58 protein-coding genes and 2 pseudogenes (1 of these 60 running past the window's edge) are annotated in these 54,239 nt (G+C 69.3%); 32 read left to right on the forward strand and 28 right to left on the reverse strand.

The genetic code is table 11. The features are described from left to right. The 5 genes from PBN85_RS18390 to PBN85_RS18410 form a co-directional block, all read right to left on the reverse strand. Positions 1 to 234, reverse strand: a 234-nt coding sequence (locus PBN85_RS18390; protein WP_271301088.1) for a hypothetical protein, incomplete at its 3' end; no start/stop codon positions are given. Next, entirely contained in the window at positions 234 to 2,378 is a 2,145-nt protein-coding gene (locus PBN85_RS18395; protein WP_037533997.1) for a GumC family protein, read from the reverse strand. The genes PBN85_RS18395 and PBN85_RS18390, both read right to left, overlap by 1 nt. Positions 2,379 to 2,411: 33 nt before the next feature. Further along, positions 2,412 to 3,710, reverse strand: a complete 1,299-nt coding sequence (locus PBN85_RS18400; protein ID WP_271301089.1) for an outer membrane beta-barrel protein — start codon at positions 3,708 to 3,710, stop codon at positions 2,412 to 2,414. Between the two features lie 24 nt (positions 3,711 to 3,734). Beyond that, positions 3,735 to 4,169, reverse strand: a complete 435-nt coding sequence (locus tag PBN85_RS18405) for a hypothetical protein (RefSeq protein ID WP_152542243.1) — start codon at positions 4,167 to 4,169, stop codon at positions 3,735 to 3,737. Between the two features lie 620 nt (positions 4,170 to 4,789). Next, the gene (locus tag PBN85_RS18410; protein WP_443026793.1) at positions 4,790 to 5,428 is read right to left on the reverse strand and encodes a polysaccharide biosynthesis/export family protein; all 639 of its coding nucleotides are present in this window, start codon (positions 5,426 to 5,428) and stop codon (positions 4,790 to 4,792) included. A 164-nt stretch (positions 5,429 to 5,592) separates the two neighbouring features. Here PBN85_RS18410 and PBN85_RS18415 point away from each other — a divergent pair, with 164 nt between their 5' ends. The 4 genes from PBN85_RS18415 (at position 5,593) to PBN85_RS18430 (ending at position 7,884) form a co-directional block, all read left to right on the forward strand. Then, positions 5,593 to 6,177, forward strand: a complete 585-nt coding sequence (locus PBN85_RS18415) for a transglutaminase-like cysteine peptidase (RefSeq protein WP_271301091.1) — start codon at positions 5,593 to 5,595, stop codon at positions 6,175 to 6,177. 77 nt (positions 6,178 to 6,254) lie between these two features. Beyond that, positions 6,255 to 6,524 (forward strand): hypothetical protein, encoded by a 270-nt coding sequence (locus PBN85_RS18420; protein WP_037533991.1) that lies wholly within the window; start codon positions 6,255 to 6,257, stop codon positions 6,522 to 6,524. A 164-nt stretch (positions 6,525 to 6,688) separates the two neighbouring features. Continuing rightward, complete coding sequence (locus tag PBN85_RS18425; RefSeq protein WP_271301092.1) at positions 6,689 to 7,021, forward strand: hypothetical protein; 333 nt, start codon at positions 6,689 to 6,691, stop codon at positions 7,019 to 7,021. Positions 7,022 to 7,122: 101 nt separating this feature from the next. Further along, on the forward strand, positions 7,123 to 7,884 hold the full coding sequence (locus PBN85_RS18430) for a trypsin-like serine peptidase (RefSeq protein ID WP_271301093.1): 762 nt from the start codon (positions 7,123 to 7,125) through the stop codon (positions 7,882 to 7,884). A gap of 38 nt (positions 7,885 to 7,922) precedes the next feature. Here PBN85_RS18430 and PBN85_RS18435 read toward each other — a convergent pair whose 3' ends face one another. Next, a complete protein-coding gene (locus PBN85_RS18435; protein ID WP_271301094.1) occupies positions 7,923 to 8,177 on the reverse strand; it encodes a hypothetical protein in 255 nt (84 codons plus the stop codon). Between the two features lie 195 nt (positions 8,178 to 8,372). Here PBN85_RS18435 and PBN85_RS18440 point away from each other — a divergent pair, with 195 nt between their 5' ends. Then, positions 8,373 to 8,573, forward strand: coding sequence for a ParD-like family protein (locus tag PBN85_RS18440; RefSeq protein WP_271301095.1), 201 nt, complete (start codon positions 8,373 to 8,375; stop codon positions 8,571 to 8,573). Position 8,574: 1 nt separating this feature from the next. Continuing rightward, positions 8,575 to 9,348, forward strand: coding sequence for a type I methionyl aminopeptidase (gene map, locus PBN85_RS18445; protein WP_271301096.1), 774 nt, complete (start codon positions 8,575 to 8,577; stop codon positions 9,346 to 9,348). 168 nt (positions 9,349 to 9,516) lie between these two features. On the opposite strand, the gene PBN85_RS18450 is transcribed toward map, so the two are convergent. Next, positions 9,517 to 10,287 (reverse strand): metallophosphoesterase family protein, encoded by a 771-nt coding sequence (locus PBN85_RS18450; protein WP_271301097.1) that lies wholly within the window; start codon positions 10,285 to 10,287, stop codon positions 9,517 to 9,519. Positions 10,288 to 10,494: 207 nt separating this feature from the next. Between PBN85_RS18450 and PBN85_RS18455 the strand changes: the two genes are divergently transcribed. Then, a complete protein-coding gene (locus tag PBN85_RS18455; protein ID WP_271301098.1) occupies positions 10,495 to 12,399 on the forward strand; it encodes a hypothetical protein in 1,905 nt (634 codons plus the stop codon). A gap of 134 nt (positions 12,400 to 12,533) precedes the next feature. Here PBN85_RS18455 and PBN85_RS18460 read toward each other — a convergent pair whose 3' ends face one another. The 3 genes from PBN85_RS18460 to PBN85_RS18470 all read right to left on the reverse strand — a co-directional run bounded on the left by PBN85_RS18460 (position 12,534) and on the right by PBN85_RS18470 (position 14,940). Then, positions 12,534 to 13,298, reverse strand: coding sequence for a hypothetical protein (locus tag PBN85_RS18460; protein WP_271301099.1), 765 nt, complete (start codon positions 13,296 to 13,298; stop codon positions 12,534 to 12,536). A 645-nt stretch (positions 13,299 to 13,943) separates the two neighbouring features. Next, entirely contained in the window at positions 13,944 to 14,309 is a 366-nt protein-coding gene (locus PBN85_RS18465; RefSeq protein WP_271301100.1) for a response regulator, read from the reverse strand. A 130-nt stretch (positions 14,310 to 14,439) separates the two neighbouring features. After that, entirely contained in the window at positions 14,440 to 14,940 is a 501-nt protein-coding gene (locus PBN85_RS18470; RefSeq protein ID WP_271301101.1) for a MucR family transcriptional regulator, read from the reverse strand. 45 nt (positions 14,941 to 14,985) lie between these two features. Here PBN85_RS18470 and PBN85_RS18475 point away from each other — a divergent pair, with 45 nt between their 5' ends. Then, the gene (locus tag PBN85_RS18475) at positions 14,986 to 15,144 is read left to right on the forward strand and encodes a hypothetical protein (RefSeq protein WP_271301102.1); all 159 of its coding nucleotides are present in this window, start codon (positions 14,986 to 14,988) and stop codon (positions 15,142 to 15,144) included. 40 nt (positions 15,145 to 15,184) lie between these two features. On the opposite strand, the gene PBN85_RS18480 is transcribed toward PBN85_RS18475, so the two are convergent. Next, positions 15,185 to 16,051: a GGDEF domain-containing protein gene (locus PBN85_RS18480; RefSeq protein WP_271301103.1), complete on the reverse strand. Its 867-nt coding sequence runs from the start codon at positions 16,049 to 16,051 to the stop codon at positions 15,185 to 15,187. A gap of 831 nt (positions 16,052 to 16,882) precedes the next feature. Between PBN85_RS18480 and PBN85_RS18485 the strand changes: the two genes are divergently transcribed. The 8 genes from PBN85_RS18485 (at position 16,883) to PBN85_RS18520 (ending at position 24,641) form a co-directional block, all read left to right on the forward strand. After that, positions 16,883 to 17,194 carry a hypothetical protein gene (locus PBN85_RS18485; protein ID WP_051583402.1) on the forward strand — a complete coding sequence of 104 codons (312 nt, stop codon included), beginning with the start codon at positions 16,883 to 16,885 and terminating at the stop codon, positions 17,192 to 17,194. Between the two features lie 10 nt (positions 17,195 to 17,204). Next, complete coding sequence (locus PBN85_RS18490) at positions 17,205 to 17,966, forward strand: hypothetical protein (RefSeq protein WP_271301104.1); 762 nt, start codon at positions 17,205 to 17,207, stop codon at positions 17,964 to 17,966. Positions 17,967 to 17,976: 10 nt separating this feature from the next. Further along, positions 17,977 to 18,336 carry a Rap1a/Tai family immunity protein gene (locus tag PBN85_RS18495; protein WP_271301105.1) on the forward strand — a complete coding sequence of 120 codons (360 nt, stop codon included), beginning with the start codon at positions 17,977 to 17,979 and terminating at the stop codon, positions 18,334 to 18,336. Between the two features lie 160 nt (positions 18,337 to 18,496). Continuing rightward, a complete protein-coding gene (locus PBN85_RS18500) occupies positions 18,497 to 18,943 on the forward strand; it encodes a DMT family transporter (RefSeq protein ID WP_271301106.1) in 447 nt (148 codons plus the stop codon). A 719-nt stretch (positions 18,944 to 19,662) separates the two neighbouring features. Continuing rightward, the gene (locus PBN85_RS18505; protein ID WP_443026794.1) at positions 19,663 to 21,825 is read left to right on the forward strand and encodes a TonB-dependent receptor; all 2,163 of its coding nucleotides are present in this window, start codon (positions 19,663 to 19,665) and stop codon (positions 21,823 to 21,825) included. A 310-nt stretch (positions 21,826 to 22,135) separates the two neighbouring features. Continuing rightward, a complete protein-coding gene (locus tag PBN85_RS18510; RefSeq protein WP_271301107.1) occupies positions 22,136 to 23,899 on the forward strand; it encodes an aspartyl protease family protein in 1,764 nt (587 codons plus the stop codon). Positions 23,900 to 24,151: 252 nt separating this feature from the next. After that, the gene (locus tag PBN85_RS18515; RefSeq protein ID WP_037533963.1) at positions 24,152 to 24,427 is read left to right on the forward strand and encodes a BrnT family toxin; all 276 of its coding nucleotides are present in this window, start codon (positions 24,152 to 24,154) and stop codon (positions 24,425 to 24,427) included. After that, a complete protein-coding gene (locus PBN85_RS18520) occupies positions 24,414 to 24,641 on the forward strand; it encodes a BrnA antitoxin family protein (RefSeq protein ID WP_271301108.1) in 228 nt (75 codons plus the stop codon). The genes PBN85_RS18515 and PBN85_RS18520 overlap by 14 nt, the downstream gene beginning before the upstream one ends. Before the next feature lie 38 nt (positions 24,642 to 24,679). Here the strand turns inward: PBN85_RS18520 and PBN85_RS18525 are convergent, their stop codons facing one another. From PBN85_RS18525 to PBN85_RS18535, 3 genes are all read right to left on the reverse strand, one after another. Then, positions 24,680 to 27,757: a TonB-dependent receptor domain-containing protein gene (locus PBN85_RS18525; protein WP_271301109.1), complete on the reverse strand. Its 3,078-nt coding sequence runs from the start codon at positions 27,755 to 27,757 to the stop codon at positions 24,680 to 24,682. Between the two features lie 921 nt (positions 27,758 to 28,678). Then, complete coding sequence (locus tag PBN85_RS18530) at positions 28,679 to 29,320, reverse strand: helix-turn-helix domain-containing protein (RefSeq protein ID WP_271301110.1); 642 nt, start codon at positions 29,318 to 29,320, stop codon at positions 28,679 to 28,681. Positions 29,321 to 29,380: 60 nt separating this feature from the next. Next, positions 29,381 to 30,010, reverse strand: coding sequence for a hypothetical protein (locus tag PBN85_RS18535; RefSeq protein ID WP_271301111.1), 630 nt, complete (start codon positions 30,008 to 30,010; stop codon positions 29,381 to 29,383). On the opposite strand from PBN85_RS18535, the gene PBN85_RS18540 reads away from it, so the two are divergent. The 3 genes from PBN85_RS18540 to PBN85_RS18550 all read left to right on the forward strand — a co-directional run bounded on the left by PBN85_RS18540 (position 30,009) and on the right by PBN85_RS18550 (position 32,567). Next, positions 30,009 to 30,281, forward strand: a complete 273-nt coding sequence (locus PBN85_RS18540; protein ID WP_271301112.1) for a hypothetical protein — start codon at positions 30,009 to 30,011, stop codon at positions 30,279 to 30,281. The genes PBN85_RS18535 and PBN85_RS18540 overlap by 2 nt on opposite strands. A 548-nt stretch (positions 30,282 to 30,829) precedes the next feature. Continuing rightward, a complete protein-coding gene (locus PBN85_RS18545; protein ID WP_132910655.1) occupies positions 30,830 to 31,054 on the forward strand; it encodes a hypothetical protein in 225 nt (74 codons plus the stop codon). Positions 31,055 to 31,259: 205 nt separating this feature from the next. Then, the gene (locus PBN85_RS18550) at positions 31,260 to 32,567 is read left to right on the forward strand and encodes a chloride channel protein (RefSeq protein ID WP_271301113.1); all 1,308 of its coding nucleotides are present in this window, start codon (positions 31,260 to 31,262) and stop codon (positions 32,565 to 32,567) included. Between the two features lie 341 nt (positions 32,568 to 32,908). Here the strand turns inward: PBN85_RS18550 and PBN85_RS18555 are convergent, their stop codons facing one another. From PBN85_RS18555 to PBN85_RS18570, 4 genes are all read right to left on the reverse strand, one after another. Continuing rightward, entirely contained in the window at positions 32,909 to 33,922 is a 1,014-nt protein-coding gene (locus tag PBN85_RS18555; RefSeq protein ID WP_271301114.1) for an alpha/beta fold hydrolase, read from the reverse strand. Between the two features lie 57 nt (positions 33,923 to 33,979). After that, positions 33,980 to 34,132, reverse strand: coding sequence for a hypothetical protein (locus tag PBN85_RS18560; protein WP_153810796.1), 153 nt, complete (start codon positions 34,130 to 34,132; stop codon positions 33,980 to 33,982). 212 nt (positions 34,133 to 34,344) lie between these two features. Then, on the reverse strand, positions 34,345 to 35,160 hold the full coding sequence (locus PBN85_RS18565) for a hypothetical protein (RefSeq protein ID WP_271301115.1): 816 nt from the start codon (positions 35,158 to 35,160) through the stop codon (positions 34,345 to 34,347). Further along, positions 35,120 to 36,115, reverse strand: coding sequence for a GGDEF domain-containing protein (locus PBN85_RS18570; protein ID WP_271301116.1), 996 nt, complete (start codon positions 36,113 to 36,115; stop codon positions 35,120 to 35,122). The genes PBN85_RS18565 and PBN85_RS18570 overlap by 41 nt, the downstream gene beginning before the upstream one ends. 131 nt (positions 36,116 to 36,246) lie before the next feature. Between PBN85_RS18570 and PBN85_RS18575 the strand changes: the two genes are divergently transcribed. The 3 genes and pseudogenes from PBN85_RS18575 (at position 36,247) to PBN85_RS18585 (ending at position 39,297) form a co-directional block, all read left to right on the forward strand. Further along, positions 36,247 to 36,576 carry a hypothetical protein gene (locus PBN85_RS18575; protein WP_271301117.1) on the forward strand — a complete coding sequence of 110 codons (330 nt, stop codon included), beginning with the start codon at positions 36,247 to 36,249 and terminating at the stop codon, positions 36,574 to 36,576. A 196-nt stretch (positions 36,577 to 36,772) separates the two neighbouring features. After that, on the forward strand, positions 36,773 to 37,834 hold the full coding sequence (locus tag PBN85_RS18580) for a glycosyltransferase family 4 protein (protein ID WP_271301118.1): 1,062 nt from the start codon (positions 36,773 to 36,775) through the stop codon (positions 37,832 to 37,834). A 367-nt stretch (positions 37,835 to 38,201) separates the two neighbouring features. Further along, positions 38,202 to 39,297 (forward strand): annotated as a pseudogene (locus tag PBN85_RS18585) (PQQ-dependent sugar dehydrogenase). A gap of 21 nt (positions 39,298 to 39,318) precedes the next feature. Here the strand turns inward: PBN85_RS18585 and PBN85_RS18590 are convergent. Beyond that, positions 39,319 to 39,720, reverse strand: a complete 402-nt coding sequence (locus PBN85_RS18590; protein ID WP_271301119.1) for a hypothetical protein — start codon at positions 39,718 to 39,720, stop codon at positions 39,319 to 39,321. A gap of 156 nt (positions 39,721 to 39,876) precedes the next feature. Here PBN85_RS18590 and PBN85_RS18595 point away from each other — a divergent pair, with 156 nt between their 5' ends. From PBN85_RS18595 to PBN85_RS19035, 4 genes and pseudogenes are all read left to right on the forward strand, one after another. Next, complete coding sequence (locus tag PBN85_RS18595) at positions 39,877 to 40,554, forward strand: hypothetical protein (RefSeq protein WP_271301120.1); 678 nt, start codon at positions 39,877 to 39,879, stop codon at positions 40,552 to 40,554. After that, positions 40,508 to 40,768, forward strand: a complete 261-nt coding sequence (locus PBN85_RS18985; protein WP_333781848.1) for a DUF6662 family protein — start codon at positions 40,508 to 40,510, stop codon at positions 40,766 to 40,768. Before PBN85_RS18595 ends, PBN85_RS18985 begins: the two co-directional genes overlap by 47 nt. Next, the gene (locus tag PBN85_RS18605) at positions 40,768 to 41,301 is read left to right on the forward strand and encodes an FMN-binding protein (RefSeq protein ID WP_271301122.1); all 534 of its coding nucleotides are present in this window, start codon (positions 40,768 to 40,770) and stop codon (positions 41,299 to 41,301) included. The genes PBN85_RS18985 and PBN85_RS18605 overlap by 1 nt, the downstream gene beginning before the upstream one ends. Before the next feature lie 56 nt (positions 41,302 to 41,357). After that, positions 41,358 to 41,810, forward strand: a pseudogene (locus PBN85_RS19035) (FAD:protein FMN transferase); the annotation flags it as partial. Here the strand turns inward: PBN85_RS19035 and PBN85_RS18610 are convergent. After that, positions 41,789 to 41,989, reverse strand: coding sequence for a hypothetical protein (locus PBN85_RS18610; protein WP_271301123.1), 201 nt, complete (start codon positions 41,987 to 41,989; stop codon positions 41,789 to 41,791). The pseudogene PBN85_RS19035 and the gene PBN85_RS18610 overlap by 22 nt on opposite strands. A gap of 80 nt (positions 41,990 to 42,069) precedes the next feature. Here PBN85_RS18610 and PBN85_RS18615 point away from each other — a divergent pair, with 80 nt between their 5' ends. Both PBN85_RS18615 and PBN85_RS18620 read left to right on the forward strand, forming a co-directional pair. Further along, positions 42,070 to 42,513, forward strand: coding sequence for a hypothetical protein (locus PBN85_RS18615; RefSeq protein WP_271301124.1), 444 nt, complete (start codon positions 42,070 to 42,072; stop codon positions 42,511 to 42,513). Between the two features lie 175 nt (positions 42,514 to 42,688). Beyond that, positions 42,689 to 42,922: a hypothetical protein gene (locus tag PBN85_RS18620; RefSeq protein WP_271301125.1), complete on the forward strand. Its 234-nt coding sequence runs from the start codon at positions 42,689 to 42,691 to the stop codon at positions 42,920 to 42,922. 13 nt (positions 42,923 to 42,935) lie between these two features. On the opposite strand, the gene PBN85_RS18625 is transcribed toward PBN85_RS18620, so the two are convergent. Next, complete coding sequence (locus tag PBN85_RS18625; protein WP_271301126.1) at positions 42,936 to 43,361, reverse strand: hypothetical protein; 426 nt, start codon at positions 43,359 to 43,361, stop codon at positions 42,936 to 42,938. A 94-nt stretch (positions 43,362 to 43,455) separates the two neighbouring features. Between PBN85_RS18625 and PBN85_RS18630 the strand changes: the two genes are divergently transcribed. The 3 genes from PBN85_RS18630 (at position 43,456) to PBN85_RS18640 (ending at position 45,128) form a co-directional block, all read left to right on the forward strand. Beyond that, on the forward strand, positions 43,456 to 43,806 hold the full coding sequence (locus PBN85_RS18630; protein ID WP_037533948.1) for a hypothetical protein: 351 nt from the start codon (positions 43,456 to 43,458) through the stop codon (positions 43,804 to 43,806). Positions 43,807 to 43,832: 26 nt separating this feature from the next. Continuing rightward, complete coding sequence (locus PBN85_RS18635) at positions 43,833 to 44,339, forward strand: RES family NAD+ phosphorylase (RefSeq protein ID WP_271301127.1); 507 nt, start codon at positions 43,833 to 43,835, stop codon at positions 44,337 to 44,339. A 63-nt stretch (positions 44,340 to 44,402) separates the two neighbouring features. Next, a complete protein-coding gene (locus tag PBN85_RS18640; RefSeq protein WP_271301128.1) occupies positions 44,403 to 45,128 on the forward strand; it encodes a Crp/Fnr family transcriptional regulator in 726 nt (241 codons plus the stop codon). Positions 45,129 to 45,212: 84 nt separating this feature from the next. Here PBN85_RS18640 and PBN85_RS18645 read toward each other — a convergent pair whose 3' ends face one another. The 6 genes from PBN85_RS18645 to PBN85_RS18670 all read right to left on the reverse strand — a co-directional run bounded on the left by PBN85_RS18645 (position 45,213) and on the right by PBN85_RS18670 (position 52,403). Further along, positions 45,213 to 46,106 carry a glycosyltransferase family 2 protein gene (locus PBN85_RS18645; RefSeq protein WP_271301129.1) on the reverse strand — a complete coding sequence of 298 codons (894 nt, stop codon included), beginning with the start codon at positions 46,104 to 46,106 and terminating at the stop codon, positions 45,213 to 45,215. Beyond that, a complete protein-coding gene (locus PBN85_RS18650; RefSeq protein ID WP_271301130.1) occupies positions 46,103 to 47,014 on the reverse strand; it encodes a polysaccharide pyruvyl transferase family protein in 912 nt (303 codons plus the stop codon). The genes PBN85_RS18645 and PBN85_RS18650 overlap by 4 nt, the downstream gene beginning before the upstream one ends. Then, the gene (locus PBN85_RS18655) at positions 47,011 to 48,084 is read right to left on the reverse strand and encodes a glycosyltransferase (protein ID WP_271301131.1); all 1,074 of its coding nucleotides are present in this window, start codon (positions 48,082 to 48,084) and stop codon (positions 47,011 to 47,013) included. The genes PBN85_RS18650 and PBN85_RS18655 overlap by 4 nt, the downstream gene beginning before the upstream one ends. After that, a complete protein-coding gene (locus PBN85_RS18660; protein ID WP_271301132.1) occupies positions 48,081 to 49,010 on the reverse strand; it encodes a glycosyltransferase family 2 protein in 930 nt (309 codons plus the stop codon). Before PBN85_RS18660 ends, PBN85_RS18655 begins: the two co-directional genes overlap by 4 nt. A 256-nt stretch (positions 49,011 to 49,266) precedes the next feature. Then, the gene (locus PBN85_RS18665; protein ID WP_271301133.1) at positions 49,267 to 50,385 is read right to left on the reverse strand and encodes a hypothetical protein; all 1,119 of its coding nucleotides are present in this window, start codon (positions 50,383 to 50,385) and stop codon (positions 49,267 to 49,269) included. After that, entirely contained in the window at positions 50,382 to 52,403 is a 2,022-nt protein-coding gene (locus PBN85_RS18670) for an HAD family hydrolase (protein ID WP_271301134.1), read from the reverse strand. Before PBN85_RS18670 ends, PBN85_RS18665 begins: the two co-directional genes overlap by 4 nt. Before the next feature lie 203 nt (positions 52,404 to 52,606). On the opposite strand from PBN85_RS18670, the gene PBN85_RS18675 reads away from it, so the two are divergent. Beyond that, positions 52,607 to 53,083, forward strand: coding sequence for a hypothetical protein (locus PBN85_RS18675; RefSeq protein ID WP_051583396.1), 477 nt, complete (start codon positions 52,607 to 52,609; stop codon positions 53,081 to 53,083). 298 nt (positions 53,084 to 53,381) lie between these two features. Here PBN85_RS18675 and PBN85_RS18680 read toward each other — a convergent pair whose 3' ends face one another. Continuing rightward, positions 53,382 to 54,239, reverse strand: the 3' portion of a protein-coding gene (locus PBN85_RS18680) for a site-specific integrase (protein ID WP_271301135.1). It continues 159 nt past the right edge of the window; only the last 858 of its 1,017 coding nucleotides appear in the window; its start codon lies off the right edge, out of view — the gene reads right to left on this strand; the stop codon is at positions 53,382 to 53,384.

Below are 54,239 nucleotides of genomic sequence, written 5' to 3' on the forward strand. Positions count from 1 at the left end.
GGTCGCCGCCTGGCGCAGCCACAAGCCGGCAAGGCCGGCGGCGGCGCGCGGCGGGACGTCGGCGGGGCGCCAGTCCGCCGCCTCGGCGAGCAGCGCGGCGCGGGTCGCGGCATCATCGTCGCGCGCCGCGGCGACGCGGGCGATGCGCCGTTCAGGACCGATGGCGAGGCCGGCGAGCAGCAGCGTCGCCCCCGCCACCGCGAGCCACGCCAGCCGCTCCGGCGCGCGCGCCACTATTCGTTGTAATAGGAGGAGTAGCGCGCCGAATAATAGAGGCCGCCCATCGCCTCCGACCGGTGATCGACCATCGTCAGCACCGCGCCGAGCACCTCGCCATGGCTATGTTCGAGCCCGGCGAGCGCCGCGTCGACCGCGGCGATCGGCGTCGCATTCCACTTGATCACCAGCATCACCGCGTCCGCAAGGCCGACCAGCGTCCGTGCATCGGCGATGCCGAGCAGCGGCGGCGTGTCGAGGATGATGAAGTCGTAGCGGCTGCGCGCCGCCTCGAGCATCGCTTCCATCCGGCCACCGCCGAACAGGTCGATCGGGGTGAACAGCGAGCCCTGGACGAGCAGCAGGTCGAGCCCGTCGACCTCGTCGGGGATCACCGCCTGCGCCATCGTGCTGCGGCCTTCGAGCACGTCGGCCAAGCCGGTGTCGACCGAGCGGTTGAGCGCGCGCAGCACGCCGGCGCGGCGCACGTCGCAGTCGATCAGCAGCACGCGGTCGCCGCTCATCGCCATTACCCGCGCGAGCGACAAGGCGCTGGTCGTCTTGCCCTCGCCGGGCAGCGTCGAGGCGAGCGCGATCACCTTGGTCGGCTGCGTCTGGTTGCGCGTCACGACGAAGGCACGGATCGCGCGATAGGCCTCGGCATAGACGGTCATCGGCTTGGCGACGAGCGTGGTGGCCGGGTTGGTGACGCGATGCGCACGCAGCTTCCACGGCGTCGGCAGGCGCGGCACCGAGGCGACGAACGACAGGCCGAGCAGCGTCTCGATATCCTCGGGCTTGCGGATCGTCGAGCTCAGCCCCTCGAACAGCAGCACGCCGGCGAGACCGAAGACGAGGCCGATCAGCAGCCCCGCCGCGGCGAAGGCCTTGACCTGCGGGAAGGTCGGCTTGGTCGGGATCGTCGCATTCTCGATGATGTTCGCCTGCGGCGTCGAGACGCGCTGCGCCTGGCTCGACTGCTGCGCCGCCTGGGCGAGGCGGGTGTAGGCGGTGCGCTTGGCCTCGGCATCGCGCTCGAGGCTGCCGGCCATCACCGACGCCTGGTCGTCGCGGGCGACGCCGCGCTGCAGCGTGTTGAGCCGGCCGCGCAGGCTGGCGGCGCGTGCCTCGGCGGACAGCGCCTGGCTGCGCAGACCGCCGACGACGCGCTGCGCCTCCTGGCGGATCTGCTGGTCGAGCGATTCGATCTGCTCGGCGACCTGGATCGACAGCGGATAGCGCGGGCCGTAGCGCGAGCTCAGCTCGGCACGGCGCTTCTCCGCCTCGGTACGCTGGCGGCGCAGGTCGGCGATGACCCCCGACGACAGCACCGCGGAGATGGCGTCGGTGCCGCCGGTGGCATTCTGCCGTTCGGCGACCGACAATGCCGAGCGCGCCGCGGCGGCCTCGGATTCGGCGGTGGCGAGCTGCATCGACAGCGGCGCGATCTGCTGGTCGGTGATCGTGCCGCCCTCGCCGCTCTGGCTGATGCCGCTCTGCGCGCGATAGGAGGCGAGCCGCGCGTCGGCGGCCTGCACCTCGGCGCCAAGCTCGCGCAGCCGGTCCTGGATCGACTGCGACTGTTTCGCCGCGGTGCCCATCAGATTGTCGGCGGTGCCGGCGACATAGGTCGCGGCATAGGTATTGGCGATGCGCGCCGCCTTGGCGCCGTCGACCGAGCGGATGCCGATCATGACAAGATAGCTCTTGTCGTCGCGGTTGATCTTGAGATGGTCGAGCACGCCGCTGGTCGCGCGTTCGATCGCGGTATTGGCGGGGCCCTTGCCGGCGAATTCGGGATCGCGGTCGAGCCCCAATTGCGTCACCACCTTGCGCGCGGTGCCGCGCGAGCCGATCACCTGCACCTCGGTATTGACCGCGGTCTGGTCCGCGGGCTGTTCGTTGGTGTTGCCGAAGTCGAGCGGCGAGGCGGCATTGGGGGTGATGCGCACCTTGGCGAAGGCATCGTATTTGGGCGTCAGCATCAGCGCCGCGCCGAGCGCGGCGGCGAACACCAGCACGGCGGTGGCGACGACGACGATCCAGCGCCGGCGGATCGCATCGCCGACCGACCGCAGCGTCACTGCACGGCGGCCGACATGACGCGACTGGTCGAAGCGGCTTGCTTCCTCGGTTTCGGCCAACGCGGACATCTTATTCATACGGTCGCTATTTTCCCTTTGGGGACAACAGCGTTACCGCTGCACAACGATTGATAACAGTGCACGCGTCTCGTCGAAAGCCCGTAATCCGACGTTGCCGCGCGCGGTACGATTGTCGCGCCCGACGACGAGGCCGAAGCCGAAGTTGCGATTGAGCAGATAGCGCGCACCGGCGCTGTAGCGCAGGATCTTCGATTTGGCGTCCTGATTGGCGAAATCGTCCTGCTCATAGCCGAGCTGCGCGTTGAGCAACAGGTTGCGCAGCAGCTCGTGATCGACGCGCACCGCCGCGGCGGTGGCGAAATAGCCGCTGCTCGTGCCGAAATAGCTGTCCTGGATGGTGCGGCGGACGTTGAGGCCGACCGTGGTCAGCTGGGTGGGGAAATATTCGACCCGCGCTTCCGCCGACAGGCCGGAGATGTCGGAATAGATCGGGGAATCGTAGCGGCGGCTGACATAGCCCAGACCGATGCCGCCGCGAATCAGCGCCGACAGGTCGAAGCTCGCCCCCCCGATCACGTTGACCTCCTTGGAATCGCGATTGGGAATGCCAATGGTCAGCGGATATTTATAGCTGGTGTCGGTATAGCCGCCTTGCAGGAACAGCGAGGTGTCGGGTGACATCGCATATTCGCCGCGCGCGGTGGTGCGCAGCAGCACCTGGTCACGATTCTGCTGGCTGATGATCGTGTTCGAGAAGGAGCGCACGTCGGAGAAATTGAACTGGTCGACGCTGACCGCGACCTGTCCGCGGATGCGCGCGCCGGCGAAGGCGCTGCCAACGCTGGCGGTGGTCTGCTGGAACTGGATCGCCTCGGCAGCATCCTGCGGCGAGGCGGCGGACGAGCGCGGCTCGGTCGAGCGCGCGGTGCGCAGCAGCGTGTTAAAGCTCAGCGAGCGGGTCGCGTCGAGCCGGCCGCTCGCATCAAGATTGTAATTGGTCTCGTTGCGCGGCGTCTCGCTCGAGAAGCGGCGCAGCCGCGCGCCCGCGTTGAAGTTGAGCTCGTTGGTCGACCAGTTGCTGTTCGCGGCGATCGACGGCGCGATCAGCGCGTAGACGTCGCTCTGCTTATTGCTGTCGACCTGATAGGCGTTGTCGGTAAAGCCGGCGCCGAGTTCGAGCTTGGGATAGAGCAGGAACGAACCGGCGCGCACGCCCTGCGCCTGATATTCGGGGCGCTCACGCTGGAGCACACTGGTGTTCTTGCCGCGATCGAAATCGAGCGGCAGGTTGGGCAGCACCAGATTGGCGTCGGTCGACTGCGCCTCCGCGGCGCTCGCCGCGAACGGCAGGGTCAGCATGCCCGCCAGGGCAACAAGGGGCAGCCGCATCGAAATACCTGTCAAAATCATGGATCAGAAATTGGCGTAATTGGAGCCGCCGCCCCCGCCGATGCCGACCACCGGGCCGAGCGCCAGCGTCGCGCCAGGACCGCCGACCGCGGCGGTGCCGTAGCGGTCGCAGCGCGAGGCGCTGGTCAGCACGTCGCGCAGCGCCTGCACGGTCGGCTTGGGCTGGGCGGTGTCGAGCGTCTCGTGCAGCGCGGCGACGACCACCGGGCAGTTCGCCTGGCTCTGGTCGATCGTATAGGCGATCTGCGCCTCGAGCGCCTCGCGCGAGGCGGGCGCGGGCACGCCGGCGATGGTGCGCAGGATGTCGGTATAGAGCGCGATGACATTGGGATCGTCGCGCGACACGACCGGCGACAGGGGCGTCACCGGGATCTGCGCGTCCCCGCCGGCGGCCACCAGCGTCGCTGCCGCCGCCATGCCCAGAATAAGCATCCGCATCCGTGGAACCCCTGTTTTTTCAATCCTGTGTCACATAACGCCGCAAACCACAATCACGCCGCATGGTCCGTTGTGGTTGTGTCCGTTTCCGGGACAGTAACCAACGCCGCTGGTACCGCATCGGACGCAGGCACGGCCCTTCCCTCGCACCGGCCGCGGGGGAAGGTCATGACCATCCCGGAGCGCCTCCTCCGCGCCTCCGCGCCTCCGCGTGATCCTGTTGTTTCGCGCAGAGGCGCAGAGAGCGCAGAGGCGCGCGCGCATACCGCTGCCCGGTCGGATGATACGGCGGGGAACTAGGGATTCACGCGAAGACGCGAAGATGTTCCGACCGCCGCAGGCGCGGCCCATGCCATTCACCGCTGGAAGGAGAGGGCCACACCAGCCCGAGCCGCCGCCTCTTCGCGTCTTCGCGTGAAATTATCCAGCCCTCGCGCCATCGGCAGAGGGTGGATCGGGTTCACGCGGAGGCGCAGAGGCGCGGAGAGGGTGCGCCGGCCGCAACGGCAGCCCATGCCATCGGCCGGCAGGAGAGGGAGGGCCGCGCCAGCCTGAAGCGTGCCCCCTCTGCGTCCTCCGCGCCTCCGCGCGAACCCGCTCAGGCGCTCAGCGCGGCGTCGTCAGAACAGGCGTTCCTTGATGCGGATCGTATCGCCGGGGCGGACGCGCAGGTCGGGGGAGAGCGGCACGGTCTCTTCGTCCGCCTCGCCGGCGTGCTTGACCACCACCGACTTCTTGCTGGCGCGATAGGTGAAGCCTTCCGCGGTCGCCACCGCGTTGAGCACCGTCAGACCCGACGAATAGGGATATTCGCCCGGCTTGTTGACCTCGCCGAGGATGTAGAAGGGGCGGAAGGTGAGCACGTCGATGCTGACCCGCGGCTCGCGCAGATAGCCGTCGGCGAGCTTGCGCTGGATCGTCGCGGCGAGCGCGGTGGTGGTGACACCCGCCGCCTCGACGTCGCCGATCAGCGGCAGCGACAATTTGCCGTTGGCGTTGACCAGGAACTCGCCCGACAGCGACGGTTCGTCGAAGATCAGGATGCGCACCTTGTCGGCGACGCCGAGCCGGTAATCGTCGGTCGCGGCCGACACGCCCGCCGGGCCGGCCTGCGCCGAGGCGGTGACGCCGGCGCGTGCGGCCGCGCCCGTCGCGGCAGACGTGGCGGCGGGCGTGCTGCCGACCGGGGAGGTCTGGCCGGCGAGCGCCGGGCCGCAGCCGGCGAGTGCGATCGCCGCGATCAGCGTCAGGATTTTCATTCGCCGCATATCCCCAGTAACCATTCGATGCATCCGGCCTTCTCCCGGCGCGGACACAATCGGCTAAAGCTAGCGTACGTCATGTTTCTTGTCACCTGCTGGGGTTTAGGACAAAGGCCCGCTACGGGACGGCTTGTTAACCTTTGCTGGCTAGCCTTGCCGCCATGACCGTCCTTGCCCTGCTTCGCCGGCTGCTGCTCGCGCTCGCTCTGGTCTCGCCCGCGCTCGCCGCGGCGCATCCGGTGCTGTCGTTCATCACGCTCGACCAGCCGATCACCGCGCCGCGCGGCTTCACCGCGATGTGCGCGACGCGGCCCGAGCTGTGCAGCTCCGCGCCGATGACCGGGTCGGCGACGCTGACCGACGACCTGCGCCTGATCGATACGGTCAACCGCACCGTCAACCGGCGCGTCCGCCAGCAGACCGACGTGCGCACCTATGGCCGCGGCGAATTGTGGACGCCGGCCGGGCGCGGTCGCGACGCGCGCGGCGATTGCGAGGATATCGCGCTCGAGAAGCGGATCGAGCTGATCCAGGCGGGCGTCCCGCCCGAGACCCTGTTCCTCGCGGTCGGCTATGCGCGGCGGATCGGCCTGCACGTCGTGCTGGTCGCGCGCACCGGCTCGGGCGACCTCGTCCTCGACAGCCGCACCGAGGGGCTGCGGCCGTGGCGCGACGTGCCCTATCAGTGGATCGGCGCGCAATCGGGGCAGGACCCGTCGCGCTGGTTCGGCATCGCGCGCAGCTGAGCGGCGCGGAACCAACGCGGCGATCGACCATTACCATCGGTTCGACCTTACGGGTCCGTAACAAAAGGGGGTTAGTGATGAAGAAGACGGTAATGGTGGCTCTGGCAGCCGGTCTGGTCAGCCTGTCGGCCTGCAATTCGAGCCCGCGCGAGCAGGCCGCCGACAATATCGAGTCGAACACCGAAGCGGTCGCCGACAATCTCGAAGATGCCGCCGACGCGACCGGCAATGCCGCTGCCGCGGACCGGCTCGAGAACACGGCGGACGCGGTGCGCGCGACCGGCCAGAACCAGGCCGAAGACATGCGCACCAACGACCCCGACACCAATCTGTCGAACGGCATGTGATCGAGACCGATCGGAGCGGCTGTCGCCCTCCGATCGTCCGACCGGACGGGAACCCTCGCCGCGGCACGGCGTTTGCCGCACGGTAGCGGCATGACCGTTATGACCGTGTCGCCGGCGGGGAGATGGTAATGCTGACCAAAGCATTGAGCGTCGTAGCGTTGGGCATGATGTTGGTAGCGGCCAAGGACGATCCGCTCGCCGGTCGCGTCGCCGGCCCGGCAAGCCAATGCCTGTCGGGCTTCGATACCAATGCCCGCGCCGAGATCGTCGACGCGCGCACGATCGTCTATTCACGCACCGACCGACGCAATTGGGTGGTCCATCCGCAGGGCGTCTGCCAAGGCCTACGGCCTGGCCGCACCCTGGTCGTGGAGCAGCGCGGCGCGCAGCTGTGCAAGGGTGATCGCTTCCGCACCGTCCAGTCGACTTCGTCGGTGCCGTCGGCCTATTGCACCTTCGACAGCTTCGTCCCCTACGACCGGAGCACCGCGCGCTGATCCGCTGCGGCTCGTCCGTCGGGCGGCCGGTTCTAATCGCGATCGCAGCGGCAGCCGGGCTGTCCGCCGCGGCCGGCGCCAATATATTCGATGCGGACGGCGTGGACCCGCGCGCGTACGTCGCGGCCGGTGCGGCAGAGGCACGACGGCTGGCGCCGATCGGCGCGATCGAATCCGATTTCGTGCTGCGCGCCAAGCGCGGCTTCGGCGTGCCACCGGGGGCGGGTACCGCCTTCCTGGTTTCGCCATGCTATGCGGTGACCAATTACCACGTCGTGTTCGGCAACCATCCGCTCAATCTCGACCCGATGGCGGATTACGACGTCAGCGTCCGCTTCGCGCTCGCCGCGGCCGACGCACCGCTGCGCGTGGCGGGCCGGGTGCGTCACGCCGGCGGCCTCGGCGGCGCTCTGCCCGATCTCGCCCTGGTCCGGCTCGACGATTGCCCGGGGCGGCGGCTCGGCTGGTACGAACTTGCCGCGCCACGCGCCGATCCGCGCGGTCCGGTCGATCTGGCGGGTTATGCACGCGACCGCGGCATGCGCCAGCTCAGCCGCCAGCGCGCGTGCCGGATCGTTGCGGCAGCGGGGACAGCGACAGTGGGGGCGGGCTGGCTGTTGCACGATTGCGCCAGCCGCGAGGGCGCCTCAGGCGCGCCGCTGCTCGATCCGGCTGCACCCGGCGCGCCGCTGGTCGTCGCGATCAACGCCGGCGAACTCGCGCCGGTCCGTGACATCCTGCCCGGCTTTACCGCGGCACACGCCAATATCGCGATCCCCTCCGCCGCGCTCAGCGCGCTCCCCGCGATGCTGGCGGCGATCCGCCGCGACCGCGCCGGCCAGACGAACCCACTGGCACGGTGATGCCCGCCCGGCGTCGAACGATGCCGGGCGGGTGAGGATCAGTTGCTGTCCGAATCCTCATGGTCGCTGATCAGTACCGCGGCGCCGATCGCGATGCCGGCGACGATGATCGCGGCCGAGATCGGGCCGATGCCGGCGCCGGCGAGCTTGTTCGACTTGCCGGCCGGCGCGGCGGCGCGATGCGCCGACGACAGCGACAGCGTGCTCGCGGGATTGGCGGTGGCGGCGCTCGCCGCGACGGGGCTGGCCGCGAGGGCGAGCGTCGATGCGCCGAGCAGGACGGATTTCAGCATATGGAGTCTCCCAGTGTCGGCGAACGGTCGCCACCGGTTCGAACGCATCACGACGCGCTATGCTACCGTCGGTTCGCCGCGTCGCAGCACGATTGCGCCGCGCGCACGGGCATAACGCCGCCCTTCGGTCCTCTCCGATTGACCCCGAGCATATGATCCATATACGGTTCGTATAGGCTAACGGAGGAAAGTCCCATGGGGATCGTCAAGATCGACGACGGGCTGCACGAGGAGGCACGCAAGGCGAGCATGGTCATGTGCCGGTCGATCAACGCCCAGGCCGAATTCTGGATGAAGATCGGCATGCTCGCCGAGGCGCATCCGACGCTGTCGTTCAACGAGATCGTCGCGGCGCAGCGGGCCGCCTGCCACGCCCCCGTCGCCGCGATCGCCTGACATGGTCAAGACGCCGGACGAACTGGCGCTGATGCGCGTCTCGGGCCGGCTGCTCGCCTCGGTGTTCGAGATGCTCGACCGCCAGACGCTCGCCGGGATGTCGACGCTCGCGATCAACGATCTGGTCGAGCGGTTCATCACCGACGACCTCGCCGCGCGGCCGGCGAGCAAGGGCCAATATGGCTTCCGCTTCGTGCTCAACTGTTCGATCAATCACGTCGTCTGCCACGGCGTGCCGAGCGCCGGCGAGATCGTCCGCGACGGCGACATCATCAACCTCGACATCACGCTGGAGAAGAACGGCTTCATCGCGGATTCGAGCAAGACCTATCTGGTCGGCGAGCCGAGCCCGGCCGCGCGGCGACTGGTGCGGGTCGCGCGCGAGGCGATGTGGAAGGGCATCGGCCAGGTGCGGCCGGGCGCGCATCTCGGCGACATCGGCGCCGCGATCGAGCGCCACGCCAGGACGCACGGCTATTCGGTGGTGCGCGACTTCTGCGGCCACGGCATCGGCCGCGACATGCACGAAGCGCCGCAGGTCCTCCACTTCGGCCGGCCGAACACGGGCATGCGGCTGCGCGAGGGCATGGTGTTCACGATCGAACCGATGATCAACCAGGGCCGCCGCACGGTCGCGACCAAGGACGACGGCTGGACGGTGGTGACCAGCGACGGCAAGCTCTCGGCGCAGTTCGAACATACCGTCGCGGTGACCCACGACGGCGTCGAGGTGCTGACGCTGCGCGACGACGAACGGCGGGCAGGCGCGGCGTAGCGGGGGCTCGCTTGCGCCGATGCCGATGCCGATGCGGGTGCGCGCGGAGGCGCGGAGGGGGTGCCGTTCGGGCTGGCGTGATGCTCTCATGACCGATCGGGCGGGGAGGGCCGCTGCCGCGGCGGGCTGGACATCCTCCGCGCCTCCGCATGAACCCCTTACCGCCGCCTAGCCGAACGGTTCGCTGGTCGTGCGCGGGCGGTCGTCATAGGCCTGGATCAGCCATTGCGCCTCGCCCTCGAGGCCGAGCGCAGTGAGGCAGCCGGTTTCGTGCGCGCCGGTGTCGATGCCGATGCGGTTGCCGCCGAGCTCCGGCCGGCCCGGCGTGAAGGTATGGCCGTGGACGATCACCTTCTCGTGGCGGCGGCGGCTCGACAGGAAGGGTTCGCGGATCCACAACAGATCGTCCGGGTCCTGCCGCGCCAGCCGTACGCGCGGGCGGATGCCGGCGTGGACGAACAGATAGTCGCCGCACGTCCAGGCATGCGGCAGCCGGTCGAGCCAATCGACCACCCCGACGTCGAGCGCGGCGCGCAGCGCGTGCAGCAGGTGCGCGGTGTCGACCGGCTCGGCAATCATCACACCCAGTCCCTCCAGCGTCTGCCGCCCGCCGAAGCGCAGCCAGAAGGCGAGCGCCTCCTCGTCGCCGCGATAGACGTCGACCAGCGCCGCCTCGTGATTGCCCTTGAGCACCTTGACGTCGTCGTCGCCGGCGAGCGGCAGCGCGCGCAGTAGGGTCGCCGCGTCGCGGCCGCGATCGATGAAGTCGCCAAGGAACACCAAGGTCACCGCCGCAGGCCCGCGCGCGCTCGAATCGTGGCGGATCGCGTTGAGCAGGCTGATCAGCAGGTCCGCTTCGCCATGGATGTCGCCAATCGCATAGACGCGCCGCCCGGGCGGCAGGCAGGGCGCGGCGACGGGGCGGCGGTGAAAGACCATCGGGCTCCATGGCGCGCACCCAGCGCGGAAGGGAGGGATCAGGAGCGTCAAACGCCGTGGCGGCACACCGCGCGCGAGACGACGCGCGAAGCCCGCGGCCTCCAACCATCATCCGTCCCGGCCTTCAACCGATATTTAACTGTAACGGCCTAAAACGCTTAAGAATTATTCTTGGGCTGAACAGTCATGCGTAGCTTTGGACTTTTAATGGCGGCCTCGAGCCTGCTAATGCTCGGCGGCTGCGGCGGCGGTGGCGGCAGCAGCAGCACCGCCACCAGCACCAGCGAGACCGCGGCGGGATCGTCGGGCGTCATCGTCGTCCCAGCGCCGACGCCTGCCGCGACGCCAACGCCGACGCCTGCCGCGACGCCGACGCCGACCCCCGCACCAACCCCCGCTCCGACACCGACGCCGGCCCCCACGCCAACGCCGACCCCGACGGCATCCAATCCCAATACGCTAGTGCTCGGCACGGCGACCGCCTTCGGCCAGCAGACCTGGGATTTCTCAATCCTGCAGACCGCCAAGACGCTCGGCGTGGCGCAGGTCCGCGATGGCGTCGCCTGGACCGAGATCGAGAAGTCGCCCGGCGTCTACCAGTTCACCTCGCCCAAGGTGAGCTGGATCGACAATGTCATCGACGGCGGCTTCCCGGTGACCTTACTGTTCGACAACACCAACTCGCTCTACGACAGCGGCCTCACTCCCTATACCGACGCCGGCCGCGCCGCCTACGCCAAGATGATCGTCGCGACGCTCGACCGGTTCCCGCGCGTCAAGGCGATCGAGGTCGGCAACGAATACAACGCGTTCAACTTCGTCACTGGGCCGGTGCTGAACGACGGCTATCCCGCGCGCCAGAAATATTATTACGACATGCTAAAGGCCGTCTACACCGCGGTCAAGGCGAAGCACCCCGACGTCAAGGTGTTGGGCGGGGCGGCGCTGGCGATCCCGGTCGGCTACTTCAAGACGTTGTTTGCGCTCGGCGGCCTCAACTATATGGATGGGATCGTCGTCCATCCCTATACCACCAACCCCGAGCAGCTCGACAAGCAGCTCACTGTGCTGCGCAACGCAATGGGGAGCAGCGCCAAGCCGATACACACGACCGAATTTGCGCAGGAACTCGACAGTATTTCCGACACCGCTGACTATCTGGTCAAGAGCGTCGCAGTAATGGCGTCGGCGGGCGTCGCCGAGGCGGACTGGTATTCGCTGCGCCAGCAGGGCAGTTCTAACAACGTCTGGTACAAGAACATCGCGCTCGCCTCGTTCGCTGGTGCGGTGCTCCCGCCCGGGCGGGGCTATCAGGTGATGGCGACGCAGGTGCTCACTCAAGGCGCCGGCAAACGTATCGCCACCGATCCGTTCGTCTACGCCTATCAGTTCGGCGACAAGGCGATGGTGATCTGGGGCGATCCACGCAGTCTCACCGTCTCGGCAAACGCAAAATATTACAATTCGCAAGGGGTGGCGATCGCCAAGCCGGCGACGCTCAACCAGAATTCGCCGACGATCATCGTCAGCGACACGCCGCTCGTCTACGGCAGCAACGTCACGCTCGGCGCGACGCAGCTCGTCGCCGACAGCTACGACCAGTTCGACTTCACCAACTCACTCGACGGGTCGACCAAGTTTGAGGGGCCGTGGAGCTATTTCGCCTATGGCGTGCGCTCGCAGGCCTATACCCAGGCCTATACGCAGGGCGGCGGCGAGATCGCGAGTTCGGACTGGATGCCCTATATCGGCATCGACTGGCTGCGCCCGTTCAACATCAACGCCAATACGGTGAGCCCGGTCGACTATAATACCGGCGGGTCCCCCGACGCGTACAAGGCGATCCTGCGCTACACCTCGCCCTATGACGGGACGTTCAACATCGTCGGCGCGTTCGACGTCAACGCCAATTCGGCGGACGGCATCGACGTCGGCGTCGTGGTCAACGCCAAGACGGTGTATACGACGATGTTCAAGGGCCATTCCGACCTCAGCCTGAAGGGGATCAGCCTCAAACAGGGCGATGTCGTCACCTTCGTTATCGGTCCCAACCAGAATGCGACCGGCACCGACACGACGCAATATCGGCTAAAGATCTACCGCGCGTCCTGAGCGCAGCGGCAGCGATGCGGACGGGTCGCCGGTGGGAGCCGGCGGCCCGTTCGTGCGTGTGGAACGCGGCGCGGTGGGCGAGCCGTGATGACCTCGCTGCGATGACGCGCCGCACCGCCGCCACGGTGACCAAATTACGATACCGGGGCGGCTGCGGCCCGGCGGATCGCTGCACTCGCAGGGCGCGTGACGCACCCTGACCCGCTAGCCTGCCGTCGTCGTGCGGGCCGGCGGGGGGCGGGGGCGGGGGCGGGAGCCTGGGCGGTGGCGATATCAGCGTGGATCGCGCCGCCCACCGCGGCGGCGGCAACGAGCACCGCCGGGTCACTCGCGCGCGTCGCCTCAATCTGTGCGGGGGCCGTGGCGGTCGCAGCGACGGCGTTGACGGTGTCGGTCGGCGCCGACGTTTCGTCGCCGGCGACCGGCACGGGTGCGCTGCTCGGGATCATCGTGCCGCCGGCATTGATATAATCGTGCACCGTCGCGGCGAGTTCACGCGCAATCTGTTCGGCGGCCTCGCCGCGCTTGGCGGGGTCGCCGACGTGGAGCATCTCGACGAGGTGGAGCTGCGCCTTGAGATCGGCGATCTTCTGGGTGGCGTGGAGACGCGCCACCTCCGCCTCGCGCTTGGCGGTGCGCAGCGCCTCGAGCGTCTCCGTCGCGGTGGCGGCGCGATGCTCGGCGGCGCGATGCGCGGGATGGGGCTGATGGGGATCGAGCCGGTTGGGATCGGGATGGGTCATCGCCGCAGCGGCGATCTCTGCCGCCGGATCGGGCCGCGTCACCGATGTCGTACCGGGCAGGGTGATCGCACCGATCGCCGCGACGCTTGCGGCCGGCACGGGGCCGTGATGCTGCGAATCGGCGTAGACCCCGGACGGGGCGCTGCCAACGTTCATGCCTCCATGATAGAAGGCCGGCAGGACTCGCGGTCATGCGACGCGACAAAAAAACCCGTCGCGCCGGATCGGTCGGGCGCGGCATGAACCCGTGCCGCGCCCCTCCTCAGAAGACGGTGGCGATGATCCCAGCCCAGAGTGCGGCGGCGATCGGCAGCGCGATTAGGATGCCGTGGGCGCCGAACGGATGACGGTCGGCCTCGGGGTAGTTAAAGATACGCATCAGAGCCTCTCCCAGCGTTTTCGCTATGAGTGGTTAACGTATCCATTTATGGTACCGGTTCAAGGGGTTTCGCGATCTTTTGTGTTTCGGGCATGCGTCACCCGTACCGCGTTGCAGCGACCGCAGCGCGAAATCACCGTTCCCTTGCGCACCGTGGCGGGCTTGTGCCGCCATCGGTGGATGCCGTGCCGGCATAGAAATCCAAGCACACCCACGCCTCACCCTGTCGTGCTTAACTATAACCGAATCCATGGTAATTCACTAGCATTGGCGGGTCCCGAAACGGGGCAGGTTGCATCCTCCGTCATGGTCACTGCATCCGCCGCAATGGCGCGGCCGCCGCGCGCGCCGGCGCCGTACCGTTGGCACGGAGCGCGGCGCGCCGGCGCCCCGGCCGCGCCGTTTTCCATTTCAGGGTATGGTTAACGATGCCGACGCGGCGTGGCGTGATTCGCAAAGGCCTCGGCGATCGTCAGCCGCAGCCGGTCGTGCGACACCGGCTTGGCGATCACCCGCCCGCCGCTCGGGCAGCGATCGGGATGTGCGGTAAGATAGAGGACCGGCGCGGCGACGCCGTCGGCGGCGATCCGCGCGACCGCGGCGGTGCCGGTGCCGTGGCGCAGGCAGACGTCGGCGATGATCAGATCGGGGGCGCGACGCGCGGCGGCGCGCTCGGCCGCGGCCTGGCTTTCCGCCACCTCGATGCTGCCCGCGCCGGCCAAGGTCGCGGCATCGGCGACGAATTCGCCGAACAGATAGGAATCTTCGATGATCAGCACGTGCGGCATGGCGGCCTTTTCAGCGAGAGGACTGAAAACCCACCAAATAAAAGAACGTTCCACCCATGAAACGAGTGACCGCAAACCGGACGGATCATGGCCGGAGCCGCGCGCGGGGCGCGGCTCCGGGCAGGTCGGCTCAGGCGGTCGCGTCGGCCTTGGGCTTGCGGGCGGGCTTCGCCTCCCCCTTGGCGGCATTGGTCTGGCCGGGCTTGCGGCCGAGACCGATCGTCTTGGCCATCGCGCTGCGGCTCTCGCTATAGGCGGGGGCGACCATCGGATAATCGGCCTTGAGCCCGTAGCGGGCGCGATATTCGTCCGGGGTCATGCCGTTGGTGGCGAGATGGCGGCGCAGCGTCTTGTAGGGCTTGCCGTCGATCATCGAGATGATGTGGTCGCGCGAGGCGAGCGACTTCCGCACCGATACCGCGGGCGTGTAATCCTGCGCCGGCGCGGCATCGTCGCCGCCCTTGGCACTGCCGGTCGACAGCGCGACGACGGTGTCGTGCATCCGCTGCAGGAACGCCGGCACATCGTCCGCGCTCACCCGGTTATTGGAGTTGCTCAGCCACGCCACAGTCAATTCGGTTGCGAGTTCCACCGGACTGATGCTGGTGTCAAATTCGTTCTGGTCGGCCATGTTGTGCTCCTTTGGCGTGACGATGACCATGCAATAATCGCTAAGTTGACGCTGACAAGCCTGTTCTTCACTTGTCGAGATCAAGCAATGCCGCGCCGCAATGTCGTCGTGGTGCCAGCGTGGGACAACATGATGCAAAGCTTTGGCGGCAGCAGCTATCGAACAATCGTGGAACAGCCGGGCGATCGGCCGGGTCGCGACTAGCGCCGCGGGCGCGGTAATATTTGATGCAAGCGGCGGCGACTCAGGCGACGAAACGCCACTGGCCCTTGCCGTGGCGTTTGGCGGCGTACATCGCGCGGTCGGCGGCGGCGAGCGCGAAGGCGACGCCGGGTTCGTGGCTGAGCGCCGCGCCGAGGCTGCACGTCGCCGGCACGCGCGCGCCGGCGAGCGCGGTGGCGACGCGGTGGTGGATGTCGGCGACGCGCGCCTCGGCGCATCCGTCGTCCGCGGCGAGGCAGAAGGCGAGCTCGTCGCCCCCGATCCGCGCGGTCGCATCGCCGGGGCGCAGCGCGCCGCGCAACGCGCCGGCGGCGACGCAGAGGATCTCATCACCGGTGGCATGGCCGTGCACGTCGTTGATCCGCTTGAAATCGTCGAGGTCGATCAGGCCGTAGAGCAGGCCTCGCGCCTGGCGCGCGATCTGCCGGCTCTCGATCGCAAAGGCACGGCGGTTGCCAAGGCCGGTGAGCGGATCGATCCGCGCCTGATCGTGTGCGCGGTCGAAGGTGCGCCGGAACGCGCCGACCAGCAGGATGAGGAAGCCGACCCCGGCGATCCGCATCGCCGCATTCCAGATCGCGATCCCCGTCGGCACGTGCGACGCCTGCGCCGACAGGCCATCGCCGAAGCCGTTGATCGCCAGCGTCGTCGCCACCGCCAGCACCCCCGAGACGAGCCCCCAGCCGCCGCCCAGGCACCAGGCGGTGAAGCAGAGCGGCACCAGATAGAGCGTGTTGAGCGAGACGAGCCGGCCGGTCGCCGCATCGAGCAGCACGACCACCGCCCAGGCCGCGGCGAGGCCCGGGACGGTCTGCCGCGCCGGCAGGCCGGCCGTCCATTCGAGCATCCGCTCGAGCGGCGAGCGCAGCGCAGGGGCGGGGGATGACATGCCCGCCCCCTAACCGTCAGTGGTTAACGGATCGGACGCCACGTGCGGTCGCGGGGCGGGAAAAACGCCTCGCCGCGCGGGTTGGCGCAGGCGAGGCTACCCGGCCTTGGGGGGCACCGAGCGTCAGCGTTCCTGACGCTTATTCCTTAACGGAACGTAAAAATGGCGTCTGTACCGGCCTTTACCCCGCATGCCCCAAAGCTGCGCGTTCGCCGGGCAGGCGCCTGGGTTCGCGCGGAGGCGCGGAGGCGCAGCGACGACGTGCTGGGGACGCGCCGCGGCTTTCCGGGCCTCCCGGAGGCGGCTGCGCCGCAAAGTGCACGCGAAGCCGCGGAGCCGCGAGGATGTCGCGCGCGCCGCCCGTCTTCTCCCAGCCGTCACACGGCGCGACGCTTCCTCCCACGAGCCTCCCCGCGCCTCCGCGTGCCCCTGCTCTTCGCGGCTTCGCGTGAATCATTGCCCCCCTGATCGGAGCAGCCGGAGATTGGCTCACGCGGAGGCGCGGAGGCGCGGAGACCGTGTTTGGGGAGCGGCGTGGCTTTCCGGCGTATCGTGCAAGGCGGCTGCCGCAGGGTCGTGTGAGGCCGAATGGCAGGCACGCGGGCGCATTCCCCCGGCTCCGCGTCCTCCGTGCCTCTGCGCGCGCCCTCATCCCCCGCGACGGGCCATCGGTTCGGACATGCAACGATCCGCGGGTCGCCTCGTTATACCGTTGCGACAGCGCGCAAATCCGCGGCATGCCCGCCGCAGACTTGGCACGCTTCGCCGGATATCGATTGTCAGCGTCGTTAACGCTGCGCTGTCTGCCGCTTCCTTATCGGAGGGTAACTTATGCGTCTGAATATCGCCAAATCGTCTGCGGTCGTCCTGATCCTCGCCGGAGCGGGCACGCTCGGCGGCTGCGCGACCAAGGGGTTCGTCCGCGAACAGATCGCCACCGTCAACACGCGCATCGATGGCATGGACGGCCGCCTTCGCACCGTCGAGGGCACGTCGGGCCAGGCGCTCGCCCAGGCACAGGCTGCCGCGGGTCAGGCGCAGCAGAACGGCCAGCGCATCGACCAGCTCAACGGTCGCGTCGACGGGCTCGACCAGCAGGTGCAGCAGCAGGCGCAGCAGCGCGCGCGTCGTCCGCGCGGCTGATCGCTTGCGGATGCGGCGGGCGGCGCCCCCACGCGGCGACTGGCGCTGGCCGGCGCTCGCCGCGATCCTCGCGCTCGTCGCCCCGGTCGAGGCCGCGCCGGCCGCCCAGGCGCGCGCGGTCAAGGCCGGCGCCAGGGTAGCGGCCAAGGCCAAGGTCAAGGCGAAGTCCAAGGCCAAGCCGCAGACCGCGGCGACGCCGGCCTTCGTCCCGGTGCCGTCACCCGCGGCGGCACAGGTGATCGCCTGGATCGCCGCGGCGCAGGACAATGTCGGCCTGCCCTATGCGGTGATCGACAAACAGCAGGCGGCGCTGTTCCTGTTCGACGCCGATGGCACGCCGCGCGGCGCGACGCCGGTGCTGCTCGGCATCGGCGTCGGCGATGAATCCTCGCCCGGCGTCGGCGCCAAGCGGCTCGAGGAGATCGGCCCCGCCGAGCGCACCACCCCGGCGGGACGGTTCGTCGCCAAATTCGGCCGCGCCTTCGGCAACCAGCGCGTGCTGTGGGTCGATTATGCCAATTCGGTCGCGCTGCATGCGGTGATCACCACCCACAAGAGCGAACATCGCGTCGCGCGGCTGCTGTCGCCGACCCCGGACGACAATCGCATCAGCTTCGGCTGCATCAACGTCGGCACGTCCTTCTATACCAAGACGCTGCGGCCGCGCTTCACCGGCAAGGGCGGCATCGTCTACATCCTGCCCGACACGCTGCCGCTCGATACCGTCTTCCCGCGGCTGCGGCTGCTGCCCTATCTCGGCGCGCCGGCATGAGGAGGATGCGATGCTGCTGCTGCTGACGCTCGCGCTGCTCGCTGCGGCGGACCGCCCGGTGGTGGTGAGCGCGCTGACCACCGGCCAGCTCGCCGCGCAATGCCAGGGCAAGGACAAGGACCCGACCGCGAGCTTCTGCACCGGCTATATCCTCGGCGTGTTCGACACTTTGTCGGTGGCGCGGCAGATCTGCCCGTCGCCGGAGCGCGCGTCGAACATCGCGGTACTCGCCGCGGCGCGCAAATATCTGCGCAAGCATGACGACAGCGATGCCGCCCCGTCCTTCGTGATCCGCGCCGGCCTGCGCGAGGCCTTCCCCTGTCCGGTCAAGACACCGCCGCGGACCAAGACCCGCAGGACGCGTAAATAGGTACGCTATAGTGTCGTTGTCGGGCCGGATCGCACGCTGATACTACAGCGATCGTGTCCTATTACCGCCGATTATTTTATCGGGCGGGTGCAACATTTGCGATCGGCCTGGGGTTGGTGGGCGAGCGCGGACCTGCGCCGCAACCGATGGACATGATGCGATGAATGCAGCCTGGGCATTTCCCTTCATCTTCGTCGCCGGCATGTTGCAGGCGGCCGGCGCGGCGATGGGCGGCGAGCTCAACAAGTCGCTGCACAATCCGTGGCTGGCGACCTCGCTGTCGTTCCTGCTGGTGCTGTTCGTCACCGCGGCGCTGTTCGTCTGCATGCCCAAGCCGCTGCCGACGGTCGGCGATTTCGCGGCGATGCCCTGGTGGGCGCCGCTCGGCGGCATCGTCGGCGCGGTCGCGGTGTTCGCCGGCTTCACCTTCATCCAGACGCTCGGCGCCGGCCCGGTCAACGGCGTGACGATCACCGCCAACATCCTCGCCAGCCTAGCGATCGACCATTTCGGGCTGCTGCGCATGGAACAGCATGCGATGAACCCGATGCGCTTCGCCGGCGCGGTGCTGATGATCGCGGGGGTGACGCTGATCTCGAAATTCTGACACGCGCCGGGCGGCTCACGCAGAGACGATCGGTGCGCGCAGAGGCGCGCAGGTCGCAGAGCGGGGCGTGGGGTCGCGGCTTGCGTGACCGCATCCGGCGCCAGCCGCTGTCTCCTTCCGGGGGAAGCCACGCCATTGCCCCACATGCAACGCCTCCGCGCCTCCGCGCCTCCGCGTGACCAAAATCCGGCCGCCGCTGATCGTCGGGAGGAGAGGGTTCACGCGACGACACGAAGACGCGACGAAAAGGGGTTCACGCGGAGGCGCGGAGGCGCGGAGGGGTGCGCGCAGGAGGGACGTGCCGCCCTGCAACGGCTGGAGGGAGCAGAGCCCTGCGCTGACGCGCGCCCTTTTCGCGGCTTCGCGTGACCGTCATGCGACGCCAGCCGCCGCCCCGGGAGCCATATCCTCGCTGCGCCCTCCGCGCCTCTGCGCGAACCCCAAACGAAGGTCGAGAAAAAGCCCGTCCCGGCGGCGGGCCGGGACGGGCGCCAAGGCTGTATAGTCGATGTCTGAGAGGCCGAGGCCCATCGACTCATCCCGCCAGTCTGCGACAAGTTCAGCGCGCGTTCAACTGCGCGATGTGGCGCGGTGCGACCGGTGCATTCGCCTAACATTCCGATGAATAATCCGTCATGCTGGTTGGTTCGGCTTGCCCGCGGCCGGCGCGGGGTGCAGGGCCGCGGGCGGGAGAGGTAACTTTATATCATGAGGTTTCGATGCGCCCGCTGATCGTGACGATGTTGCCGCTGCTGCTCCCCGCCGTCGCCCATGCCCAGACCGGGGCCGCGACCGGCGCACCGGCCCAGACTAGCGCGGATCCCGCCACCGCGCCGGCACCGGCCGATCCCGCCCCGGCGAAGGACATCGTCGTCACCGGCCAGCGGCTCGACGCGGCGCGCGCGCATATCCAGCCGAGCCTCGGCGCGACCAGTTACGAGATGACCAGCGCGACGATCCAGGCGCTGCCCGGCGGCGAGAACCAGCAGTTCAACCAGGTGCTGCTCCAGCTGCCCGGCGTGGTGCAGGACGGCTTCGGCCAGTTCCACGTCCGCGACGATCACAACGGCCTGCAATATCGCATCAACGGCACCGTCCTGCCCGAAGGGCTGGCGGTGTTCGGCCAGACGCTGTCGCCGCGGCTCGTCGACCGGCTCGAATTGCTCACCGGTGCGCTGCCCGCGCAATATGGCCTGCGCAGCGCCGGGATCATCGACATCACCACCAAGAGCGGGCTGTTCCACAACGGCGGCACCGTCTCGCTCTACGGCGGCAGCCACGACACGATCGAGCCGAGCTTCACCTATGGCGGCTCGACCGGGCGGACCAATTACTTCGTCTCGGGCGACTATCGCCATGACGCGCTCGGCATCGAGAGCGTCGACGGGCGCTCGAACCCGGTGCACGACGACACCGACCAATATCAGGGCTTCGCCTATGTCGATCACATCCTGAACGACAACAACCGCGTCTCGTTCGTCGGCGGTTATTCGAACCAATGGTTCCAGATCCCCGATCCGGTCGGCGCGCAGCCCGACGGCAGCTGGTCGGTCGGCGGGCGCACCGCCTATCCGAGCGAGGCGCTGAACGAGCGCCAGCTCGAACGCACCGGCTTCGGCCAGCTCAGCCTGCTCCACGATGCCGAGCCGCTGACCATCCAGGCGTCGGTGTTCGCGCGCTATTCGTCGCTGCGCTACCGGCCCGACCTGCTCGGCGAATTGCTGTTCAACGGCCAGGCGCAGGCGGCGCTCAAGCAGGATTTCACGATCGGCGCGCAGGGCGACGCGGTCTATCATCTCGGCAGCGCGCATACGCTGCGCGGCGGCCTGCTGGTCAGCCGCGACCGCAGCACCAGCGCGACGCAGACCAGCGTCTTCCCGGTCGACGACAGCGGCGCGCAGGCGGGCGAGCCGATCGTCCTCGCCGATCGCGCCGCCAAGACCGCGGTGACGCTCAGCCTCTATCTGCAGGACGAATGGAAGCTCGCGCCGACGCTGACGCTCAATTACGGCGCGCGCTACGATCATTACGCCGGCTATCGCACCGAGCAGCAGCTTTCCCCACGCGCCAATCTGGTGTGGCAACCCGACAGCCGCTTCACCGGCCATATCGGCTATGCGCGCTATTTCGTGCCGCCCCCGTTCGAGAATGTCGCGGTGACCAGCGTCGCCGCGCTCGCCGGCACCAGCGCCTATCCCGAGGTCACCACCGACACGACGCCGTTCGCCGAGCGCCAGCATTATTTCGACGCCGGCTTCCAGATCAGGGCGGACGCGCATCTCACCTGGGGCATCGACGCTTATTATCGCATCTCCAAGAACCTGATCGACGAGGGCCAGTTCGGCGCGCCGATCATCCTGACGCCGTTCAACTATGCGCAGGGGCGGATCGGCGGGATCGAGGCGAACGCCAGTTACGCGCGCGGCCCCTGGAGCCTCTACGCCAATTTCGCCGCGGCCAAGGCCAAGGGACGCGACATCGTCTCGAGCCAGTTCAGCTTCTCGGCCGACGATCTCGCCTATATCGCCGGTCATTACATCTATCTCGACCACGACCAGAGCTACACCGGCTCGGGCGGCCTGTCCTATGCGCTGCGCACGGGCGCGCTGGCGGGGAGCAAGATCGGCGGCAGCCTGCTCTACGGCTCTGGGCTGCGCACCGACGGCGCGGTGCCCAATGGCGCGAAACTGTCGCCCTATGCGCAGGTCAATCTCACCGCGAGCCACCATTTCGCCGCGCCCGACGTCGACGTGCGCTTCGACGTGATCAACGTCGCCGACCATAAATACGAGATCCGCGACGGCGGCGGCGTCGGCGTCGGCGCGCCGCAATACGGCCCGCGGCGGGGGTTCTTCGTCGGGGTGAGCAAGGCGTTCGGCTGAGGGGCGGTAGTCCCGCGTGAAGGCGGGACCGCCGTGGACGTCGGTGTCGATGCGCGATGTCACCGTGTTCCTGCGCAAGCAGGAACCCAAGGTCAAGCAGAGCAACGACTGACACTCTTTACGACCCTGGGCTCCTGCGTGCGCAGGAGCACTGGCGTGGTGTCGCAGGAGTCTTTGAAAGCGGGAGCATGGGTGGCCGCGCTTATCCGCCCACTCCGGCCGGATCCCTGACGCCTTTGTCATTTGCGTTAACGCCCGCAGCGACAGCATCCTTCGTCCGCCCCCGCGCCCGGCGGGGAAGGAGACCCGCATGTCCGTCCGGCCCCCGTCGCTCGCCCGTGTCGTCGCCGCGCTGTTCGCGCTCGCCGCGCCGGGCACCGCCTGGGCGAAATGCGAGGTGGCGCAATTCGCCGAGCTCAAGGTGGCGATGGTCGGCGAGAAACCGATGGTCGACGCGACCGTCAACGGCCAGCCGGTGCGCTTCGTCGCCGACAGCGGCGCCTTCTTCAGCAGCATCTCGCCTGGCTATGCCAGGCAACTGGCGCTGCCCTTGTCGATGCTGCCGCCGCAATTCGTGGTCCGCGGCATCGGCGGCAGCACGCAGGCCGATCTCGCACGGGTCAGGACGCTGACGCTCGCCGGCATTCCGCTGCACGACGTGCCGTTCATCGTCGGCGGCAGCGAGGTCGGGCCGGGGGCGGGGCTGCTCGGCCAGAACGTGCTCGGCCTCGGCGATGTCGAATATGACCTGGCGCATGGCGCGATCCGGCTGCTCCACCCCAAGGGCTGCGCGCACGAGGATTTCGCCTATTGGGCGGCGGGGCGGCCGGTGTCGATCCTGACCATCCTGCCGCGCGACGCGCACCAGCCGCACACCATCGCCACCGTGCTGCTCAACGGCGCCAAGATCCGCGCGATGTTCGACACCGGCGCGAGCACCACCATGCTGTCGCTGGCCGCGGCGGCGCGCGCCGGCGTGACGCCGGACAGCCCCGGCGTCATCCCCGCCGGCTACAGCCGCGGCATCGGCCGCCATATCGTCAAGACCTGGCTGGCGCCGTTCGATGCCTTCGCGATCGGCGGCGAACAGATCAACCACAGCAAGCTGCGCATCGGCGATCTCGGCATGGACGACGTCGACATGCTGATCGGCGCCGATTTTTTCCTGTCGCACCGCGTCTACGTCGCCAATGGCGAGCATCGCCTGTTCTTCACCTATGACGGCGGGCCGGTGTTCAACGTCAATCCGGCGCATGCGGTCGATGCCAGCGGCGCGGCGCTGGCGGTGCCGGTGGCGACGGCCGATGCCAAGGACGATGCCGGGCTGGCGCAGCGCGCGATGGTGTTCGCCGCGCGCCATCAATATGCGCAGGCCGACGCCGATCTCAGCGCGGCGATCCAGCTCGCACCGCAGCAGGGCCATTATTATTACCAGCGCGCGACGGTGCGGCTGATGGAGCATCAGACCGGCGCGGCGCATGACGATCTCGACCGCGCGCTGGCGCTCGCCCCCGACGATGCCGAGGCGCATGTGCTGCGCGCGCGGATGCGGCTGGCGGCGCACGACCTCCCCGCCGCGAGCGACGATATCGCGGCGGCGGATCGCGCCGCGCCGGCGGCGTCCGACCTGCGGCTGACGCTCGGCGCGCTCTATGGCGACATCGACCAGTTCGACCGCGCGATCGCGCAGTTCGACGGCTGGATCCGCATCCATCCCGACGACAGCCGCAAGCCGGTCGCGCAGAACGACCGCGCCTGGGTGCGCGCGCTCGCCGGGCGCGACCTGCCCGCCGCTTTGTCCGACGCCGACAGCGCGATCCACCAGCGTCGCGACAATGCCCGCTTCCTCGACACGCGCGGGCTGATCCGGCTGCGGATGGGCGACTATGACAAGGCGGTGGCCGATTATACCGCCAGCATCGCGCTCAGCCCGCGCGACGCCTGGTCGCTCTACGGCCGCGGCCTCGCCGAACGCCACCTCGGCCAGACCGCCGCGGCCGACGCCGATATCGCCGCGGCGCTGCACATCGCCCCCCATCTCGACGAACGCTTCCGCGGCCTCGCAATCAGCTGAGCGCGCGGGCGGACGGGTTCACGCGGAGGCGCGGAGGGGCGGAGGGGATACGTATCCGCCCCGGCTCTGCTTCCCTCTTGCAGATGACCGGGCGCCGCCAGCCTCACGCACTTTCTCCGCGCCTCCGCGCCTCCGCGTGAACCATCGTCTTCCCGGGGACGGCGGGGGGGGGGGGGGGGGGGCGACCTCGCATCCCCTCGCGTCATTGTCGCATCGCGTGGGGCGGATAGCTTTTCTGTCTACGTACAGTCGATGCAGGTTGAGTTCGATCCGGCGAAAGACGTCCGCAACATCGCCCGTCACGGCGTATCCTGGCACAGTGCCGCCCAGTTCGACTGGAGCAGCGCGCTCGAACGCGAAGACGACCGCTATGATTATGGTCACCGCCGCTTCGTCGCGCTCGGCCTGATCGCCGAGCGCGTGCATGTGCTGGTGTTCACCCCTGGCTCGCACGACGGCGCGGTGCGGGTGATCAGCCTGCGGCGGGCGGAACCGCATGAAGCGAGATTCTATCTTGGCCAGATTTGACCCGGCGATCCACGACGACAATCCGCCGATGGACCTCGCCTTCATGATCGCGATGGCGCCGTCGCACCGGCGCGGCCTGCCGCATGCGCCGACGGTCGAGGTGCGGCTGCGCCTCGACATGCGGACGGTCGATCATCTGCGCCGCGCCGGACCCGGCTGGCAACTCCGCCTCGATGCGCTGCTCGCCCGGTTGATCGCGGCCGGGGACATCTGAAAGATGCCCCCCGGCCATGACCGGGGGGACGGATATCATCAGAAGTTGATCGTCGTCCCGATCGCGATGTTGCGGCCGAGCGAATCGTAGCGCTGCGGGATGGTGTTGCTGCGTGCCAGCGAGATATTGTACGAATCCGGCACGATCGGCGCGCTCTTGTCGAGCAGGTTGTTGGCGATCAGGCGCAGCGAGAACTGCTTCGCGATGGCGAAATTGAGCGCCAGGTCGAAATAGCTCTGCGGTGCGACGCGATAGTAATTGGTCAGCGCGCGCTCCGCGGTGCCGCCGATCGCCGCATCGCCCGAATTGTTGGCGTTGGTCAGCGAGCCGACATAGCGCCAGTTGAACGAGGCGCTGAAGCCCTTGTTGGCGGTGGTGTAGGTGGTGCGCAGGCCGTGGCTCCACTTGGGGATCAGCTGACCGCAGCCGTTGCCGTAATAGCCCGCGCAGTTGCGCTGCGGCTGCAGCGGCGAATCCTGCCCGCCGGCGAAGGTGGTCAGCGAGCCGTTGAAGCCGAAGTCGAGCCGGCCGATCGCATCGAGATCGAGCGCATATTGCGCCTGGAAGTCGTAACCGCGCGCGATCGACGTGTAATAGTTGGTCGTGCCCTGGCGGATATAGCCGCTGGTCGCGTTGCTGTCGGTGGTGAACAGCGTGCCGTTGGCGTTGCGGACGATGCCCTGGCAGAAGAACTGGTCGCCGCCCGAACGCAGGCAGCCGTCGGTGTAATAGCTATAGTCGTTATAGCCGAGCGAATTGTCGATCTTGATCCGGTAGCGGTCGACCGAGAAGACGAGGCCCTTGACGAAGCGCGGCTTGACCACCAGCCCGTAGGTCTGGGTGTAGGCGGTCTCGGGATCGGCGGTGAAGCCGCCCGAGCGGACCGAACAGGCGGCGGTGCCGTTGGGCGAGGTGCCGTTGCTGCACAGCAGGGTCGTGCTGCCGTAGAGCGCGTCGGACAGGCCGGTGGCGCGGCACACCTCGCGCGAGGCGATCGGCGCGCCATAGCTCACGCCGGTCGCGGTGGTGGTGACGGTCGGCGCGCAGAAATCGTTGAACGTGCCCGAACCGCCCGCGGCGAACTCGATGTTGCTCGCCTGGCGGATCTCGACCACCGTCGGCGCGCGCTGCGCCTTGTTGAACGAGGCGCGGAAGGTCAGGTCGCGCACCGGCGCATAGACGCCCTCGATCTTCCAGGTGTTGAAGGTGCTCGGATTGCTGCTGTACTTCGACACGCGATAGCCGCCGTTGAGCTGGACCAGCTCGGCGAACGGCTTGTGCTCGATCAGCGGCGCCTGCACCTCGATATTGGCTTCCCAGACGTCCTGGCTGAGGTAGGTGTCGGTGCCGCCGAGCGCGCTGCGATAGGCGCTGTCGGCGCGCGACGACAGGGTGTCCTTGCGATATTCGGTGCCGAGCGCGATCGCGACGCCCTGTTCGGCGAACGGCGAGGTGATGCCGTATTTGCCGAGGTCGCCGGTCATGTTCGCCTGCACGTCGTACAGCGTGCCGGTGGTCACCGAGGTGCCGGTGCCGAACAGATAGTTGATCAGTGCGGGATCGGTGTTGCCGGCGCTGAAGATGTCGAACGGCACGCAGCCCGCCGCGCCGCTCGCGCAGCTCGGCGAGGCGGCGGTGCCGGTGACGTTGACGGCATTCTGCAGGCGGCCGGGGATGGCGAAGCTCGGGATATAATCCTGATGGTTGCGCGCATAGACGCCGCCCACGTCATAGGTCCAAGCATCGCCGACCTTGCCGCGGACACCGCCGGTCAGGCGGACGCCGGTGTTGACATAGGTGTCGGGCCGGTCGTTCATCTCGCCGAGGCGATAGGCGAGCGTGACGGGCACGCTGGTCGTGCCGGCGCCGCAGCCGATCGCGGTCGCCTGCGTCCCCGACAGATAGGGATTGGCGCAGCTGACGTTGACCGTGCCGGAGGCGATCGTCGGATAGTTGGTGTACGACTTGTCGCGGAACCAGATACCCGAGGCATAGAGCTCGGCCTCGGGCGCGATGTCGAGGCTGGCGAAACCGCCGGCATTCACCCGCTCGGACGGCCGCTGATAGGCATAGCCGCTGAAATAGTTGGAGGCGTTGCCGGCACCGGCCGCGAACGGCACGAAATTGCGCGTGCCATTCGGATTGTTGACGAACTGCGCGCCCTGATTGGCGCCCGACTGCGGCGTGATCAGGCCGCTTGTCGAGCTGCTCGGGGTGAGGCCGCACGACAGCGGGCCGTTGAGCTGCAGCTGGGTGATGTAGCAGCCCGCGTTGGAGCGCGAGGTCAGCGCCACTTCGTCGGTCTTGCGATAGTTGACGAAGCCGCTGAGGTGCAGCTTGTCGTCGAACAGCTTGGTGCCCGCGGTCAGCGTCAGGTCGGCACGGCCGCCGTCGTTGGTCAGGCCGCGCCGGCTGGTGAAGCCGGCGGCGCGCGCCAGCGGCGAGACGATCGTGTCCTTGTTGTTATGATTGTAGAAATTGTAATTGGCGTCGAGCTGGACGCCCTCGAAATCCTTCTTGAGGACGAAGTTGACGACGCCGGCGACCGCGTCCGAGCCATAGACCGACGAGGCACCGCCGGTCAGCACGTCGACGCGCTCGAGCAGCGAGGGCGGGATGATGCCGACGTCCTGGCCGTTCTGCGTGCCGAGCCGCTTGCCGTCGATCAGCACCAGCGTCCGCTCGAAGCCGAGGCTGCGCAGCTTGATGCGCTGGCGGCCGTCCGAATCGTTATAGGTCTGCTGGCTGTCGGGCGCGACCTGCGGCAGGCGGTTGAGCACGTCCTCGACGTTGACCGGCGCCTGGGCGCGGATGTCCTGCGCGGTGACCGAGGTGATCGGCGCGGCCGAGGTGACGTTGGGGCGGTTGATGCGCGTGCCGGTGACGACGATCTCGCCCGAGGCGGGCGCGTCGCCGGTCTGGCCGGCGATCGCCGCGGCGCGCGTGTCGGAGGCGACCGCGGCATCGGCGGCGGGCGTGGGATCGGTCTGCGCCGCGGCGGCGACGTTCGCATTGGGGGCGGGCGTGTCGAGCGGCGGCGTCTGCTGGGCGGCGGCGGGCAGCGCCCACACCCCCATCGCGGCGAGCAATGCGATACGCGAAACCGACTGAACCAAGACGCCTCTCCCTCTGACCCGGCGTCACGCGCCGGCTGTCCCTGCCGGCGCCCGTCAAATCGGGAACCAAATCAGGCCCTTACCAGACCTGAATAATACCAATTTCAAACTAAAGTAAATACACCTTGATCAACCGGCGAAAGGGTGGGTGATCCATCAGGGGCAGCCGTTGCGGCGGATGCGGTCGGCTTTCTCGGCGCGGTCGCGGGCTCGGTCCCAGGGCTCAGGTGGCGCGGGGGGCAGGGCGGATGGCCGGGGCGGAATGCCCTCGCGCGCGCCGGCGAGGCGCATCGACCAGCGGCGCAATCGAGTGCCGACGCCGGCAAGCCGGTTGCGCGCTGTCGACATTTCTAGCCCCCTTCGCCGGCGCGCGTGATCGGCCGGTCTCTCCCCCGTGCGATAGCGCCGGAGATCAGAGCGCTTACGCCACGATTGGGATCGTGTCGTCACCAGCCGATCGGGACGCGACGGCGGCCCCTAAGCTGTTCCTGTTACACGTCTCTGACAGGGTCGATGACAAGCGCGTCATCTCTGTACCATCGCGAGACAGAGGCGCAGAGGGCGCAGGGGCATGGCCCGTGCGGCGTCAGCCGCTGACCCGCTCCCGACGAAGCCACTCCGCTTCCTCGTACACAACCCCCTCCGCGCCTCCGCGTGAACCACGGCCCGGGTGACTGTCGCAGGACGTCGATGAGCCACGCGAAGGCGCGAAGACACGAAGAGAAGAGGGTTCACGCGGAGGCGCGGAGGCGCTGTGCGGGAGGAAGTGTTCCGCCCGGCAATGATGGCGGGAGGTGCGCTGGCGCGCGAGCGGCTTCGCGTCTTCGCGGCGTCGCGTGAATCTTGTGCGGCGTCAGCCGCTTCCACGCCCCCGACATGCCACGCCGTCGCGCCAAGCCTCTGCGCGAACCATCGGCGGCGCTAGGAAAGCGGGGCGAGGGCGGCGGTCAGCAGGCGTTCGATCGTGGCGAGGCCGGCGTGGCCGAGCTGGATCAGCCCCGATCCGTCGCGCGGCGCGACGAAGCCGTGCTGGACGAGGACGCGCAGCCAGCGCTCGACCGAGCCGGGGCTCAGCGTCGTCGCCGCGGCGACGTCGGCGAGCGTCGCCGGCCGGCCCTCCGCCTCGGCGAGATAGAGCGCGAGCAGGATCAGCCCGGGATAATCGCCGAAGAGGTCGCGACCCCAGGCCTCCATCCGCAGCGCATAGAGATGGCGCAAGCGCAGCGCCGCCTGCCACAGCCGCTGCGGCGTCGCGCTCGCCTCCTCGACCCACGACAGCGTCGAGACGAGCAGCCCCGCCGCGTCGAAGCGCGAGACGAGCAGGTCAACCGCGACGATCCCGCCGTCGGGCCGCCAATAATGTTTGCGCAGCTGCGTCGGCGCCGCCTTGTCGACCAAGGTGGCGAGCATCGCCGCGCTCTTAGCGAGATCGTCGGCGACGGTGATCGAGCGGTAGGAGGCGCCAATCAGATCGGCATGCGGGCGTTGCAGCAACCGGCAGAAGCCGCTGTCGGCGCCAAGGATGATACCGGTGGTGGTCGAGACGCAATGCGCAACCGGCATCCCGGCTCCTCAGATTCGCGGCAACACGCCGGTTTGTGGACGGTTAGTACGCTAAGTAGCTTAGCAAAAGAAATTGGCGATCACGTCCCTGATGTGTACGTCATCATTATGCTGGACGATCTCGGCGTAGAGCAGATTGCGCTCGACCAGCATGGCGCCGCGCTCGTGGCGTTCCTGGATCATCGCCTTGCCGCGACGCTTCGAGAAATCGACGAACCAGATCGCCAGCGGCACCGTCACGCAGGTGGCGATCATCATCGATCCGAGCACCCCGCGGACCGCCTTGTCCCAAGCCCGCGCGACCTCCGGAACGTAGGGCACGTAGCCCATGATCGTGCGGTGCAGGCTGTTGTCCGGCATGCGCAAGTCGACCTGCTTCAGGTTGTCGAGTGCGACCCAGTTCCACAGGCTCGAGAGGATCCGCATGCAGATGAGCTGCACATTATTCTCGTCGAGGGTGATGGAGAGGATGATGACGTAGGCGAGGCCGAACACGCCGAGCCACATCAGGACGGGCAGTTTGGCCCCCTGCAGCCACATCAGCACCTGGGTGTTCAGGAGCTGCGAACCGCGGGTAAAATTGCCCGAGTTGCGGGGGGTGTCGCCACGCGAGGAATGGTGCTCCTGTGGGATCGCCAGGCGGTTGTTGCGGATGTCGCGCCGCACGCTCTTGGGATCATCGCGCGCCATGGTATCGCTCCATGCGGCGGTCCGTCTCGAGCACCAGTGTATCGCGCAGCTCTGGGTGTTCTTCCCGGATGATCGCGTCGAGCGCGACCTGGGTATATTCGGCGACGCGGAGGTGGCGCAGTTCGCTCGCCGAGAGCCTCGTTTCTCCGGCCAGAAAGCGATCGATCGCGAGGCGAATGAGATCGGCTACCGAGCGTTCTTGCTCGACAGCGACCCTCTCAAGCCGAGCCAGACTCTCCGGGTCAAACCGGACGGTCCGAGCATATTTTGATTGCCGCAATCCAACCTCCTAGCAGGGAGGATGGTGGGCACTGCGCGAGTTTTATTTAGCCGATCATCGAGGCACACGCAATGCTCGGGTGGCAATCGGACCAAGAAAGCGCACCCGAGCGCACCTGCCAAAGTGGCGGTTCTCTGCCAATTTTCAAACGGGTGCGGACGGGTTCACAAACGGGTTCGCTCGTACACGCACGCTCCATGCGGCTAAAGGCGCAGAAAACCTGGGAAAAAGGCAAGCGAAGCTTGCGTTCGGTGTGCTCTACTGAAGTCCCGATTCCTCTGTACTGCCTTGATCTTCTTGCACCTTCATCGAGGTCCGGTCTGTGTCCCGGTCATCCGCCGGGATCAACTCCGCCGGAAGGCGGAATAGCAGGTTCTGCGGGGCGCTTCGCGCCGGGGCGGTGAGGTGATGCCTAGGCTGTTTCATAGGTCGTTCTCCGGGGTTGCTCGCAGGTGCTGCGAGGTGGCTTCCAGATCTCGAGCGTGGCCGGTATAACGGTGTCGTTCAGAAGCCGATGAGCCTGACCGAAAGGCAACACTATGGCGAAGTCACTGGACGCTGAAATGGCCGCGATCGAAGCCGACGAGCGGAAGATCGCCGAGCGCCGTCAGGCGCATGCGGCGAGGCTCCGCGAGGCGGCTGTCGGAACGGTCGAGAGGGCAGGGCTGCTGAAGCTTCCGCTCGATCGACTTGAGGGGCTGATGAAGGCGGTGAAGACGCTGGGCGTCGACGAGGTGGAGAAGCGGCTCACGGCGACAGCCTGAGCCGGTTTGACACCGATGGTCACGGCGATGGCCGCACGGGGCTGCTACCCTGTGCGGCCATTCTCTTTTTGGCGAAAGTTGAGGCGCTGCCGTCGTCATTTTATTGTGCAAGAGATCTTGCTAGGAAGAGGTATCGGGATCGAGAAATTGATAATGGCAACTGCCACGGGGTGACGCCCGGCGGCGGCTGTGCCTAAGACGGATCATGGCTCATTCCCCCCGCCGCGGCCGTCGCTGGACCCCCGCGCGCTTCCGCGCGCTGCTGCGGGCGCGCGGGCCGACCTCGGTGCGCTTCCGCCAGCGGATCGCGGTGATCACCGGCGCGGTGGCGATCGGCGTCGTCGCGGTGCTGTTCGCCGAGCTGGCCGATACGACCTCGGCGCTGTTCGACGGCTTCGTCCGGCGCCAGCCGTGGCTGCCGCTGCTGTCGACGCCGCTCGGCTTCATGGCGCTGGTCTGGCTGACCCGCCGCTACGTGCCGCTGGCGCGCGGATCGGGCATTCCGCAGGTGATGGCGGCGCGCGACGATCCCGCCGCGGCGACCGGCAATCTGATCGCGGTCAAGACGGTGGCGGGCAAGGTGCTGCTGACGATGGGCGCGATCCTGTGCGGCGGCAGCGTCGGGCGCGAGGGGCCGACGGTGCAGCTCGCCGCGGCGGTGATGGGGGTCAGCCACCGGCTGATGCGGGTGACGCTCAAGAGCACGGTGGTGATCGCCGGCGGCGCGGCCGGCGTCGCCGCGGCGTTCAACACTCCGCTCGCCGGCGTGCTGTTCGCGATCGAGGAACTGGCCGCCGCCTATGAGCAGCGAATGACGCTGATGGTGCTCTCCTCGATCGTCATCGCCGGCATGGTCGCGCAGAGCCTGACCGGCAATTACGTCTATTTCGGCGTGATCGGCGCGCATATGTCGCTCGGCGCAGCGCTGGTGGTGGTGCCGGTGGCGGGGCTCGCCGGCGGCCTCGCGGGCGGCGCCTTCGCGCGGGCAATGCTGGCGCTCGCCAGCGGCCGGCACCGGCTGACGCGGTGGAGCAAGGCGCGCCCGGTGCTGTTCGCCGGCGCCTGCGGACTGGTCGTCGCCGCGCTCGGCGTCGCCACAGGCCTGACCTGGGGCACCGGCTACAGCGCGGCGCGCGGCATGATCGGCGGGGTCGACGCACCCTTGTGGTTCGGTCCCGCCAAGTTTGCCGCGACGATCGCCACCGCGGTGGCGGGGCTGCCCGGCGGCATCTTCGCCCCCAGCCTCGCGGTCGGCGCCGGCGTCGGCAACCTGCTGCGTGCGGTCTTCCCCGACGATCCGACCGGCGCGGTGGTGATCCTCGGCATGGTCGCCTATTTCACCGGCGTGGTGCGCGCGCCGCTCACCGCGGTGATCATCCTGTCGGAGACGACGGCGAGCCGCGGGCTGATGCTGCCGATGTTCGCCGCGGCGTTCATCGCCGACTGGGCGAGTCAGGCGGTCTGCCGCGAGAAGCTCTACCACGGCCTGTCGGCGACCTTTTCGCCGCATTGACCGTCTTAGTGTATTATATGGCTGACACACGTTGATTCAGGATGCTATGGCGTCGTTCGCCAGTGCTTCAGTACCCTGTGCCTGGCGATCCTTAGATGGACTCCTACGGCTGCCGCCCCATCGGCGGCAGCCGGATTCTTAGCGGAGCGGCCGTACAGAGCCGTGGCGGACGCAGAGGCGTGCGTCCGGCGGGGGTTCACGCGAAGACGCGAAGATGCTGCGCGCCAGCGCACCGCTCTCATCCCTCCAGCGGTGGCGGACAGGACGTCTCCTACCTCGCAACCTCTCCGCGCCTCCGCGCGAACTTCCTGTCTTCGCGGCTATGCGGCTTCGCGTGAATCTTACCCGCCGGCGGGCGAGGCAGCCCCGCGGCGCACCCGGGCGAAGCCGAGGGCGGCGAGCGCCAGCGCGGCGAGGCCGATCGCCACCGGGAGCCGGGCACCGGACGCGCGCTCCGGCGTATCGGCGAGGCGGGCAGGATCGCCCGCGAACAGCGCGAGCAGGTGGCGCGCGACCGCCGCGGGCGCCTCGCGCTGCGGGAAATGGCCAACCCCGGCGAGGCGGATGCGCGCGAACGGCCCGGCGAATTTGGCGGCAACATCGTGCGACGCCTCGGGCGGATTGACCCCGTCGGCGTCGCCCTGGATGTAGAGCGCGGGCAGGTCGAGCGTCGCGGTGGCGCGCACCTTGTCCTCGAGCCACTGGCTGCGCGGATCGGGGTGCGCCTCGCCCCAGCGCGCGCGATAGCTGTGCAGCGTGACGTCGACCCAGTCGGGATTGTCGAAGGCGCGCGCGACGCGGCGGAAGGTCGCCTCGTCGAACCAGCCCGGCGGCGACCAATTGACCCAGTGGCGATGCGCGAAGCCCTTGCGATCGTCGCGCACCGCCTGCGCGCCGCGCGCGGTCGCCATGAACCAGTGATACCATTGCCGCTGCGCCTGTTCGAATGACGGCGTCGGCATGCCGCCGAGCCGCGGCGGCGTCGACAGCATCGCCAGCCGCACCACCCGTTCCGGCCAGCCGACCGCGAGCGCCTCGGCGATGTTCGATCCCCAGTCGTGGCCGGCGACCATGACGCGGCGGATGCCGAGCGCATCGAGCAGCGCGATCGCGTCCATCGCCAGGATCGCGCTGTTGCCGGTGCGTGGCGCGGCGGCATCGACGAAGCGCGTCGCGTCGAAGCCGCGCAGCGTCGGCACGATGACGCGGAAGCCGGCATCGGCGAGCACCGGCGCGACCCGGTCCCAGGTCGAGGCATCGTCGGGCCAGCCGTGGAGCAACAGGATCACCGGGGCGCTGCGGCTGCCCTGGTCGTGATAATCGATGATGACATCGTCGCAGGCGATCGTCGGCATGCTCGGTCTCCCGCCGGATATGGCCGGATCAACCCCTTGATGCGACGGGCGTTCCGGTCAGTGGAGACTGGCGTGCGCGTCGCGCTTGACGCTGTCCTCCAGCGTCGCGATCGACTGGCTCACATAGACGGCGGGCAGCGCCAGCCCGAGCCGGTCGAGGATGCGCAGCGCATCTTCGAGCAACAGCAGCGCCTCGCGATCGTCGGCCATGTCGTCTTCCTCGTCGGACCCGGGCGATGGCCCGGCGTCACCCGCCATAGCAGGTCCGTCAGACGGTTCGGTGACGGCGGGATGAGGGGTTGTTCATCCGGTGGCCTCTTTGACCGTCACGGCGAGACAATCCTGCACCGCCCCCGACATGCGGGTCGCTGACGTCAAGTGCCTGCAACGCTTGGTGTAAGGCGTGCCGCCTTGCCGCCCGCTTACCCCGCGATCACGACCGTCGGTGTGGCGGCGGGGATGCGGGCGAGCGTCGCGGCATAGCCGGTGGGGACGCGCGCGATCTCGGCATCGGCCTGATCGAGGTCGCCGGTCGCCTGTTCGCGGTCGGGCGCGTGATGCCGGCGTTCGACCTCGCGCAGGATGTCGCGCAGCATGCGGACCAGTTGATGGACGTCGGCGACGACCGTTGCGGGATCGTTGGGGCCGCCGAGACCGGGCAGGGCGGCATGCGCCGGGGTCTGGCCCGTGCCGGTCGCGGCGGCGGTGTCGCCCTTGCCAGTGTCGCCGGTGGCGTCGTGCCGCGCCGCGGCGGCGGCAGGGCCGGCGGCGGCCTGTGCGGCGGGAGCGGGAGCGGCGGCCGTGGCGGGGGCCAGCGCGGCGGCGGCGGTGTCGGCGGGTCCGGCCTCGAACGGCGCGGCGGGATCGGTGGCGAGCGAGCCGCCGAGCGACAGGCCGCTGCCGCCGGCGCGGACATAATCGTCGACCGCGCGGGCGAGTTCGCGCGCGATCTGCACCGCCGCGGCGGCGAGCTTGCCGGAATCGCTGGCGTAGAGCAGCTTGAGCATATTGAGCCGCGCCTTGAGCTGGGCGATCTTGGCGGCGGCCTGCGCCTGTTCGGCGTGATGGTCGTGCTGCGCGGCGGCGACCGCGGCGAGCGTGCGGATCGCGGTGCACGCATCGGCGCGTGCCTGCCGGGTGCCGAACGCCGGATCGTCCTGCGCCGCCTGTGGCGCGATGTCACCGCGGGCCGACCGATCAGTCGGCGGGATCACCGATGCGATGCGGACTGGCTTCATGGACGTCATCCCGACTGTACCTGTCCATTATAGCCGAATCGGCGGCGACGCGGTCGCGCGCCGCGGCAAGATGCAGCCGCGCCTGTTCGAGCGAGGCGGTGGTCTCGTCGCCGCGGCCGACGACGATGCCGACCGAGGCGGTGACGGGGTCGATCGTCTCGCCGCTGCCGCGCAGCTTGAGCCGGCGCGCGTGGAAGGCGCGCAGCGCCTCGTCGGCGCGGGCGCGCGCCATGATCAGCGCGACGTCACGCATCACGACGATGAATTCATTGCCGCTCCACCGGATCAGCTCCTCGTCGGGGAAGCTCTGGCGCAGCGTCGCGGCGAAGGCGCTGAGCACGTTGTTGCCGACGGAACGGCCGTAGCGCGCGTTGATCCCCACCAGCGCGTCGGTCGCGAACAGCACCATCACATAGCTGCGCCCCGACAGCGCCACTTCCTGCAACAGCCGCTCGCCGCCCGCCTGGTCGAGCGCCGCGGTCAGCTCGTCGCGGCCGTTGTCGCGCCGCGGCGCGCCGCTGGCGAGCGTGTCGCGCAGCAGCGCGAGCTCGGCGCGCAGGTCGGCGAGCTCGCGCTCGGCCTGCACCAGCCGCGCAACGATTGCATCGGTATCGGCGGGGGTCGCCTGCGCCGCGCCGAGATCGGCGCCGAGCGCGCGGGTGACGTCATGCGCCTCGGCGGCGAGCGAGCCGAGCGCATCCGCCTGGCGTGCGACGCGATGCTCGCGCCACAGGATGTCGTCGGACCGGTCGCGGCAATAGAGGTCGACGAGCCGCGTCGCATCGGCGGCGGTGAGGCGCAGCCCGCCGTCGGTCGCTGCATCGATCTCGCGCGCAAGCGGCGAGCCCGGCGCCGCCAGATAGCGCGCGGCGAGATCGCGATAGACCTCGCTGGGCGGAAGGCGATGCTGTTCGAGAAAGGCCAGGGCCTCACGGGCCAGTTCAAACGCTGCCATCGGGCCTCTGCTTTCGACCGGGTCGCCGCACCAGGACAGACGATCTGACTGATCTATCGCCTTCCCTGAGGGGCGGCAACCATCGCAGCATGGCGGCTCAAACCGAATACCGCGCCTACATGGTGTAGCACGTGCGAGCGTGGAAACCCGCCACCAACCGTGCATCGATCAACGCTTTTAGCACTCAAGCGAAGGCGGTGGTGTGGTGGCGTGGTGGCGTGGTGGCGTGGTGGCGTGGTGGCGTGGTGGCGTGGTGGCGTGGTGGCGTGGTGGCGTGGTGGCGTGGTGGCGTGGTGGCGTGGTGGCGTGGTGGCGTGGTGGCGTGGTGGCGTGGTGGCGTGGTGGCGTGGTGGCGTGGTGGCGTGGTGGCGTGGTGGCGTGGTGGCGTGGTGGCGTGGTGGCGTGGTGGCGTGGTGGCGTGGTGGCGTGTTTTACTTAAATATCATTTAGTCTATATTTAACAATGCATAATTTTTACTTTAAAAACTATCTAATTCTAAATATAGTGCAAACTTATTTGCCATTTTGCGTTGCGATGGCGACGTTTATAATATTTTGACACAATTGGATGTAATTTGGTAGCGCCGTTATCGTATTGGCGCCTTGCCCTGCCAAAAACAGGTTAGAAGCGGCTTTTTGCCTGTTCCCGGAGTCTGCATGAAAATCGTTCATTATCTCAATCATACCGAGAAGGCGAATGGACATGTTGCGGTGTCGGTTGACCTCGCCTGCGCGCAGGTCGAGGCGGGACATGATGTTTACATGGTTTCTGGGCCCGGCGATTTTGATGCGATACTACGCCGTCATGGCGTGACGGTGGTAACGGTGCCACACTCTAAAGGACCTTTGCCATTGCGCTTGTTGCGCATGGCCGCCGCATTCCTCCCCGTTATACGCCGGATTCGGCCCGATGTGGTCAACGCCCATATGGTGGCAGCCGCAATCACTGCGCGCGTCATTCAGCCTCTGATAGGCTATAAACTGATAACCACGGTCCATAATTCTTTCGACAGACAATCGCCCATGATGCGGGTCGGCGATCGTGTAATCGCAGTTAGTGACGCAGTTCGTACGGAGATGATAGGCAAAGGAATCAAGGCCGAAAAGCTTCGTACAATCCGCAATGGTACCATCGGGGGTGCTCGGCGCCCCTCCATGCCAGAGCAGCTAATGGATTTGCAGCATCCGGCGATCACTACCGTTGGCGGCCTTCATCCTCGTAAAGGAATCAATCGGCTTATAGAGGCTTTTGCTGTTGCGCATCGAACTCATCCAAATGCACATCTATACATTGTGGGGGATGGACCTCGCCGAAGAGACTACGAGAAGCAGGCCCTTGCTTCTGGAAGCGGATCATCAATCCATTTTCTAGGACATCTTGATGATCCTCGAGAAGTCTTGGGATCTACGGACATCTTCGCTCTGGCGTCTTTAAGTGAGCCATTTGGCCTTGTTGTCGCTGAGGCGCGTCAGATGGGATGTGCTATTGTTGCAACGAATGTCGACGGCATTCCTGAAGCGGTTGGCGAACCATCCAACGCAATTCTCGTGCCTCCCAATGATGCCGAAGCACTAGCCAAAGGCTTGGATCGTCTTCTATCCGACACGATCCTGCGCGAGAAAATGGCAATGGCTGCCGGAACAGCACTTGATGAACTGACTGTCCGTCGCATGTCAGATTTGACACTCGATTTATACACAGAGGCGATTGGTGGTTGATGCCACAGGCCTCGTATTAACACGCCACAGGCAGAGATATTATCGACCCGCCTGAAGTTGAGACTGCCTACCGCGAGTTTGGCCTAAGACGGGAGTGGTGAGGTGGTAAGGCGGCATATAATGCGTCAGCGATTTCCAAAATCTTCAGCGATGCAATGCGTAGCGCCGTATATGGGCCAGCACGTGATTTGAAAGCTTGCGCACGGTGCCGCGCGCGCATGGTATAATTTCGCATTCGCAGGCGTTTAATCGGGGTCCCGGATGTCCGCCGGCGTCAGCCAGGACGATGACGATGCGCACAGCGCCGCTGTACCTGATCCTGATGCTCGCCGCCTGTGGCGGTGACGGCAGCGATGCCCCCGCCGGCATGGCGGGTGCGACGCCGACCCCCGCCGCGACGGCGACGGCGACGCCGACAACGAGCCCGGGCCCGGCGGTGGCCGCGGTCGATCAGCGCGTCGTCGCCAGCTTCGACAATCCCTGGGCGATGGTGTTTCTGCCCGACGGGCGGCTGCTCGTCACCGAGAAGCCGGGGCAGTTGCAGCTCGTCACCCAGGCGGGCGTCAAGACGGTGGTCGCCGGCGTGCCGCGTGTCACCTATTCCAGCCAGCTCGGTCTGCAGGACGTCGTGCTCGCTCGCGGTTTTGCGACTAACGCGCGGATCTGGCTGAGCTACGCCGAGCCCGCCAGCGGCGGCCAGCAGCTCGCCGTCGCCCGTGCGACGCTCGACCTCGCCGCCACGCCGCGGCTCACCGACCTGGCGGTGACCTGGCGTGCGACGCCGGCGACCACCGGCGGGCAATTGGGTGTGCGGCTCGCCTTCGCGCCCGACGGCGAGACGCTCTACATCACCAGCGGCGAGCGCCAGCAGGGTACGCCCGCGCGGGATTTGTCGCGGACGCTCGGCAAGATCGTGCGGATCACGCGCGACGGCGGTGCCGCGGCGGGCAATCCCTTCGCCACGACCGCCGGCGCACGCGCCGACATCTGGTCGCTCGGCCATCGCAACCCCTACGGCCTGGTCTTCGCCAGCGACGGCCGGCTGTTCGCATCCGAGATGGGGCCGGCGGGCGGCGACGAGTTCAACCTGATCGAGCCAGGCAGAAATTACGGCTGGCCGCGGGTATCGGAGGCCGACGATTACGACGGCACGCCGATCCCGCGCCACGCGACCGATCCGGCCTATACGCCGCCTCTGGTGAGCTGGACGCCGGTGATCGCGCCGGGCGGGATGATCCAGTATCGCGGCACCGCCTTTACCGGCTGGACCGACGACTTCCTCCTCGCCGGGCTGGTCCAGCAGGGTATCGTCCGGGCCCGCGTCAACCGGCACGCGCGCCAGCAAGGTCACGCGCCTCGATCTCGGCGCGCGGATCCGCGAGGTCGAGGAGGGGCCCGACGGGCTGCTCTGGGTGCTGCGCGACGGCAGCAGCGGCGCGCTCGTCCGCCTGCCGCCGCGCTGACGCACACGCGCGGCGTGCGGGTCAGGCGAGGGTGGTGAGCGACGCGTAATAATCGGTCAGCGACTCTCCGGGCCCGTCGGCAATGCAGCGCATGACGCGCTCGACCGGCCAGAGTGAGATGCTGCCGAGCTGTAGCCGCGGGTTGATCACCTCATGTCCGGCGGCAGGGTCGCCGTCATGCCAGCTGCCGCCGAGCGTGCGGCGGATCACTTCGCCGAGATAGGCGGCCGCGCCGATCACCAGATCGCCCGCATCCGCCGGATCGACGCGGCGGTCGAACAGCGCGGTCAGCATCGCGTCGAGCGCGACCAGGCTGGCCGGCGTGTAATCGAGCCGCTCGCCGCCCTGCTCCTCGTGGAAGGCGACGAATTCGTCGGCCTGCTCGATGATCTCCCCCAGTTCCACCGCTGCCTCCCCGTTCACGGTCCGCTCTCATTATAGCGGCACAGCGTCCCCATCCGACGCACCGTCGCCTGTCGCGCCGACGACAATCGCCCTGACCGGCGACCGCCCGCAGCGATCCGCGTCTATAGGCTAATGATAATCACTATCGTGAAAGAGGGTATCATGGCTTTCGGTGTGCGGCGCGACGGGATCGCGATCGCTCTGGTCTGCGCAGGCGTGCTGGCGGCGGCCCCGGCGCGGGCGAGCGAGGGGATGTTCTCGCGCGTCTATACCGCCGACTTCACCCCCTCCGACCATGTCGAAATCGAGCAGGTGGTGCGCGAGCGCGCCGGCCGCGTCTTCGGTCATTACGACGCCACCGACCTGCGCACCGAGCTCGAATATGGCGTCACCGACAATTTCCAGGCGGCGCTCTACGTCAACACCAACCGCATGCATGCGACGCGGACCAGCGACGACGATGACGAGCAGGCCGATACCGGCTTCACCCGCCACTACGTCACGCTGGAGAGCATCTCGACCGAATTCGTCTATCGCGCCTTGAGCCCGTACAAATCGCGCCAAGGCTGGGGCCTCGCGCTCGATCTCGAGCCCGAATATGCCTTTCACGACCTGCACAACGGGCTGCGCTACGCGCCCGGCACCTTCTTGCTCGAAGGCCGCGCGATCGTGCAGGAGAAATTCGCAGGATCGGCTGATCCTTGCCTACAATCTCGTCCTCGAGGCGGAATCGATCCGCTTCGCCGGCCGGCCCGACACCAACAGCGAGCTCGACTGGAACAACGAGCTCGGCGTCACCTATCGCATCGCGCCGCGCGTCTTCCTCGGCGGCGAGTTCCGCAACCACAATGAATACGGCAATTTCACCCATCACGAACATTCGGTCTATTGGGCGGGGCCGGTGGTCCATTATGCCGACCAGCATCTGTGGGCGACGCTCGGCCTGCTCCGCCAGTTCGCCGGCGACCCCGGCCATGACGAGGATGGCAACGACATCGGCAACCGGCTGTTCCTGCGCAGCCACGAACGCAACGAGCTGACCTTCAAGCTCGGCATTCCGCTGTGATGGGCGGGCGCAGGCGCTGGGCCGGCGCGACGCTGATCACCGCGACCGCCGCGCTCGCCGCGCCGGGCTGGGCGCGTACCACGATGACGCTCGCTGAGGCGCAGGCGATCCTGTTCCCGCACGTCACGCTGGTCGCCGACGACCGCGTGCTGACGGCGGAGCAGATCGCCGCGATCCACCGGCGCAGCGACGTCGCGGTGCTGTCGAAGACGGTGCACAGCTGGCGCGCGCCCGACGGCGGCCGATTGTTCGTCGACCAGGTGCTCGGCAAGCATGAGATGATCACGCTGGCGCTCGCGCTCGACGCGGGCGGCGCGGTGCGCGGGCTCGAGATCCTCGACTATCGCGAGAGTTACGGCGGGCAGGTGCGCGATCCCGCCTGGCGGCGGCAATTCACCGGCAAGCGCGACGGCGCGCCGCTGCGGCTCGACCGCGACATCCACGGCATCTCCGGCGGCAAGCTGTCGGCGCGCCATGTCACCGAGGGGGTGCGCCGGCTGCTCGCCACCAACGGCATCGTCTTTGCCGGGTGAGGGGGCCGGCTGAGGGGGCACCGGTCGAGCGCGTCCGGCCGCTGCTCGGCACGTTGGTGTCGATCCGCATCGACGAGGGCGGCGGCGATGCCGCGGCGGCGATCGCGCGCGGTTTCGCGGCGATCGCGCATGTCCACCGGGTGATAAGCGCGCAGGCGGCGGACAGCGACCTTGCCGCGATCGCCCGCGCCGGCGGCGGCGCGGCGGTGACGGTCGACCGCGCCACCGCCGCCTGTCTGCGCGCCGCGCTGCGCCTCGCCGCGGCGAGCGACGGACTGTTCGACCCGGTGCTGCCCGGCGACGGCGCGCGCTGGCGCGACCTTGCGCTCGCCGGCCACCGCGTCCGCGTCGCGCGGCGGCTGCGGCTCGACCTGTCGGGGATCGCCAAGGGCTATGCGGTCGACCGCGCCTGCGCGGCGTTGCGCGCGGCGGGCGTGCGCCGCGCGATCGTCAATGCCGGCGGCGACCTCGCGGTGCTCGGCGGCGGCTATCGCATCCGGCTCGCGCCCGGCCATGCCGCACCGGCGGCGGTGGTCGCGCTCGATCGCGGCGCGCTGGCGAGCAGCGACGTCGCCGCGGCCCGCGCCGACCATGGCATCGCGCAGCATCGCAACGGGCGCAGCGGCGCGGCGGCGCCGGCGGGCTTCGTCAGCGTGGTGGCGCGGCGCTGCCGCTGTTCGCCCGCCATCGCGCCGTCGCTTATTGCAGCCGCGCCGGTGACGACTGGCAGACGCTCGCGCCCGACGCCGGGTCGCGGCGCGCGATGCGATGACGCCGGCGCGACGCCGATGGGTGTGCCTCGTCGCGGCGCTGCTCTGGACGAGCGGCGCGGGCTGGCTGGTCGCGCATCACTGGCTGGTCCGGCTAGGCGATTACGGCCCGGTGCCGAGCCCGGTCGAGCCCTGGGCGCTGCGCCTGCACGGCGGCTGCGGCTATGCCGCGGTGGCGCTGCTCGGGCTGCTGTGGGGCGTGCACATCGGCCCGCGCTGGCGGATGCGGCGCGCGCGGCTGTCGGGGGCGCTCTTGGTCAGCGTGACGCTGGTGCTGACCGGCAGCGGCTGGCTGCTCTATTACGTCGCCGACGACGACTGGCGCGCCGGGATCGCGCAACTGCACTGGCTGCTCGGCCTTGCCGGCCTGCCGGTCTTCCTCGCCCACCGCCCGCCCGCGCGCGGGCGGGCGCGAAGGGGGAGGGCAGCGCCGGACCTCTGACGGAACGCGCGCGCCTGCGGCCGGGGATCGCCGCAGGTCATGCGGCGCATGGCCAAGCCAGTCGCCCCACCGTCAACGCGCGCCTGCGACAGATGGCGACAATTTGGTCAGGAACGATGTCATGTCGCCTGCGTAATCTCCGCATCGGCCCAGTCACGGGTCCGGAGAGACAGGCATGACCACCCCCCGTATCCTTCCCCGCATCCTCGGTGCCGTCGGCCTGTTCGCCGCGACGCTCGGCCTTGCCGGCACCGCCGATGCGCAGCGCCACGACCGCGACCATGGCCGCTATGAGCGCGATCATCGCGGCCCGCATTACGGCCGGCACGACAGCGGCCGTCACTTCGTCCGGCACGACCGCTGCCGCACCGTGATCCGTCACCACCGCCGCGTCCGCGTCTGCCGCTGACGCAACGGCGATGTCAGGCCGGGCGGCGCAGCGCGCTGCGCAGCCCGGCCGGCAGCTGCGCGGTCGGGCAATAGCGATACAGCGTCGCCGGCCCGCGCGTCGCCAGCGTGAAGCGGCGCGCGTCGAGCACCGTCACGACCTGCCGCTCGGCGACGCGCGGGGCGGGGCCGGCGCCGGCGTCGATGCACGACTGGCGGACGGTATAGCGCCGCCCGGCGCGGGCAAGCACGCGCGCGACGCACGCCCGGCTGTGCGCGCCGCTGAGGCCTTGCCCGTCATATTGGCGGATCACCGCATTGGCGGGATCGGCGCAGCCCGAACCGTGCGAGACGTAGATGCCCGGGATGAGCGGGTAGACGCCGCCCGGCCGTGGCGCGGCGCCTTGCGCGCCAACGCCGGTCAGAAGGAGGGCGAGCAGCGCGGCAGCGGAACGGATCATCCGTCGACAACGCACATGGCCGCGCCCGGTGCCTGCCGCATCGGACTTGCCGCCGAGCGATAACGGGTGCATATAACGGGCAGGGAGTGCATCTATGCTTGCCGCCTTTCTCGATGACATCCGCGACGCTGATCTGATCGCACCGCGTCGGCTCGCCGGGCGGCTGCGGCTGCCGCTGACGCAGCTCGCCAAGCTGGCGCGGGTCAACCGCAACACGATGACCGCGCGTCCCGAAAGCCCGGCGGTCCAGGCCAAGCTCGGCGAGATCGCGCGGATCATCGCGCGCGCCGCGGAACTCTCCGGCGACGAGGGCAAGGCGATCATCTGGTTCCGCCACCAGCCGATCGCCGGCTTCGGCAAAACCGCCGAGCAGCTGGTCGAGGCGGGCGAGGCGGCGGCCGTGCTGTGGACGCTCGAGTCGATGGATCAGGGCGTCTATGCCTGAACATGGCGCGGCGCGCCGAGCGGACGATGACTGACCTTGTCCCGCTCGCCGGACGTTTCTGGCGGATGCTCGGCGTGCGCTGGCACCGGCGGCCGTTCGACAGCGGCGCACATCTGACCGGCGGCCGCTGGAACCCGCCAGGAATGGCAGCACTCTACCTGTCTGCCGATCATGCCACCGCGATCGCCGAGATGCATCAGGATCTGGTCAGGCCGGGGACGTTGGTCGCCTTCGACATCCGCGCGGACGCGATCGCGGATCTGCGCGGCGGCGATCCGGCGGTGCTCGGCTGTGCCTGGCGGCGGCTGTTCCAGCTCGACCATTGCGTCCCACCGACCTGGACGCTGGCCGAGACGCTGCGCGATGCCGGCGCCGACGGCGCGCTGGTGCCGTCGGTGCAGCAGGCCGGTGGCAGCAATCTGGTGCTGTGGCGCTGGCACGACGCGCGCACGGCCGGTCCGGGTGCGGCGCTGACGCTGCTCGATCCCGAGGCGGTGTTGACCGACGATGCGTCCGACGCCGCTAAAAGTTGAACCATTTTGAACTCTTATCCCTATGGTACGCTTCGACCGTCCATTGGGTAGGAATGTCAGGGATTGTATCCGCTCCACCGTTACCGTGCACTTGCCGACCTGACCCGTGACGAGGAGGCGGCGCTCGTCACGTTGGGCGATGCGCCGGTCACCCGCCCGCCCGGCCATATGATCCGGCCGGAAGGCGCGCCGGTGTCGGGCTTCTACCTCCATATCCGCGGCTGGATCACCTCGTCGATCATGCTGCGCAACGGTGCGCGGCTGATCCAGAAGGTGCATCTGCCCGGCGACATGCTCGGCACGCCGAGCATGGTGCTGCCGCATGCGGCCGATACGCTGACCACGGTGACCGAGGCGACCGTCGCCTTCGTGCCGTTCACGCGGCTCGGCGCGGTCTACACCCGCCTGCCGCGGCTCGCCGCGCTGTTCACCTTCGCCGCCCAGGTCGAGCGGGTGTCGCTGATGGACACGCTGGCGGTGACCGGCCGCGCCTCCGCGCGCGAACAGCTCGCGCGGCTGCTGTTCGACCTGCATGCGCGGCTGCTGCCGCTGGGCCTGGTGGTCGACGACGGCTTCGACCTGCCGCTGACCCAGGAGGCGATCGGCGATCTCGCCGGGCTGACCGCGGTCCACGTCAACCGCAAGCTGCGCGACTTCCGCGAGGAGGGGCTGATCGCGCGCGACGGCACGACGATCCGCCTGCTCGACCTGCCGCGGCTGCGCGCGCTCTCCCCGATCCTGCCCCGCGCGCTCCGCTTCGACGCCGCGTGGCTGCCACCGGCGATCTAGAGGGTTCACGCGGAGGCGCGGAGAAGGTGCGTGAGCGGGGATATGTTGCCCGTCATCGGCTCTGAGGGCGCTGGTGCCATGCCCTTATGCCCGCAGGGCGTGGCGCCAGTAGAAGAGGAAGCCGCGCAATTTGTGGCGCAGGCGGAAGGCGTAGAAGGCGCGGATGCCGGCGTGGGTGGTCACCGGGTCGGCGAGGTCGCGCCACAGGTCGGCGATGTCGCGCAGCAGCGCGCGCGCGATCCACGCATCGCGCCAGTGTTTGGCGTAGAGCGCGCCGTCGCCGAAGCCATAGCCGGCGAGCAGCCGCGTCTCCTCGTCGCGGTGGCGGCGGCCGTGGTGGTGGTCGACGGTGAAGCGATGGTCGTAATGCAGGCCGACGCCGCAGCGCATCGCACGGAACAGGAAGTCGGTGTCCTCTGCCGCGACGAACGGCGCGCCGGCACCGAAGCGTTCGTCGAACCGGCCGACGCGGCGCGGCACGTCGGCGGTGAAGGCGAGGTTGGCGCCCATCACGAAGCCGCCGGGGAAGCGGCCGGCGACCGCGGTCATCGGGTGATCCTCGAGCTTGACCGTCACCGGCAGGTCGGCGGGATCGCCGAGCAGGATGCGCCCGCCGACGATCGCCGGCGCCGGCACCGCGGCGAAGGCGGCGAGCAGCGCGGCGAAATAATCGGCGTGGAGCAGGCAGTCGTCGTCGGTCATCGCGACGATCCGGCCGCTCGCCCGCGCCAGCGCATGGTTGCGCGCCCGCGCGAGGCCGGGCCGCGTCTCGCGCAGGCGATGGACGGGGAAATGCGGCTGCCAGCCGGCGATCACCGCCGCGGTCGCGTCGGCCGAGCCGTTGTCGACCAGGATCACCTCGATCGACACCTGGGGCGCGGCATCGGCGGCGCGCGTGATCGAGGCGAGCGTCGCGGCGAGGCTGGCGCAGCGGTCGCGGGTGCAGACCAGCAGGCTGACGTCGGGCGCTTCGCTCATCCGGCAGCGAGCCGCGCGACCGCGGCGATCGCCTCCGCCATCGTCGCGGCGGCGGCGTTCGGCGTGGCGGCGGGCCAGGTCGCGCGATAGGCGGCGATCTTGCCGTAATCATTGTCGAGCACGACGTGCGGCAGCGCGAGCAGATCGGCGAGGATCGCGCCGTGCAGCCGGTCGGTGACCAGCACCGCACCCTGCGCGATCAGCGCCAGCCCGCGCGCGACGCGGTGGCGCGCCTGCGCATCGCGCGCGGCGATGTCGTCGCCGGCGGGCAGGTCGGGCGCATCGTCGAGCCAGTCGACGACGCGCGCGCCCGCGGGCGGCGGCGCGCCGTGATCGCGGCGCTCGTCGTCGCTGCGCAACAGCATCAGCAGCGGCGCCTCCGCCGGGCCACGCGGCTGCGCGCCCAAGGCGATCGCGGAATCGGGGACGAGTCGCACCGGCGCGGCGAGCCGGTCGGCGGCGAAGGCGAGGCTGGTCGCGTCGCGGACGTAGAGCGTGAAATCGGGATGGGCGTCGGCGAGCGCGACGAAGCGCGCCGCCTCGCCCGGATCACGGAAATGGATCGACTGCGGCAATTGCACCACCGGCCGGTCGCGCACCCGCGCCAGCACCGTCTCGCGGAAGCGCTGGTGATGCGGCCAGATATCGCCGAGATTGCCGCCGCCATGGAGGAAGACGACCTCCGCCTCCGCCGCGGCGAGCGCGTCGATGTCAAGATCATGCCATGTCGACACGTAGACGGGTCGACGTCCGGTGATCGCCTCGAGCAAGGCGCATTCGCCGAGCCAGATCGCGCTGTCGCCGACATTGGCGTGATCGGGAAAGTCGAGCAGCGCATAGCGCGTGCCGGCGCCGACATGCGTGCGATAGGCGGCGTCGAGCGCCGCCAGCGTCGCGGGCGGGCTCATGCGGCGAGCGCGGCGTGGTCGGCGATCGCCGCGCGGTACAGCGCCTCGCAGCGTTCGAGCCAGCGGTCGCGGCCGAACATCCGCACGGCGCGGTCGCGCGCCACCGGCCGCGGAATGGCGAGCGCCTGCCGTATCGCCGCGGCGAGCGCGGCGGCGTCGCCGACCGGGGCGAAGGCGCCCGCCTCGCCGATCACCTCGCGCGCGGCACCCTGGTCGAAGGCGGCGACCGGCAGGCCGCAGGCCATCGCCTCGGCGGCGACCAGCCCGAACGGCTCGTCCCAGCATGGCGTGAACAGGAACAAAGCGGCGCGGCCGAGTTCGGCGGCAAGCGCCTCGCCGGGCAGATGACCGCGATAGCGGATCGTCTCACCGAGCAGCGGCGCGACCTCGGCGGCGTGATAGTCGGGATCCTCGATCGGGCCGAACAGGTCGAGCGGGATGCCGGCGCGGCGCGCCGCCTCGGCGGCGCAATGCGGCCCCTTGTTGGGGGTGATCCGCCCGCACCAGATGGCGCGGCCGTCGCCCGTCGCGCGATACGGCCAGGCATCGGTATCGATGCCGTTGTGCAGCACCGACGCCTGCGCCGGCGCACCCTCCGGCCACCAGGCGGCGAGCTGCGTCGCCGAGGTGACGGTGAGCCGATGCCCCGGCGTCGCGCTGGCGCGGACGAACCAGTGCAGCGCATCGTATGGCGGCACGTGCAGCGAGGTGACGGTCGGCGTCACCGCGGTGCGCCGCGGCTCGATCGCGAACCGGTGCAGGCTGTTGTTGTGGACGACGTCATAGCCGCCGGCGGCGATCCGGTCGCAGGCGGCGGCATAGGCGGCGTCGAGATGCGCGATCAGCGGCGCCGAGCCGCGATGCTCCGCCCAGGGGAAGGTGCGCTCGTAATGTTCGGCGACGACCGGATCGATGCGGAAGCGCGGATCGCTGTCGCCCGAGGCGAACAGCGTCACGTCATGGCCGCGCGCCTGCAGCCCCGCGGCGAGCTGCCAGCCATGCGCCTCCATCCCGCCGGCGAACGGCGGGGCGATGCGCTGGCGGACATGGGCGAGGATCGCGATCCTCATGCCGCGGCGAGGCTGTCCGGCGCGGGGTGGGACCCGCGTTCCTCGAGCGTGCGGATCACGCTCGCCGTATTGGCATAGGGCTGGTGGCTCTGCTGGCCGGTCAGCGCATAATCCTCCGGCCCCGGGCGGCGCAGGATGCGCACCGGCCGGCCGGCGGTATCGTCGACCAGCCCCATCAGCCGGAAGGCGTGCAGCCAATGGCCCATCGTCCGATAGCCCCATTTGCTCTCGAACAACTCCGCGTTGCGCACGACGCTGTCGAGGTGATGGACCGGCGGCATATGGTGCGGGTGATATTGGTGATAGGCGCGCCCGCCCTTGATCCAGGCGATGGGGACGCCGGCCTGGTCGAGCGTCTTGCCGAAATCGGTGTCCTCGCCGCCATAGCCGACATAGCGTTCGTCGAACCCGCCGACGCGGAGGAAGGTGGCGCGCCGCATCGCGAAGTTAAGCGACCAGAAGCAGCGATAGTCGTTGCACGCCTCGACCCCCGCCGGCGGCGGGCCGCGCCGGTCGGAATGGCGCACCGCCAGCGCGTCGAACCGCTCCATCGACAGATCGGCGTCGGTCGCCCCGCCGGGCAGGTACATCACCTCGCCCATCAGCAGCGCATCGTGCGTCGCGAGGAAGCCGGCATAATCGGCGACCAGATCGGGGGTCGGGATGCAATCCATGTCGAGGAAGACGAGATCGTCGCCAATCGCCGCGCGCGCCGCGGCATTGCGCGCCGCGGCGAGCGGCAGCGCGTCGGCGACGACGTGCATCTGGCGGATCGGAAAGGGCGCGTCGGGCAGGTCATAGGCCTCGGCCTGCATCACCGCGACGATCAGCTCGACCGGCGGCAGGCTCTGCTGCGCGAGGCCGTGGACGAGGTTGACGAGATGCGCGGGCCGCCCCTTGGCGAGCGTGACGACGGATACGGTCATAGCGGAGTCCAGGCGAGAGGAAGAGAGGGCGTTAACGCAGCGCGGCGCCGACGGGGGCAGAATGGCGACAGCGCGGGGGAGGCGGGGTGCGACCGAGCGCTGCCAAAGCCGATGCACCGCCCCGGCGCAGGCTGGGGCCCAGTTGGGGGACCTTCGGACTGCCTCACCGCGCGCCACCCGGCTGGACCCCGGCCTGCGCCGGGGTGGTGCATGCGGGGGGCGGGCGGCTGAAGCGCATGGCGCCGCGACTCAACGCTCATGCCGCGTCGGCCACGGGCGCATCGCGCCACAGGCGGTCGCTCAACGCCTCCAGCCAGCACGCCACATCGGCGGCGGGGTCGGCGGCGATCATCGCGCGCTGCGCGGCGGGGCGGTGATCGCGCCGCGTCACCGCGAGCGCGGCGCGCCAGCCGTCCGCCGACGAGGGCAGATGCGGCCGCACGCTCGCCACGCCGGCGGCGGCGAGCGCCTCGGCCTTGCGATGCTGTTCGTCGAAATAGCGCCATTCGGGGATCGCCAGCCACGGCCGCGCCGCGGCGAGGATCTGCTGGCAGGTGGTATTGCCGGTCGAGGCGATGACGAGGTCGGCGGCGGCGATATGATCGGCGGCATCCTCGACCCAGCCGCGGTGCGTCAGATTGGCGGGTTCGGTCGCATGCCAGTCGCGCTGCACCGGGCCGATCGTGATCCAGCGCGCCTGCGGCGTCGCGCGCGCGCCGACCCCCAGCGGCGCGGCGGCGAACCCGCCGCCTCCGCCGCCCGCCACCACCAGGATCATCTCCTCGTCCGCGCCGATCCCCAGGCGCGCACGCGCCGCGTCGCGGTCGCTGACGCGGGTATCGACGCCGAGCCCGCCGGCGAAACAGGTCTTGGCGCGCATCGTCGCATCCCAGTCGGGCTGGGCGAGATCGGCGTGGAACGGCGCGAGCAGCCCCGCCGCGCCGTCATAGGCGGCGCGATGGCCGGGATCGCCGCGGTCGCCATGCTGGAGCACCTTGACGTGCGGCACCGAACAGATGCGCGCGAGCTGCGCGACCTCCGCCGAGACGTCGCAGATCATCAGCGCCGGATCGGCGGTGTCGAACCAGCCGCTCAGCGTCGCCATCGCGCGGCGGATGCCCGGCCAGCCCAGCGGCGCGCAATGCAGCGTGTCGGGCGTCGCCACCCAGTCCATCGTCCCCGCCTCGTCGCCGCTCGGCTCGAACAACGACGGCAGGCGGATGATCGCGACACGATCGGGCAGCGGCGGGAAGATGTCGTCGCGCGCGCAGAACAGCGTCAGCGGCCGCGTCGGCGGCAGCGCCTGCGCGATCGCCGCGCAGCGTTCGGCATGGCCGCGTCCCTGATGATGGACGAAATAGCCGAACGGCCTCATGCCGCCAGCGCCGGCGCAGGCGCCGCCACCGGCGTCGCGACCAGCCCGAGCCGGTTCAATCCCTCGACGATGCCGCCGGCATGATGCGCGGCGGCGCGGTACAGGCCGGGCCGCGGCGGCAGGCCGGCGAGCTCGTCCCCGGCATTGCCGACGACGATGGCCTGACCGCAGGCGGCGAGCATGTCGGCATCGTTGCCGCTGTCGCCCGCGGCGATACACTGGCCAAGCGACCAGCCGTGGCGCGCGGCATAAGCCGCGATCGCCGCGGCCTTGCCCCCCGCCGGCGCGAGCACGTCGATCAGCCGGCCGTGCGAGAAGATCACCCGCGCCTGCAATCCCGCCTGCCCCAGCGCGGTGCGGATGCGCGCGGCATCCCCCGCGTCGCCGAAGAAGCTCACTTTGTGCGGCCCGGCGGTCTCCGCCGGCTGCGGCGTCAACGCGAGCGGCGTCAGCGTCCGCACCACCGCGGCGCGATCCCAGCCGGCATCGAGCGCGCGCGCATAATCGGCGCAGGCGCGCCAGCCGCCCGCGCCGTCGGCGAGCAGCAGCCGCGTGCCGACATCGACGATATAGGCATCGGGCGCGGGCAGCCGCCAGGCGGCGAGGATCGCCTGCGCCGCGGCATGACCGCGCCCGGTCGCGACGACGAAGCCGAGCGGCGAGGCGGCGCGCCACGCGGCAAAGGCCGCCGCGCCGTCCGCGCAGCCGGTCAGCGTATGGTCGATGTCGCAGGCGAGCAGCCGCGGCGCCGCGACCGCGCGGTAGAGCGCGACGCTCTCCGCCGCATAACGCGTCCAGCAATAGGCGCCGACATGCGCCCGCGCCGCCTGTGCATGGCGGGCGTGGCGCGCCGGATCGCACAGCAGGTCGCGGCAGGCGGCGGCGATCGCGGCGTCGTCGCGCGGGTCGATCAGCACGCCGTGGCGCAGCCGCGCGACGATCTCGGCAGGGCCACCGTTGCGCGTCGCCACCACCGGCACGCCGGCCGCGGCGGCCTCGATCACGGTCAGGCCGAACGGCTCGTGCAGCGCCGGATTGACGAACACCCCGCCGTCGGCGGCACGCGCGTAGAGCGCGGCGACGTCGGCGGCATCGTGACGCGGCGGCAGCGCGATCCGCCCGGCGAGCGCCGGATCGGCAGCGAGCCGGTGGAGCTCGGCGAGCACCGCCGCCTCCTCGCCCTGCGCATGATCGTGCCGCCCGGCGAGGATGACGAGATTGGCCGCGTCGCGTAAGCCGGCGTCGCCGGCATAGGCGCGGACCAGGGCGGCGAGGTTCTTCTTGGCGACCGGCCGCGCCACCGCGAACAGGATCGGCCGGTCCGGCCGGTCGAGCCAGTCGCCGAGCCGGTCGGCGAGCGTCGGCCGGCCGGGCCGATCGGCCTCGTGGCGCGGTACGCCGGGCGGCAGGCAGTGGATCCGCCCGGCGACCGCGACGTCATAGCCGCCGATCTGCCGCTTCGCCTCGTCGCGGGTCGAGACGATGATCGCCGCGGCCTCGGCGATCGCGCGCCGCTCGGCGTCGATCCGCGCGGCGAGGCCGTCGCCGCCCAGCCCGGCGGCGCGCTTGTCGATGCCGAGCGCGTGCGGGGTATAGACGAAGGGGATGCCGAAGCGCGCCTGCGCGACGCGCGCCACCGCGGCGGCATCGGCGAAATGCGCATGGATGACGTCGGGCAGCCGCGGCAGCGCGGCGAGATGCGTGCAGAACGCCTGGATGAAGGCGGGCAATTCGGCGTCGAGCGCCTCTTTCTCGAGATAGGCGGGGGTGGCGGTGGCGATCCGGTCGATCGTCAGACCGGGGGCGACGCTCTCGCTGGCGACGGCATGGCACGGATCGAGCCGCGCGTCGCGGAACCGGCGGGTGACGATCGACACCGCGTCGACCGCCTCGGCCTCAGCCTGGGCACGCGCCGCCTCGAGCACATAAGCGATATGGCCGCCGGTGTCGGCGGTGATCCCGTAGGCGACGGGCGGCGCTTTGAGACAGCCGCCAAGGGCCAGATGCAGGATGAACAATGGACCCCCAAGTTATTGTTCCGGCGAAACGTTTCTTAACGCAAATTGGTTTCGCCGCGGGGCACGCACGCTCTGCTCCGGATCGGGACGGGACCGGAACGTCTGCGCACGGCAGCACCGGCCGGGGCCGGGGGCTTGCGCGCGATTCGCGGCGCGCGGCGCGGGGGCTTGGCACGCGACTCGCGATGACTCATAGAATCGCGATGCCGATCCGCGCCGAGAACCGCTGGCTCTACCCGATCGACTGGCCGCAGCTGTCGCAGGCGATCCGCTTCGGCCGCGCCGCGGCGCGCTGCGAACGCTGCCGCCGCCCGCATCGCCGCCACGTCGCGCATCTCGGCGACGGCCGCTGGTGGGACGGCGCGGCGCAGCGCTGGCGCGACGGCGACGGTCGCTGCGTCGGGCTGCGCGGCGCCGCGCCGCTCGCCGCGGTGCGCACCACCTATGTCGTGCTCGCCTGCGCGCACCTCGACCATGATCCCGGCAACAACCGCCCCGCCAATCTCGCCGCGCTGTGCCAGCGCTGCCACATGCTCCACGATGCCGCCGAGCATCGCTGGCAACGCTGGTGGAATGGCTTTCGCCGGCGCGCGATCCGCGACCTGTTCGAGGACCCGCGGCTTACCCGTCGGCGGCTGGCAGTGCCTGTCGACATGTCGATACGTCGACGTGTCGGATAGTTAAGAATGTCAGCGCGGTTCGTCGGGCGTCGCATCATTCGGGGTTCGCGCGGAGGCGCGGAGGCATCACGCGCGGGTCAGCTTGGCCATGCCCCCACCACGGCCTGAGCGGATCGCGACGGCCATGGCGCACGCGACACCCTCCGCGCCTCCGCGTGATCAAATCGGCAAGACCGGGATCATACCCGGCAGCGTCGCGCTTTTCGGCTGACGATTTGCTCGCTGCCGCGGACACCGGTGCGCCCCTCTGCGTCCTCCGCGCCTCTGCGCGAACCCTTCAGCCGACGCGGGATACGGCTTACAGGAAACGCGCACCGGCATGGTCGCGGAACAGATCGGCGTCGCGGACATAGTCGGAGAGCACCTGCACCGATTTATGGCGGCTGACCTCCTGCAGCTTGAAGATCGTCGCGCCCTGCGCCGCGCCTTCGGTGATGAAGCCGGCGCGCAGCGAATGACCGCCGAACAGCGCCGGATCATAGCCCGCCGCGGCGGCATGGGATTGCACCAGCCGCGCGATCGCCCGGTCCGACATCGGCGCGTCGGTGAGCGCGTCCTTGCGCGTCAGCCGGCGGAACAGCGGCCCGTCGCGATGCCCGGCCGCCGCCATCCAGCCGAGCAGCAGCGCCTTGGGCCGGATCCGCGCGCCTTCCGGGATCGCGATCACCGCGCCCGCGCCGGTGCGATCGGTCTTCGACCGCGCGATCGTCAGCCGCAGCCCTTCGGGCACCAGCGCGACATGATCGAGCGCGAGCGCGACGATCTCCGACCGGCGCAGCGCCGCGGCCATGCCGATCGCCAGGATCGCGCGATCCCGCCGCGCGCGCAGCCCGTCGCCCTCGACCGCGGCGAGCATCGCCTGCAGCACCGCGGCATCGGCGGGCCGCTTGCGCCGCTTCGCCCCGCCATGTTCGGCGCGGATCCCGGCGAGCACCTCGGCGAGCCGCCCGGCATCGGGCTGCGCGGTCGGCGCCGGATAGCCGTGCGCACGATGATGATGGCCGATCGCCGCGACGCGCCGGCCGATCGTCGCCGGATTGATCCCGCCGACCGCCTGATCGCTGACGAACACCGCGACGACATCCGGCGTCGCCGGCAGCGCGATCAGGCCATGCGCCTCGCACCAGGCGGTGAAGATCGCCCAGTCGCTGTCATA

Source organism: Sphingomonas sp. CV7422 (genome assembly GCF_027945725.1).
In the GTDB taxonomy this organism is placed as follows: Bacteria; Pseudomonadota; Alphaproteobacteria; order Sphingomonadales; family Sphingomonadaceae; genus Sphingomonas; species Sphingomonas kyungheensis.

What these genes read in the sequence shown, in the direction of transcription:
- PBN85_RS18400 (WP_271301089.1), bottom strand. Translation starts at nt 3,710, where the DNA reads ATGCGGCTGCCCCTTGTTGCCCTGGCGGGCATGCTGACCCTGCCGTTC.
- PBN85_RS18460 (WP_271301099.1), bottom strand. Translation starts at nt 13,298, where the DNA reads ATGAACGTTGGCAGCGCCCCGTCCGGGGTCTACGCCGATTCGCAGCAT.
- PBN85_RS18495 (WP_271301105.1), top strand. Translation starts at nt 17,977, where the DNA reads ATGCTGCTGCTGCTGACGCTCGCGCTGCTCGCTGCGGCGGACCGCCCG.
- PBN85_RS18440 (WP_271301095.1), top strand. Translation starts at nt 8,373, where the DNA reads ATGGGGATCGTCAAGATCGACGACGGGCTGCACGAGGAGGCACGCAAG.
- PBN85_RS18540 (WP_271301112.1), top strand. Translation starts at nt 30,009, where the DNA reads ATGGTATCGCTCCATGCGGCGGTCCGTCTCGAGCACCAGTGTATCGCG.
- PBN85_RS18545 (WP_132910655.1), top strand. Translation starts at nt 30,830, where the DNA reads ATGGCGAAGTCACTGGACGCTGAAATGGCCGCGATCGAAGCCGACGAG.
- PBN85_RS18635 (WP_271301127.1), top strand. Translation starts at nt 43,833, where the DNA reads ATGACTGACCTTGTCCCGCTCGCCGGACGTTTCTGGCGGATGCTCGGC.
- PBN85_RS18610 (WP_271301123.1), bottom strand. Translation starts at nt 41,989, where the DNA reads ATGGCGGGCGAACAGCGGCAGCGCCGCGCCACCACGCTGACGAAGCCC.
- PBN85_RS18580 (WP_271301118.1), top strand. Translation starts at nt 36,773, where the DNA reads ATGAAAATCGTTCATTATCTCAATCATACCGAGAAGGCGAATGGACAT.
- PBN85_RS18625 (WP_271301126.1), bottom strand. Translation starts at nt 43,361, where the DNA reads ATGATCCGTTCCGCTGCCGCGCTGCTCGCCCTCCTTCTGACCGGCGTT.
- PBN85_RS18660 (WP_271301132.1), bottom strand. Translation starts at nt 49,010, where the DNA reads ATGACCGTATCCGTCGTCACGCTCGCCAAGGGGCGGCCCGCGCATCTC.
- PBN85_RS18620 (WP_271301125.1), top strand. Translation starts at nt 42,689, where the DNA reads ATGACCACCCCCCGTATCCTTCCCCGCATCCTCGGTGCCGTCGGCCTG.
- PBN85_RS18655 (WP_271301131.1), bottom strand. Translation starts at nt 48,084, where the DNA reads ATGAGGATCGCGATCCTCGCCCATGTCCGCCAGCGCATCGCCCCGCCG.
- PBN85_RS18530 (WP_271301110.1), bottom strand. Translation starts at nt 29,320, where the DNA reads ATGCCGGTTGCGCATTGCGTCTCGACCACCACCGGTATCATCCTTGGC.
- PBN85_RS18510 (WP_271301107.1), top strand. Translation starts at nt 22,136, where the DNA reads ATGTCCGTCCGGCCCCCGTCGCTCGCCCGTGTCGTCGCCGCGCTGTTC.
- PBN85_RS18435 (WP_271301094.1), bottom strand. Translation starts at nt 8,177, where the DNA reads ATGCTGAAATCCGTCCTGCTCGGCGCATCGACGCTCGCCCTCGCGGCC.
- PBN85_RS18490 (WP_271301104.1), top strand. Translation starts at nt 17,205, where the DNA reads ATGCGGCGGGCGGCGCCCCCACGCGGCGACTGGCGCTGGCCGGCGCTC.
- PBN85_RS18605 (WP_271301122.1), top strand. Translation starts at nt 40,768, where the DNA reads ATGGGCGGGCGCAGGCGCTGGGCCGGCGCGACGCTGATCACCGCGACC.
- PBN85_RS18570 (WP_271301116.1), bottom strand. Translation starts at nt 36,115, where the DNA reads ATGGCAGCGTTTGAACTGGCCCGTGAGGCCCTGGCCTTTCTCGAACAG.
- PBN85_RS18515 (WP_037533963.1), top strand. Translation starts at nt 24,152, where the DNA reads ATGCAGGTTGAGTTCGATCCGGCGAAAGACGTCCGCAACATCGCCCGT.
- PBN85_RS18645 (WP_271301129.1), bottom strand. Translation starts at nt 46,106, where the DNA reads ATGAGCGAAGCGCCCGACGTCAGCCTGCTGGTCTGCACCCGCGACCGC.
- PBN85_RS18450 (WP_271301097.1), bottom strand. Translation starts at nt 10,287, where the DNA reads ATGGTCTTTCACCGCCGCCCCGTCGCCGCGCCCTGCCTGCCGCCCGGG.
- PBN85_RS18550 (WP_271301113.1), top strand. Translation starts at nt 31,260, where the DNA reads ATGGCTCATTCCCCCCGCCGCGGCCGTCGCTGGACCCCCGCGCGCTTC.
- PBN85_RS18665 (WP_271301133.1), bottom strand. Translation starts at nt 50,385, where the DNA reads ATGAGGCCGTTCGGCTATTTCGTCCATCATCAGGGACGCGGCCATGCC.
- PBN85_RS18420 (WP_037533991.1), top strand. Translation starts at nt 6,255, where the DNA reads ATGAAGAAGACGGTAATGGTGGCTCTGGCAGCCGGTCTGGTCAGCCTG.
- PBN85_RS18485 (WP_051583402.1), top strand. Translation starts at nt 16,883, where the DNA reads ATGCGTCTGAATATCGCCAAATCGTCTGCGGTCGTCCTGATCCTCGCC.
- PBN85_RS18405 (WP_152542243.1), bottom strand. Translation starts at nt 4,169, where the DNA reads ATGCGGATGCTTATTCTGGGCATGGCGGCGGCAGCGACGCTGGTGGCC.
- PBN85_RS18565 (WP_271301115.1), bottom strand. Translation starts at nt 35,160, where the DNA reads ATGAAGCCAGTCCGCATCGCATCGGTGATCCCGCCGACTGATCGGTCG.
- PBN85_RS18425 (WP_271301092.1), top strand. Translation starts at nt 6,689, where the DNA reads ATGATGTTGGTAGCGGCCAAGGACGATCCGCTCGCCGGTCGCGTCGCC.
- PBN85_RS18415 (WP_271301091.1), top strand. Translation starts at nt 5,593, where the DNA reads ATGACCGTCCTTGCCCTGCTTCGCCGGCTGCTGCTCGCGCTCGCTCTG.
- PBN85_RS18480 (WP_271301103.1), bottom strand. Translation starts at nt 16,051, where the DNA reads ATGTCATCCCCCGCCCCTGCGCTGCGCTCGCCGCTCGAGCGGATGCTC.
- PBN85_RS18410 (WP_443026793.1), bottom strand. Translation starts at nt 5,428, where the DNA reads ATGAAAATCCTGACGCTGATCGCGGCGATCGCACTCGCCGGCTGCGGC.
- map (WP_271301096.1), top strand. Translation starts at nt 8,575, where the DNA reads ATGGTCAAGACGCCGGACGAACTGGCGCTGATGCGCGTCTCGGGCCGG.
- PBN85_RS18675 (WP_051583396.1), top strand. Translation starts at nt 52,607, where the DNA reads ATGCCGATCCGCGCCGAGAACCGCTGGCTCTACCCGATCGACTGGCCG.
- PBN85_RS18630 (WP_037533948.1), top strand. Translation starts at nt 43,456, where the DNA reads ATGCTTGCCGCCTTTCTCGATGACATCCGCGACGCTGATCTGATCGCA.
- PBN85_RS18615 (WP_271301124.1), top strand. Translation starts at nt 42,070, where the DNA reads ATGACGCCGGCGCGACGCCGATGGGTGTGCCTCGTCGCGGCGCTGCTC.
- PBN85_RS18555 (WP_271301114.1), bottom strand. Translation starts at nt 33,922, where the DNA reads ATGCCGACGATCGCCTGCGACGATGTCATCATCGATTATCACGACCAG.
- PBN85_RS18560 (WP_153810796.1), bottom strand. Translation starts at nt 34,132, where the DNA reads ATGGCCGACGATCGCGAGGCGCTGCTGTTGCTCGAAGATGCGCTGCGC.
- PBN85_RS18650 (WP_271301130.1), bottom strand. Translation starts at nt 47,014, where the DNA reads ATGAGCCCGCCCGCGACGCTGGCGGCGCTCGACGCCGCCTATCGCACG.
- PBN85_RS18505 (WP_443026794.1), top strand. Translation starts at nt 19,663, where the DNA reads ATGCGCCCGCTGATCGTGACGATGTTGCCGCTGCTGCTCCCCGCCGTC.
- PBN85_RS18535 (WP_271301111.1), bottom strand. Translation starts at nt 30,010, where the DNA reads ATGGCGCGCGATGATCCCAAGAGCGTGCGGCGCGACATCCGCAACAAC.
- PBN85_RS18500 (WP_271301106.1), top strand. Translation starts at nt 18,497, where the DNA reads ATGAATGCAGCCTGGGCATTTCCCTTCATCTTCGTCGCCGGCATGTTG.
- PBN85_RS18470 (WP_271301101.1), bottom strand. Translation starts at nt 14,940, where the DNA reads ATGGCCGACCAGAACGAATTTGACACCAGCATCAGTCCGGTGGAACTC.
- PBN85_RS18455 (WP_271301098.1), top strand. Translation starts at nt 10,495, where the DNA reads ATGGCGGCCTCGAGCCTGCTAATGCTCGGCGGCTGCGGCGGCGGTGGC.
- PBN85_RS18465 (WP_271301100.1), bottom strand. Translation starts at nt 14,309, where the DNA reads ATGCCGCACGTGCTGATCATCGAAGATTCCTATCTGTTCGGCGAATTC.
- PBN85_RS18395 (WP_037533997.1), bottom strand. Translation starts at nt 2,378, where the DNA reads ATGAATAAGATGTCCGCGTTGGCCGAAACCGAGGAAGCAAGCCGCTTC.